Origin of the sequence: Acinetobacter sp. NIPH 1852 (genome assembly GCF_022549455.1) — a bacterium.
Lineage (GTDB): Bacteria > Pseudomonadota > Gammaproteobacteria > Pseudomonadales > Moraxellaceae > Acinetobacter.
Genome location: NZ_JAKZGG010000007.1, coordinates 1 through 57,671, shown reverse-complemented (window position 1 = coordinate 57,671; position 57,671 = coordinate 1). Strand labels below are relative to the sequence as shown.

Below are 57,671 nucleotides of genomic sequence, written 5' to 3'. Positions count from 1 at the left end.
ATGTTTCAGGCAATACTGCTGCAACTGCACCAAAGGTTTATCATCAGTTTTCAACACGCCGTGTTTTAACGATGCAACGTTTGTACGGTGTGTCATTAACGGATTTTGATGTTGTTAAACAATATGCAAAAGATCCAACACAAGTTTTAATCACAGCAATGAATACTTGGTTCGGTAGCTTAATGCTATGTAAAAGTTTCCATGCTGATCTGCATGCTGGCAATCTGATGTTGCTTGAAGATGGGCGTGTTGGTTTTATTGATTTTGGTATTGTTGGGCAACTCAATCCTGCGGTGTGGACAGCGTGTATGGCATTTATGGATGCTTTGCAGCATACCAATTATACCGCTATGGCTGAAAACATGCTCAAGATGGGAATGACCAATAAAAAGATCGATACACAAGTCTTGGCTGATGATTTAGAGCGTTTATTTAGCGGCGTATTATTGGCTGACCCTCAAGAAATTTTGAGTTCAAATCCAGCTGATTTGAATGACATTATGATGGATATGATCGGTGTCGGTGAGCGTCATGGGATCAAATTCCCGCGTGATTTCGCTTTACTATTCAAGCAAATGTTATATTTTGATCGTTTCATGCGTATTCTTGCACCATATACCGATATTTATGCTGACCAACGTCTGAAAATGGTTCACAATATCGAACCTGCTTCGTTTTTAAAGCATTAATTTATTTATCGGTTCATTATTAGGTCATTATGGATGCCATTATTATTGAAGGATTAAAGGTGGATACGGTTATTGGTTGTTTCAACTGGGAACGCCAAATTATTCAACCTTTAATGTTAGATCTCACCATTCATAATGATCTCAGTCAGGCTGCAAATTCTGATGAGTTAGATGATACTCTTAACTATGCTCAAATTTGTGAACTTGCAGCCGAAGTGATTCAACAAGCTCAGCCCAAACTCATTGAGCATGCGGCTCAGTTAGTGCTTGATCGTTTATTTTCTACTTTCCCTTCAGTCGAATCTATTATTATCACGATTCGCAAACCTGCAATCATTGCACAAGCTCAAGCAGTAGGAATTCGTCTTGAACGCAACAGAAACGATTTTTGCGCTCGCACTGGCGAGTAATGTTCAGCAACAGCAAAATTTTACTTTTGCTTATACTCAACTTGCAGATTTAGGTACGGTGAAGTTTTCTCCGATTTATCAAATCCCATGTCGTGATGGGATTGGTGCTGATTATTGGAACTCAGCGTGTTTATTGCAAAGCCATCTGCCTGTTGATGAAATAATAGAGATACTCAAAAAATTTGAAGCGCAATCGGGGCGTATTCGTCCATCGCACCATATCAGTTTAGATATCGATGTAATTGCTTGGGGCAATACTTTAGACAATATGCAATTTAATCCAAAAAAGTTACCATTAGCATTAGACGTAAAAATTCCTTTAAGCGATTTATGGCAGCAAACTGCATTAAGTTATGACCAAAATATACAGTATCCTGTCATTACAATATAATTTTTTATAAATAATAGCGAATAATTAGGAAGCGCTTTATGAAGACTATTTTACTCGGTTTCACTTTGGCGGTTTTACTTTCTGGCTGTGCGTCAATGAGTGTTGAGCAATGTAAAACAGCAAATTGGTTTAATGTCGGTGAGAAAGATGGTTCGGCTGGGCATGCATCTCGTTTAGATAAATATTATTCATCTTGTCAAAAAGCCAATGTTGTTCCAAATCAAAGCTTATATGAAAAAGGTTATCAGAAAGGCTTGGGTTATTATTGTCGACCTGAGACCATTTTTAATGAAGCATTAGATGGTCGTGGTGATTTTAGGGTTTGTCCAATCGAAAAACGAGAGTCATTGCGTAATTATTACCAAGTTGCAAATGCTTACTATCAAGCAGACTCAGAATTCAATCGTTCACAAACTGACATAAATCATTATCTCAAAGAATTGGAGCGCAAAGATCTATCGGTTAAGGATCGTGATGATTATAAAAAGCGTTTATATGATTTAAGAATAAATAGTAGTCGGGTGCAATCACGCTATCACGATGCAGTTCGAAACTTAGAGCGCTTTAAAGCAGAGCATGGTTTAAACTAATTACGAACAATTTCTAAAAAAGCCTATGGTTTATTTCATAGGCTTTTTTTACTTTTAGAGTCAACATTTAAATTACAGACCTATTATATGATTGATGTTTAAATAAATAATTGATGAATAGAACATACAAGGGTGCACTATGCAAATGAAGCTGATGATTGCTGGTCTTATCTCCTGTGGCGTTATGAATTCTGCTTATGCAATCGATGCCAAATATAGACAACAATTGGAATTTTCAGGCTGTACGCAAGTAAGTGAATTACAAGGCTGTGATATTAGCAAAACTAAAGAAGAAAATATCAAAGCTGGATTCGTTCAATCTAGTACAGTGGTAACTGATCAAAATACATCAATAAGCCAGCCGCAGTGGATCGCTGAACGACGAGATGGAACATCTTTAGCTCGGATCAAAATTGATCAGCAACAGCGTATTTGGGTAAATGATCTAAGAGTTATAGCTGTAAAAAATCGTGATCAAATCAGTTTTAGGCAAGGAAAAATTAACTATACGATTTTTACAGATACAGAAAAGCAATCTCAAAGTTTTTGGTATGATCGTTATTCAAAAGATAAGGGAAAAATTGTATTTAAATAAAATTACTTAAAGTTTTGAAAAAATAGGGGAATTGTGATTTCACAATTCCCAAGTCTAAATTTTATAAATAATAACTGGTTTTAGTCATCAATTTTGAAATGGCGGTCATGGTGATACGCACGGGCGCTGGTAGTTCAACAACGCCACCTGCTTGTAATGCGGTGTCGCGATGCTGTAATTCATCCTCATTCATTTGCTCTAAGATCTTACGGGAACGGTCATCGTGTTTAGGTAGTTGTTGAAGATGCTCTTGCAAATGTTGACTGACTTGGCGCTCAGTTTCCGCGACGAACCCTAAACTGTATTTATCACCTGCAATTCCTGCAATTGCGCCCATGCCATAAGATAACCCATACCATATTGGGTTTAAGACACTGGTATGACTATCCAACTCTTTTAAGCGGTCCTCGCACCAAGCTAAATGATCTTGTTCTTCAATCGCAGCGTGTTGCATTTCTTCACGGACATGTGGAAGTTTTGCTGTCAATGCCTGACCGTGATAAAGCGCTTGTGCGCATACCTCACCACTATGGTTTACCCGCATTAAACCCGCGACATGGCGTGCATCGCTGACGCATAATTGTGCAGCTTCGTTATGTGCAGGATTGGCGCGCTGAGAGGCGGTCGCACCCGGAACTAAACTGCGTAATGCTTGGTCAAAGGAGTTAATGAGTTGGTCGAGACCTGTGTACTGACGCATAGATTAATCCTCTAAAGTATTGGGAGCGTTTTCCAATAAAGGTTTTAGGCGTTTTAATAACCAGAATGAATAAATTGCACTTAAAACCGCAGTAATCGTAAATAATATTTTAATATCAATTTTTAAGATGCTTAAGATTAAAATTGAGAAAATTGCTGAAGAGACCATAAATATAGCATTGAGAATGTTATTAGCAGCAACCACTCGAGCACGATGAGAGCGTGGTGAATAAGCTTGCATCATTGCATATAAGGGTACGATATAGAATCCACCGCTAATGCCAAGCAAAGTGACTGCAAGCATAACATGATAATACACAGCACCTTCAGTAAAGACATCTTTTAAGCTCAGTAGTTCACCCGTACGTTCTGGTACAAACGCCAAGCTAGCAGCCAAATAAAGCGCGAAAATGGTTAAACCAATCGCGCCATACGGAACCATTCTGATATTAATGTCAGTTCCACCAATTCGTCTACACAGCAAAGAACCGACACCAATACCGACAGAGAAAAAGGTGAGTAGTAAGCTGACGACATTCTCTGAAGCATGAAGATTCTGTTGAGTGAGTTGTGGAATCTGAGTTAAATAGGTCGCCCCATAAAACCAATACCAAGAGTTACCGAGCAAAATCATAAAAATAACAGGAATACTTTTCGCGTATTTTACTGTTTGCAGGCTTGTACGAAAAAAGTTCCAGTCTATTTTTAAATCTGGTGCCGCAACTTTTTGCGGGAGAATAAATCGACTACACAAATAGCCTAAGCAAGCAATCGTAACAACCGTAATACTAATCCATAATAAATTGCCTGCTGAAGTTGCAATCACAGCACCGCCCAAGATCATCCCGAATAAAATGGCGATCGATGTGCCTGACTGGAATAGCGCATTTCCTGACATGAGTTCATTTGGTTTTAATATTTCAGGGAGGATGGCGTATTTGATTGGGCCAAAACAGGTTGAATGTGTTCCCATTAGAAAAAGAGCGAATAATAGTAACCACAAATTACCGAGCAAGAAACCTGCGGTACCGATCAGCATGATCACGATTTCAAGTAGCTTAAGCAAACGGACGAGCTGTGATCTTTCATATTTATCAGCAACTTGACCAGCAGTTGCTGAAAAGAAAAAGTAAGGCAAAATAAACAGTAATGCAGCTAAATTATTGAGTGTACTTACGGCTGCGGTTTGTTGTTGAATCCAACCATAAGTAATGACTAAAAGAAGGGCTTGCTTATAGACATTATCATTCAGCGCGCCGAAAAATTGAGTGAAAAACATCGGGGCAAACCGACGTGATGTCATTAAGCGCTCATCTTGTTTCATCATGTGTTCACTTCATTGTGATTTATAAAAAAATGTGACGTAGTGTAAATTTACTAAATAATACATGTATGATACTTTCATGTTTGATTGGATGAAAAATCAAAGATTTGAAGCGGTTTTCAACCATCAAAAACGATAAATCTAAAAAGTAAGTTTAGAGTACTACATGCTATCTAAATCTAAGTTTAAACAGTCAACATTGGTTCATTCTATGCATTTAATTTTTAAAATGCAGAGCTTTCCTAAACTTATTTGTAGTGGTTTTTTGATTAGTTGTTTTATATCAAATGCTTATGCGGAAGATCAAGTTGCCGAAGCGATTGAAAATCAAACAATTGAGCGGATGAAAGATCAGGTTAAAAGCATTCCTGCTCCAGAAATCCCAATTCAAGCCTTTCAAATAGATCAACAAAATTTCAATCCAGCACAAGACAGTGTGGCTGCACTAAAACAACAAGAACAGTCAGCACATCAAATTGATGTGTTGCAGCCGATCGATTTGGATGAAAATTTAGACAATTTGCCAGTGATCACTGTTGATCAAAATATGGCAAATGAAATCTTTCAGGTTGCCGAAGACGCAAAAAATCAAGCACAGTCACATCGAGCAGATACTGCAAAGAACACAGATATTTTAGTCAACGAAGCAACACAAACTGAGCTCACCGAGATCAGTCAGGCACCTATTAATATTGATCAATTGATGAAGGATATCCAAACCGATAGCCAGATCATTGTTGAAGCAAATGAATCAGGTAAGACACTGTCTGAATTTCAGGTGCAAACAGATCAAGAGCAAGAAAAAGTCGGGTTCTTTAAAAGAGTTTTGAATCGATTGCGCCCAGAAAATTTGCTCGGTGCTGACAGAATTCCGCGTATTAGTGCGGATGTGACAGGTGCTCCACCTGTGCTTGCTGCCAACATCAAAGCAAAGCTATCCAGTTTTACACAGGAGGCTTTCGAGGAGTTCAATGTCGCTTTGCCTCAATTGAGAGTATTGACCAATCAAGCGGCGCAAGCAGTCGGCTATTATGATTCAACCTATACCTTTGAGAAATTGAGTGATAGCAAAGTCAAAGTGAACGTTGTTCCAAATGAACCCGTTCTGATAAAAGAACAAAATATTGAATTTACTGGCGCGGGTGAGAATGTCCCTCAATTTCAAGTTATTGGTTTAATTCCTGAGCAGGATGAAGGTGATATTTTCAACCACGGTAAATATGAGGCAACCAAAAATAAAATTGCAACAACAGCGTCAGACAATGGTTTCTTTGATGCATTTTGGCGATTACATGACGTTAAAATTAGCCAGCCTGAGAAAACAGCAGAAATTAATTTAAAGTATGAAACAGGCGACCGGTATAAACTCAAAGAAGTCCAATATAAAATGAGTGATCCGAGCAAGCCATTACCACTGACACAAAAAGTGCTCGATAGCCTCGTGCCTTGGAAAGAGGGTGATGATTATGCTTTTTGGCGGGTTAATCTTTTAGCAAATAACCTAACCAATACGCGTTATTTTAATTACACGTTGGTCGATACCATTAAACCTGATCTGAACCAACCACCTTTAGAGTTACCGCCTGACTTGCAAGCATTGGTCGATCAACAACGTATCGAGCAATCTCAGCTCTTAAATACTCAGCAAAAAGCTGACTTAGCGCGACAGAAAGTGACCTCTGCCGAAGAAGTCACCCAAGATGTTGTAGATGAGTCCCAGTTCTCAGGGAGTGAACCAGCAAAAGCTTATTCTTTGGCACGTTCGATGCCAAGCGTACAGGATGACAATCAAGAGCGGCAGCAACAAGAAGAACAAGCGCGTTTGGATAAAAAGATTCCGGTTGTAGTCACCTTAAATGCCGATCGGTTAAATAGTATTGAAACAGGTGTGGGTTATGGTACGGACACTGGAGCGCGTATTCGTTCTCAGTATCGTCGTGCAATAGTCAATAAACATGGTCATGCCTTTGATGCCAACATCGAGGTTTCGGAAATACGCCAGTCTATTGATGGACGTTATAGCATCCCTTATAAGCATCCACTCAATGACTACTTTAACCTTGTCGGAGGTTATGAGCGTGAAACTCGAGATGACATCGGTCCTAATATCGGTTTGTTAGTTGAGTCTGCTGTACTTGGTGGTGAACGTGTAATTAAGAATCCACTTGGTAATTGGCAGCATACTTTTGGATTGCGCTATCGCTTAGACCGCTTAACTGAAAAAGGGAATGTTGATATTTCGGAGTTACCCGATGCCTTTAAAGCAGCAGGTACAAACTCTGAGCAACAATCGTTACTCTTAGGTTATGAAATTTCTAAGACAAATACGAATACTCGTTTAAATCCAACCAAAGGCTTTAAACAAATTTATAAACTCGAATTAGGAGCTGAGTCACTCCTTTCAGATGCCAATATGGCGATACTGGGAGCAGGTTGGAGATTTATTTACTCGCTAGGAGAAAATGACAATCATCAATTTGTCGGGCGTGGTGATGCAAGTTATATTTTTACCGATGATTTTAATAAAGTCCCTTATAATTTGCGTTTCTTTACGGGCGGGGATCAATCTTTACGTGGATTCGATTATAAAAGTCTATCCCCAGAAATAGATGGATATAAGATTGGTGGGCAGGCGTTAGGTGTTGGATCGTTAGAATATAACTATCAATTTAAAGATGGTTGGCGTGCTGCAGTTTTTTCTGACTTTGGTAATGCTTTTGATAAAGATTTTAGTAATCCAACTGAATATAGTGTAGGTGTTGGTATCCGTTGGAGATCTCCAATTGGTCCGATTCGTTTGGATGTTGCATCGGGTATTTCTAATGAAAACCGCCCAATTCGACTGCACTTCTTTATTGGATCACAACTTTAAAGACTTTTTATAACCCTTTAAAAGCGAAAAAAATTTAGGTTAATTATGACGGAAGCAGACCAGCAACTTACACCTCCAACTGCACCAAGACGAGAACGGCGTATTCTTCGGAGTATCGTGCTGGTGGTGCTGTTCATTCTTTTATTCTTGGTCAGCTCATTATTTGTGATGATGTCAACAGATAAGGGAAGTCGTTTTTTACTCGATCGTGTGCTACAAAACCAAAAAATAATTCAATACGAATATGAAGGTGGCAATTTATTACGAGGCATTATTCTAAAAAACGTTTTGGTAAAATTAGAGGCCGTTGATGTTTCTTTGGATCGTGCAGACGTTTCCTTGGGTTGGCGTGCGATTTTAAATAAAGAGGTGCATTTGAGTCATGCGGATATCTCCAACCTCATCGTTATAAATAAAAAGCCGCCATCAGGAAAACCATTCGATTTTGCGCCAATCAAACTTCCGTTTGTACTTCGTATTGATAAAGCTACTTTAGATCATTTGGAAATAAAGACCACAACTGCAAAAATTGATTTTAATGATATTTATTTAAAAGATGCACTTTGGTCAGATACGAAATTAGAGTTTGAAGACTCTCGTATGGATATGGGGTATTTGGCGGTTAAAAATGCCACAGGTCAAATGGATTTTAATGGTAAGTATCCTTTAGATCTAAAAGCAGATCTGATTATTCCATCACTAAAAAGTATTGACGTTGAGACGATCAAGGTCGTGGCTACAGGTACATTGGATACCATAAGAGCAGGCGTGGCGACCCATACACCAGATTTGTTGACGGGTTGGGCTGTGATTCATCCTGTGCGTGATCAGGTGCCTATGAAAGGTGCATTGTTATTCAAAAACTATCATCTTCCGATATTGAAAGAGCAAAAACTTTTTGCGAAAGATGGTATCGCTAGATTTAATGGTGATATTGATAAACTGATTTTGAGCTTGGATACTGACCTGAAAGGTGAGCAACTTCCCGAAGGCAAGTATAATGCGCTCATGGAAACAGACCTTAAAAATCAACTCAACATCCAAGACTTTAATGGTCAGTTAATGGGTGGATCGGTTGGATTAAAAGGCTTTGTAAATTGGAATGAACAAGTGTCATGGGATATAAAAGGGCGATTAGATCGCTTAAACCCAAAAGATAAAACGCTACCGCAAATTGCTCAGGATTTTTTGCCGCCAAGCTTGGATGCAAATATAAGCGCTGTAGGCTCATTGGAAAATGGGCTAGCACTCAATGCGCAGCTTGCCTTTGATAAGTATGAAACTTGGCAGGTCAAATTAAATCAGGCAGAAGCAAAAAATAATAAACCTCAACCGATGGTGTTAGATATTGCTTGGCGAGGTATAGATCGAGCGATGCCTTATATTGGTTGGTTAAGTAGCGCGGAAGGTCAAACCAATGTGACCTTAAGAGAAGATCAACAAGACATTTATCTTACAACGACTGTACGTCCCAATGAGCAAGGTTTATTGCCAGCAGGGAAATATGATGCAAAAGTTGATTTGAAATCGAATGTTCTAAATGTCGAAAATTTCCTTTATCAAGCGGATAAAGGTAGCTTAACTGGACAAGCGACAGTTAAATTACCACATGAAAAGCAGCAACTGTCATGGCAAGCCCAACTTAAAGCACAAGACTTTAATCCTCAAACAGTCGCGACTGCAGCACCTGTAAATCTACTGAATGGTGAAATCAAAGCGTCTGGTTTTGCAAAACCGAACCAACAGATTATACAACTTGAAAATATTGATCTAAAAGGACAACTTGCTCAAGCTAATCAAAATGAAACGATTGTGCTCAAAGGAAAAAGTACAACGACGTTAATGTTTGATGATGTTCAGGCAGGCGGTGGATTTAAACGTTTTTCGGTAGATTATGATGGTTCGTTAAATGCTTTGAATCAAGGCAACGGGCTGTTAAAGATTAATATTGCAGGAACACCGACCGAGATTCAAATTAATGAGTTAAAGCATGATGGTGTTGCAGGCAAAATGTTTGCAACAGGTAAAGTCGATCTTAAAGATAAGCTTGGTTGGAACATGGAAGTGTCTTTAGTCCGATTTAAGCCTCATTACTTTGTTTCTAGTCTTAAAGGTGAACTCTCAGGTCATGTAAAAACGCAAGGCGTTTGGTCAGATCAAGTGAAACGCGTTGATATTCGAGAACTCAATGCAGCGGGTTTTCTCAACAATAAGCCTGTACGCGGTCGTGGTAATCTGTCTTTGTTACTGGATTCAAATCAGACTGGTTTCTTACCACAGCAGTTTGAAGCAAACAATTTATTTTTTGCTTATGGGCAGAACCAACTTCAAGCCACTGGAAATGCACAAAGTTTACAATTTAAGATAAATGCACCTGCATTATATGAGTTATATCCTGGCTTACGTGGACGTGCTTACGGCAGTCTAAATGTACAGTCACAACCACGACTTAAGGCGACTGCAAATATTGCTGTCGATAATTTTGCTTTCAGTGACTTGGCAAGTATCAAATCATTGCGTGTCCAAGGTGAGTTACCAACTTCAGAAACAACAGCAACACAATTGACTGCAACATTGGATCATTTACGCAGCGGAAAACGTGAAATTGAAAAGGCAACGATCAATTTAGCGGGCACGCGAAAAGCGCATTTGTTAAAACTAGAAAGTAAAAATGCGCACACCAATTTTTATGTACAGCTTGCTGGTGGTTTTAATCAAAACAATGATTGGCTAGGTGAAATCCAGAAAGGAAGGTTCAACTCGCGCCGCATTGATCTTGCCCAAAATCAAAATACGCCTGTTATCTATACGACAGCGCGATCTGAGTTATATGTCGGTCAGCATTGTTGGCAAAGTGCAGAAAGCCAATTGTGTTTAGATCAACCTGCTCGTATTAGTAAAGAAAAAGGAAGTTTTTCGTTTATTACTAAGGATCTCGATCTAAAAGACTTTGCCGCGTTTATGCCTGAAGGTTTGGCTGTAACTGGACAGTTAAATGGTTATGCAAAAGCATCTTGGGTAAAAGGCACTCGCCCTAAATTAGATTCACGTTTAGTGACACGCAAAGGTGAGATTGGTTTAGCCGCAGAAGATCCACAAGATATTGCAACGACAGTGACCTATGAAGAGTTAAGCTTAATTGCAAAAAGTGTCAATGATGGACTTCTGTTCCGTGTCGATATGAAAACACCTGATATTGGAACTGGGTATGCCAACGTTGTAGTCGATCCATTTCAATCGGGTATGCCTATGCGTGGGGAAATTGCTTTTGATGATGTACAACTGAAAATCTTTAAACCATTTATTAAAGATGTACGCTCTATGGCAGGCACATTAGCGCTTGCAGGTAAAATTAATGGCACACTGACTCAGCCACAATTTACGGGCGAAATGCGTTTGAAAAATGGCGCAATTAGTATGATTTCATTGCCTGTAAATTTAACCAATATGCAGCTTTATTCATCTATTCGCCAAGACTCGGCAAGTATTGATGGTGCATTTAATAGTGGTCAAGGCGTTGGGCGGTTGAAAGGAAGCTTTGATTGGAAAGATAAACCACATTTGGCACTGACTTTAAAAGGTGACAACCTCTTGGTTCGCCAAGCTCCAATGATTACAGCAATTGTTAAACCAGATCTCAGTCTAGATGTTTATCCATTTGACCAGCGATTAAGTTTGAAAGGTACAATTGATGTGCCGCGTGCTCGAATCTCTATGCCAGAGTCAACAGCAAACGTCGTGACGCTTTCACCAGATGTTCGCGTTGTTCATCAAGGACAAGATTTGCTTGCGACATTAAAGGCATCGAAACCGTGGGATATTCGTGCGGATATGACCCTCACTTTGGGTGATCAGGTTATTTTCCAAGGTTTTGAAAGTAATATTCCATTGGTTGGGCGTTTACATTTATCACAACGTGGTTTGGAAACAGCCATGCGAGCCAATGGTGCAATTGGTGTCAGTCAAAAAGTAAAAATTGAAGCATACGGTCAAAGCTTAGACCTAAATCGAGCGATTGCACGTTTTAATGGTCCACTTGCCAATCCAACGCTTGATATTGATGCCAATAAGCCCGTTCAAGGCAGTATGGTTGGGATACGTGTGACAGGCACCGCGACTGTTCCGAATATTCAAATCTATAACGATGCCGGTCTGTCTGAGCAAGAAGCATTGAATGCGTTATTGACAGGGCGTATCAATGAAGGGAGCAGTGGTCTAAGTAATACTGAAGGATTTAAGTCGGATGTAAACAATACCATTGCCGCAGCGGGCATTAGTATGGGCTTAGGCGGCACACGCGCACTCACCAACCAAATTGGACGAACCTTTGGTTTAAGTGGCTTAGCACTTGATGCGCAAGGAACAGGAGATGATACCCAAGTCAGTTTGACAGGGTATATTACCCCAGATCTGTTTATCCGCTATGGTATCGGTGTATTTACCCCTGTAAATAAATTGACCTTACGCTATCAAATGAATCGCCGCTTATATCTTGAGGCTAGCCAATCTTTGGAACGAGCGATAGATATATTCTATAATTGGCGATTCTAAATTTTATATCAGACCTGTTTTATGTAAATAAAGCAGGTTTTTTTATTTATAGTCATTTCTACCAAGCTTTGGCATATTCTTAAAAACGAATGTTTGAATATGAATGAGAATACGATCTTTTATTAGATAGAGAACGATTTATCCTTGTAAGTGGCGTTAAATGCCAAAAGACAGGCAATACCATGTATAGTAGTGACGGATTTGTATGTTTTTATTGCTAAAAGGTCAGTTTCAAATGCGTCCTTTTGCAAAATAATTCAGTTTTAGTATGATGTGCGCATCAAATTAGCCGTAGTATGATCATGAAAAAAGTTTTGTTGATTGCAATAGGTTTAGTTTTGGTCGGTTGTGCTGAAAAAAAACCATTAACACCCGAAGAACAATGGCATGGCTATTGTGTTAGTGTCGGCAATGCAGCGCGTTCTATTACGTTGGATCGTCAAAATGGAATTGAGCAAAAGCAAGCAACAGAACATGCTGGCAAAATTGAAGATGAAACAACACGAAAATTTATCTTTGAAATTATTGAAAATGTATATGCGATGCCTGTAGATCAAATAAAAGCAGATCCAGAGGCTATACGCGACAAATTGAAGCAGCAATATACGGATCAGTGTTTAGCTACTCCACACGATAAGCTACCGAGTTATAAGTCATTTTAATGTGTTAATCGAAAAGACAACAACGTTGTCTTTTTTTATGTTTGTAATATTTTATTAGGCTTTAGAGTAAGACCAAAGCGGTATTTAAAAGGTATGAACATTTCGCTATAAAATAATGGTCATCACGTAGATATACGGCAGTTGCATTAACTTTTAACGCGAAGTCTAGTAAAATTTTGCTGTCCATATTGCTTGTAGAGCTTGTACAAAGCTGGAACCTACAAGTAATTTATTAAAGAAGAGGAATAACACTGTGCTAGAAGCTTACCGCCAACACGTTGCAGAACGTGCCGCACTCGGAGTCCCACCGAAGCCACTTGATGATGCTCAAACTGCTGAACTCGTAGCATTATTTAAAAACCCACCGGCAGGTGAAGAGGCATATTTAGTAGATTTGCTTGAAAATCGTGTTCCAGCAGGTGTTGACCAAGCTGCTTATGTAAAAGCTGCTTTCTTAGCTGCGGTTGCAAAAGGCGAAGCGACTTCTCCACTTATTACTAAAGAACGTGCTGTTTACTTACTTGGCACGATGCTTGGTGGTTATAACGTAGCACCACTTGTTGAACTTCTTGACAATGCTGAACTTGCAGGCTTAGCTGCTGAAGCATTGAAAAAGACGCTTCTAGTATTTGATGCATTCCATGATGTTGCTGAAAAAGCGAAAGCTGGCAACGTAAATGCAAAAGCTGTTTTACAGTCTTGGGCTGATGCGGAATGGTTCACAAGCCGTCCTGACGTTCCAGAAGAAATTAAAATCACTGTGTTCAAAGTAACTGGTGAAACCAATACCGATGACTTGTCTCCTGCACAAGATGCTTGGAGCCGTCCAGACATTCCATTGCATGCGAATGCAATGTTGAAAAACGAACGTGATGGTATCAATCCTGAAAAACCAGGTGAAGTTGGTCCATTAAACCAAATCAAAGAATTGATTGCGAAAGGCAACCAAGTTGCTTACGTAGGTGACGTTGTTGGTACGGGTTCATCTCGTAAGTCTGCAACGAACTCAGTGCTTTGGTTCTTTGGTGATGAACTTCCACACATTCCAAACAAAAAAGATGGTGGTGTGTGCTTAGGTTCTAAAATCGCGCCAATTTTCTTTAATACAATGGAAGATGCAGGTGCGTTACCTGTAGAAATCGACGTTGCCAACATGAATATGGGCGACGAAGTTGTATTGAAAATTGACCATGCTGCTGCAAAAGTAACTGCATTCAAAGATGGTGTACAAATCTCAGAAGCAGAACTTAAAACTCCTGTACTTCTAGATGAAGTACGTGCTGGTGGTCGTATTAACTTGATCATTGGTCGTGGTTTGACTTCAAAAGCACGTGACGAATTAGGTTTAGAACCTTCTACATTGTTCCGTACGCCAGTACAACCTGCTGACACAGGCAAAGGCTTTACTCAAGCGCAGAAGATGGTTGGTCGCGCATGTGGCTTAGCTGAAGGTCAAGGTATCCGTCCGGGTACTTACTGTGAACCTAAGATGACCACTGTTGGTTCGCAAGATACAACGGGTCCTATGACGCGTGATGAGTTAAAAGACTTAGCTTGCTTGGGCTTCTCTGCTGACTTAGTCATGCAGTCTTTCTGTCACACTGCTGCATATCCAAAACCAGTTGACGTAACTACTCACCATACATTACCTGACTTCATCATGAACCGTGGTGGTGTATCTTTACGTCCAGGCGACGGTATTATCCACTCTTGGTTAAACCGTATGTTACTTCCTGATACCGTTGGTACAGGTGGTGACTCGCACACGCGTTTCCCAATCGGTATTTCATTCCCAGCAGGTTCTGGTCTTGTTGCTTTCGCAGCTGCGACTGGTGTTATGCCACTGGATATGCCTGAATCTATCCTTGTTAAGTTCAAAGGTAAAATGCAGCCTGGTATCACTTTACGTGACCTTGTACATGCGATTCCTTACTATGCGATTCAAGCAGGTGACCTGACTGTTGAGAAGAAAGGTAAGAAAAACATCTTCTCTGGTCGTATCCTTGAGATCGATTTATCAGAAATGGAAAATGACTTGACGGTTGAGCAAGCATTCGAACTTTCTGATGCGTCTGCTGAACGTTCTGCTGCTGGCTGTTCGATCACACTTTCTGAAGAGAAAGTTGCTGAATACTTACGTTCAAACATGACCATGTTGAAGTGGATGATCGCTGAAGGTTATGGCGATGCGCGTACTATGGCACGTCGTGTAGAAAACATGCAGAAGTGGTTAGACAACCCAAGCTTGTTAAAAGCGGATGCTGATGCTGAATACACTAAAGTGTATGAAATCGATCTTGCTGACATCAAAGAACCAATCCTTTGCTGCCCGAATGACCCAGATGATGCGAAGCTTCTTTCTGACGTTCAAGGCGACAAAATTGATGAAGTATTCATCGGTTCTTGTATGACTAACATCGGTCACTTCCGTGCGGCTGGTCAGTTACTTGATAAAGTACCAAGTGGTTCATTAACGACTCGTTTATGGTTGGCTCCACCAACACGTATGGATGAACATCAGTTGATGGAAGAAGGTATGTATAACATCTATGGTCGTGCTGGTGCGCGTACTGAGATGCCGGGCTGTTCATTGTGTATGGGTAACCAAGCACGTGTAGCACCGAATACGACATGTGTATCTACTTCTACTCGTAACTTCCCGAACCGTTTAGGTCAAGGTGCAAACGTTTACTTAGCTTCTGCTGAGCTTGCATCTGTAGCTGCTGTTCTTGGTAAATTACCAAGCCCAGAAGAATATCAACAGTACGCGTCGCAAATCGACAGCGCTTCTGCTGACATCTACAAATACTTGAACTTCGACAAGATGAGCGAATATACAAAAGAAGCTGATCAAGTTGATACCAAGAAAATCCAAGCTGCTCAATTGACTTAATGAGCTAGGATTAAGAAAAGCCGAAAGGCTTTTCCCTGAGAAGTGTTACTTCGCAAGAAGAACAAAGCTATGCTTTGTTTGAGCAAAAAGCTAAAATAAGGGCTGATGATTCAGCCCTTATTTTTTATAAAATGAAAAGCATTTTAAATTTAAAAGACAATATTTTTGAGTTAGAAAATATTTTTTATAAAGAACAAAATCTTGAAGAGTTAAAAATCTCAACCCAACAATTATTTTCTAGGTTATTAAAAGCGTATCCTTATCTAAAACTTCCAGCGTTTTCAATTGTTCCTACTAAAAGTCTAGAATTTATCGTTTGGTATCAAGATCCGAATGCTATTACTGAGACATTATTGATCGAGCAAAATGGTTCTGATGCGTATATATGGAAATGTGCTGATCAGAAATGGTATTTGGATGATTTGTATTCTGAACCACATCAAATTGCCTGTAAGTTAATAGAAAGTATTCCTGTATTTCATTCTATTCCTGAAAATCCTAGAGAGGTAAAGCATCTACTTGAAATAGGTATAATGCATTTTGATGCCTGTATCTTTCCAAAATTTTCAGAACGAAAACTAGAAGACGATAGAGAAGTTCTTATATGGGATGATCGTTTTTTGTTGGTAGGAACTCAGCTAGAAAATCTTAAAATTTATAGTCATAAGCAATGGCACGATTTAGTTAATAGAGAAAATTATTATTCAGAGTAAGGTAGTTGTTTATGGCATTTACACATGATTTTGTTTTATTGAATAAAAATGAACTCATCTTACGATGACTGTTGTGATCTTATCGGGGGGATTTCTTACGATGTTTCAATCCATGATGATTTAATCCTATATTTTATGGATTATCTAAAATGGTTACCAACCTATAGTCCTTTATTAAAAAAAAGAATATATGGACTTGATTATCATGCGATGACTATTATAGATGTTGAGGGAGCTACAGAAGCTCTAATTTTATTTTCTAGTCTAGTCAATATTTTAAAGTTATCGCCGAATGTTTTAACGTTAACAGGCACATATACTTTTGTTCACGCATATGATGATGTGATTGATCCAAATGAGAATGTTGATCGTATTTTACGTGATACCGCAGGTTATGAAAAAATCATTATGCAGAAGAGTGAAGTGATACGACAATTTGAAATATTGTCAGGGCTTATGCAGAAGGTCATTGATTTTAATAATAGTTTTTATGTTTTACATTTGGGTATTTAAGTTTAGAGGAACATTCCAATTCGAACTGAATGTTCCTCAGGTTTTCTTAAATCACCAATAACCCAACACTTTCCACCACAGTCCACCTATCACCACAAAGATGATGATATTGACGACACTCATGACAAAGCCAGCTTTCCACCATTCACCCAGTGTGGTGTAACCCGAACCAAATACCACAGGCGATGTACCCGTTGCATAATGGGTTAAGGTCATCATGATGCTTGAAGCCGCTGCCATCATTAAGGCAAACAACATCGGCGGTGCACCAAGTGCAATCCCTGCGGTATAGAACGCAGCAAACATCGCAGTGATATGTGCTGTGGTACTTGCAAACATATAATGTGCATATAGATATGCGAGCATCAGCAATAGACATGCAGGTGCCCAGCTTAAACCTAATGACCCAATACCACTTTCTAATACACCTGAGAACCAAGCAATCAAACCGAGCTTATTTAAATAAGTTGCCATCATCACCAAAGCGGCGAACCAAGTAATCGTATCCCATGCGCTTTTTTGCGTCAGAATATCTTCCCAAGTTAGCACACCAGTGAGCAGAAGTAATGTCAAACCAATAAATGCAGTTGTGGTTGGATCAACAGCCCAAGCAGCACCAAAAATCATGGCTGGGATACCCGCCCATAACAACAGCAAAATACCAAATACACCGAGCATGATGCTTTCATTTCGACTGACTGAACCCATTTCTTTCAATTTATCTTTAGCAAATTGAGCTGCATTGGGTGTTTCTTTCACTTCAGGTGGATACATCCAGTACAGAATCAATGGCATCACGATCAATGCAATTAGACCGGGGAGTAACATCGCCAGTGCCCAAGTGCTCCAACTCAGTGAAATTTCACTATTGGTTGCTTTTGCGACTAGATCAACAACTAAAGGGTTCGGCGCAGTTGCAGTGATAAACATGGCGGAAGTAATCGGATTGGCCTGATAGCTGACAAGGGCTAAATACTTTCCCATGCGCCTCTCAGTTCCTTTGGCGGGATCTGAATCATAGCTAGTCGAAATCGCACGAACAATAGGATGGATGATCCCACCGCCACGTGCAGTATTACTCGGAGTAACAGGTGCAAGAATTAACTCAGAAAGGACCATGCTATAACCGATACCAATGGTTTTCTTACCCCATACTGCGATAAATAAATAGCCTAAGCGAGCGCCAAGTCCTGTTTTCTGTAAACCTTTCGAAATCATGATTGCGATACCAATCAACCAGATCAAAGGATTGGAGAAACTGCTCAATGCATCTTGAATAGCACCGCTTGGACTATCATTGGTTACACCTGTGACTGCAACGAGCATGATCGCAATAATCGCGATTGCACCAATTGGCATGGTTTTACCAATAATTGCAGCGATTACGCCAACAAACATCGCCAATAAATGCCAAGCATTCGGATCGACACCTATCGGCACAGGTATAACGAACCAAATAATCAATGTAATAAATAAAGAAATAAGCGTAGGGAGGAGCTTAAATCCCATGTGGATTCCCCTTGTGATCATGGGTTTAATAAAATTTATAGTTCTTTATGAATGAATCGTTAAAGAAACAACCGTTAAGACGTGATTATCGAAAGTGAGGGACTAGAATTCAAAGGGAGTTTTGTAGATTCAACGTTATATAAATCCTTTTATTTTGCCGATGGGATAAATACAAAACGGCTAAATAATGATGAAAGATCTACTCACTTTTTTGTTTGATTTAGGAAAGTTATTTATCTAGATCAAAATCATTTATCAAATTGTTTGATGCTGTGTTACATTTTTAGCTTGGTTAACATCACTATAAGTGCGGTATGACTCTATATTCATGGCAACAATTACGTCAATTTGTTTATAAAACACTACATGATGATGACTATCAAACTCGCTTTAGCCGCTGTGTTAACTACTTTTTAATTATTTTGATCGTGGCGAATGCCTCTGCAGTCATCCTTGAGTCGATAGATTCAATTTTTTATCCATATAAAATTTTATTTGAAATATTTGAAAATGTATCGATTGCTATTTTTTCAATTGAATACTTACTCAGAGTATGGAGTATTGCAGAAAAAGATCCAGAATCATCCGCATGGAAACAACGCTTTGCATGGATGAAAAGTGGTGGGGCAATCATAGACCTGCTTGCAATCTTACCTGCTTATCTAAACTTCTTCGTCAACTTCGATTTACGTGTACTCCGAATTTTACGACTTTTACGTTTATTAAAATTGACGCGCTATTTTGTTTCTTTACAAATTTTGCTGAGAGTCATTCAACGCGAAAAAGGTTCTTTTCAGGCGGTTATTTTTATTTTAGTCATTATGATCATCATGACGGCTTCAGCAATGTATGTGGTTGAGAATAAAGTACAACCAGAAGCGTTTAGCTCAATACCTCAATCCATGTGGTGGGCAGTCGTCACATTAACGACGGTGGGTTATGGCGATGTTACGCCTGTGACCAATATGGGGCGATTCTTAGGCGCTTTGATCACGATTTTGGGTGTTGGTATTGCGGCATTACCCGCAGGTATTTTGGCATCAGGACTAGCCAACGAATTAAATCAAAGGAATCAACGATTAGAACAAGAGTTTCGCGAAGCGTTACAAATTCGGGGGCTTGATTTATTGCATGATCAACGTGAAATTGAAAAGATTCGTATTGGGGTTGGCTTACCCAAAGAGCAAACCCATGAAATTATTATGCAATTGGTTAAGGAAAAGCTACTAGAAGAACAAGAGCAAGCAAACCAACAGAAACAAAAAATCTATTGTCCACATTGTGGTGAAAAGTTATCCGAGTAAATATCAATTTTATTGTAATAATCAATAAAAAGTTGAGAGAATTAACTGTTATAGTAAGTGAAAATTTGAACAAATGAATTATTTTTCTCTATGAGTTTACTTACTTTTTTCTCTTTTATTGTTTATTCAACCGTAACTTCAATTACCCCTGGTCCAAATAATATTATGTTGGCCGCTTCGGGTTTGAATTTTGGCTTAAAACGAAGCATCCCGCATATTTTAGGGATTGGTTTTGGCTTTGGTGTGATGGTGATTCTGGTTGGTTATGGGATTGGTGCTGCACTTGGTTCTTCGCCTTTGCTTTATGAAGTCTTAAAAATCGTCGGTATTAGCTATCTATTGTATTTAGCCTACAAAATCTATCGAGCAGGTAGCATTAAAACCGATACCAAAGTTGATAAACCATTAAGTTTCATTGGCGCAGCGTTGTTTCAATGGGTCAATCCCAAAGCATGGATTATGGCAATGGGTGCAATTACCACTTATAGTTCTGCAAATAGTCGATTGGTGGAATTTATTTTTATCGGTGTGATCTTTGGCTTGGTGAGTATACCAAGTGTTGGGGTGTGGGCGTATATGGGGGAAAGGTTGAAAACGATCGTAAATCACCCCCAAAAAGTACAATGGTTTAATACCGCGATGGCATTGTTATTGGTTGCCTCCGTTATTGTACCGATTAAAGATTCAGTTCAATTTTTTATCCACTAAACTTTTAAAGGCTTTAACTAAACTAGCCATATCTTCGAGAGTCTAAGCTGCAAATTTTAATATTTTATTGACAATTTTTAATGATTTGCTTGAATTTCATAGGGAAGTATGGCGATTTATCTGGTTTTAAAATTATGTCTTAAATCAGAACTGTCGCCTAACAATGTTTAATAAAACTTAATGTGGATGTTGGTGGTTTAGTAAAAATTAAAAAAAGATAACAATAATAATTATCATTTATGATACTTTCTTATTTGATGTTTATCGTAATTTTTAAGCATTTTTTAAGGTTGTTTATTAAATGAAATTCTCCCGCCATGATTAAACGGCGCTATTTACTTGTGTTACTCATTCCTTTGGCATTGATTTCCTTGTTCGTCGGTGTTGGGGACATGAGCATTGCTGGTTTGATTGCAGGCAATCCGCAAGACTGGCAGCTTTTTTGGACGAGTCGCTTACCACGTTTGATGGCGATTGTTGTTGCAGGTGCTGGTCTAAGTGTTTGTGGTTTAATTATGCAATCACTGAGTCGGAACCGTTTTGTTTCACCAACCACAGCAGGTTTATATGACTGTGCGCGGCTAGGTGTTTTGATTTCGATTATTCTACTCCCGAGTGCTTCCATTTTTGCCAAAACTGGATTTGCCATCATTGTCACGCTGATTGGTGCGATGACATTTATGAGTATCCTTGCCACCTTAAAGCATCGAGATACGGTATTTGTTCCATTAGTCGGGATGATTTTTGGCAGTATTATTTCTGCATTTACCACTTTTATTGCTTTGCAACTTGATTTGTTGCAGAACTTAGCAGGGTGGTTACAGGGGGATTTCTCGACCATTTTGAATGGTCAATATGAATTGATCTATTTAAGTATTCCTGTACTGGTACTGATTTATATATTTGCCAATCGTTTTGTGTTGGCGGGTTTAGGTGAGGATTTTGCAACGAATCTAGGCTTAAATTATAAACAGACACTTTTTTTAGGTTTGCTGCTGATCTCGGTGATTACTGGTGTGGTGATTGTTACGGTGGGGGCGATTCCATTTCTCGGTTTAATCGTACCAAATCTAGTGAGCCTTTATTTAGGCGATCATATTCGTAAAACACTTTCACATACGGCATTGCTTGGTGCATTGCTGGTCTTGCTTTGTGATGTTTTTGGTCGAGTGGTGATTTATCCGTATGAGGTCTCTGTCAGTCTCATAATGGGTGTGGTCGGTAGCGTGATCTTCCTGTGGTTATTACTCAGGAGGTATCGTTATGCATAACACGACGAAGCTGGTTGTGCTTGCGATTGCTGTATTGGTTAGCATTGGATTATATCTCGGTTGGAATCTCGGGATCGCATGGCAGTATGCACTGGGACTGCGTTTAAGAACGGTTGCTGCAATTGTCGTTGCAGGTGTTGCTGTTGGTGTTTCAACTTTGGTTTTTCATACGATTGTGAATAATCGCGTGGTCACACCACAAGCCTTAGGTTTGGATAAATTATACGAATTATCTAAAACTGCAATTATTTATTTTTTTGGTGCGAGTACGTTATTGTCGCTTAACTTTGTGACTGATTATTTGATCAGTTTGTTGTTAATGGTGACTTTTGCTTTATTACTTTATCGCTTCATTTTTCAGAAAGTTGCACAACAAAATATTTATTTTTTGCTGTTGGTTGGTCTGATTTGTTCGACTCTATTTGACAACATGACGACCTTTTTTCAGGTGTTACTCGATCCTGATGAGTTTCAGGTTGCCGCTTATGCTGGGTTCGCCAGTTTTAATGTCGTGAAAATGGAAACGGTTTCACTATCTTTACTGACAATTCTCCCCATTCTTTTTTACAGTTTTAGACATTATCACAAGCTGAATGTGATGGCGTTGGGACGAGATCATGCATTAAATCTTGGACTGGACTATGACAAAACCAGTCGGTTGTTACTGGTTTTAGTGGTGTTTGCACTTGCATCTGCAACAGCACTCGCAGGTCCAATGATGTTCCTTGGTTTATTGGTACTCAATATCACGTTGGAACTGTTTAAAACCCATCAGCATCATATTTTACTGATCGGCATTATTTTAGTGAGTGTGCTTTGTCTCATGCTCGGTCAATTTATCGTATTACATGTACTGAATTTCAAAACCACATTGAGCGTCATTATCAACTTTGTCGGTGGAATTTATTTCTTCTGGATTTTATTGAAGGAAAATAAAAAATGGCAATAGAGCTGAAGAATTTACGAAAAAGCTATCATCAACAGTGCGTCGTCAATCATGTCTCACTCACGATTGCCAAAGGTCAATTTACTGCATTTATTGGACCCAATGGTGCAGGTAAAAGTACGCTGCTTTCCATCATGAGTCGTTTGATTGATGCAGATCAAGGGCAGGTCATGCTGGATGGTCAGGATTTACAAGACATGAAAAGTGCGGATATCGCCAAAAAAATGGCGATTTTAAAACAGTCCAATCATACCGAATTGCGTCTGAGTATTGAGGATTTGGTGGCATTTGGTCGTTTTCCGTATTCACAGGGGCGTTTGACCAAGCAAGACCACGAAATTATTGATCGCTCCATTGCTTATATGGATCTGCAATCGATGCGTCATCGTCAGCTAAGTGAGTTGTCAGGTGGACAACGCCAACGTGCCTACATTGCGATGATTCTGGCACAGGACACCGAATATATCTTATTGGATGAGCCGTTGAACAACTTAGATATGAAGCATTCTGCGCAAATTATGCGTGTGCTGAAAGATCTTGCTGAAAATCATGGCAAATCCATCATTGTGGTGATTCATGATATTAACTTTGCCTCAGTGTATGCCGATCACATTATTGCAATGAAAAATGGTGAGTTGGTCTATCAAGGGCATCCACAGCAGATCATGAATGAAATAACTTTAGAAGCGATCTTTGATTTTCATATCCCGATTCAACAAATTCAGCAACACAAATTAGGTTTGTATTTTATTAGTTAGGAGTCCGTTATGCTGTTCAAAAAGACGTTGCCGATCATGATGTTGAGTGCAGTATTGGCTGCATGTGGTCATTCAAATGAACCTTCTGCCGCAAAGGAAGGAACAACTAATTCACATGAGATGATGAGTTTTAGCAGTAAAGCGGGTCAGATTTCGATTCCATCTACTTTGTCACGTATTGCGGTATTAGATACCAACGCCCTGAATACCATTCATACACTTGGGGCAGATGACAAAGTGGTTGCTTTACCCAAAGGTACGCCGTTACCTGCGGTGCTACAAAACTTTAGTGATGGTCAATATCTGGATGTTGGCACAGTAAAAGAGCCAAATCTGGAAAAAATTGCGGGTAGTCAGCCTGAGTTGATCTTGATGAGTGGGCGTATGGAAAATCTGGTGAATCAGATTAAACAAATTGCACCAACTTATTTTGTAGACGTGGATTACAACGATCAGTTTAATTCGTTTAAACAACAAACCTTGAATATTGCAGAAATGGTCGGCAAAAAACCTGAGGCAGAACAACAATTAAAAACCTTGGAGCAAGACATTGCAGCATTAAAAGCAAAAACCAAAGGTAAAACTGCATTGGTGATCTTGGTGAATAATAGCAAGATTGCTGCCTACGGTTCAGGTTCACGGTTTGGTAATATCCATGATTTATACGGTTTTACCCCAGCAGATGCTTCGATTAAAGTGGGCTTGCATGGGATGGCTATTTCACATGAGTTCATTGCCCAGAAAGATCCAGACTATTTATTCGTAATTGATCGTGGTGCTGCAATCACGGGCAATCAAGAGGGTGCAAAACGTGTGTTAAATAACAATATTGTCAATCAATCCAAAGCGGCGAAGAATGGCAATATTGTTTATTTGGATTCGAGCAACTGGTATTTAATGAATAATGGTTTGGGTGGTATGCAGGCGATGTTAAAAGAAGTAGCTGATGTTGTGAAATAACATTTAGTGATGACGCCTTGTATTCTATTGAGAAGAATCTGTCGTTAAGCAACGACAGATTCTTTTTTATCAGTGTATTTTGCATAAGCCAAGGCGATTAATAAAATCACCAAACCGCCTAAACTGAGTACGAACCCCACCCAAATCGGTGCTAACCAACCCATATTATGGCTCAGTACCCATCCACCTAAAAAAGCGCCTAAAGCATTGGCTAGGTTGAAGGCTGAGTGATTCAACGATGCAGCTAATGTTTGTGCATCACCTGCAATATCCATTAAATGCGTTTGTAAGGCACTGCCTAAACCAATCACCGTAAAACCAATCAAAAATAAGGCTGCGATAGCCGTATATAGATTTGCCATCATAAAACTGGCGAGCACGAAGGTGAGTGCGGAACTGATTAAAATCCCAATCATGGTTTTAAACAAATGCCGATCTGCGAGCCAACCAGCAACCAAGCCACCAATCACCATACCCACGCCCCAGATCGCCAATGCAATTGGAACAACGGAAATATCGGCATGTGTATATTCAGTGAGGATTGGGGAGACGTAACTATAAACGGAAAACATGCCGCCAAAACCAATCGCACCAACTGCTAGGGTGAGCCACATATTGATATTTTTTAAGCCTTTCAATTCTGCTCGAATACTTGCCGTTTTTTGTGGGCGAATATTGGGCACAAAAAGACCGATGCCGATCAAGGTAATAAAGGCAATGACAGCAGAAAATTCAAAACCAGTTTTCCAGCCGAATTGTTGACCGAGCCATGTTGCGATGGGTACACCAATCACATTGGCAATGGTTAAACCCATCATTACTTGGGCAATTGCAATCGCACGACGTTGCTTACCTGCTAACTCGGCTGCGACTAGCGCAGCAACACCAAAGTAAGCACCATGTGGAAAACCAGCAATAAAACGTGAAACGAGCATGGTTTCTGATGTGGTTGCGAACACTGTAGCTGCATTTGCCAAACCGTAAAACAGCATTAAACCTAGCAATAATGTTTTACGTGGGACTTTAGCGCCTAAGATCGCAATAATGGGTGCACCAACCATCACGCCGAGCGCATAAGCACTGATGAAATAGCCTGCATGGGGAACACTGACATTTAAATCTGTGGCTATTTCTTGGATCAGTCCCATTGCAACAAATTCAGTTGTGCCAATACAAAAACTACCAATCGCAAGTGAAAAAATCACCAGAAATAAAGAATAGTTTTTTGACGGGGAAGAAAGAGAGGGAGAGCTTGGGGAAGACATACGATCTCGAAACATATAAAGCGACGATATTATATCGAGCAGATCACAGAAATGTGAAAAAGAACACAAATTTTATATATGCAACCTAACAATGAAATAGTCGATCAAAATAGTAATACTAAATCTTTATGATAATTATTTTCATTTATGTATAATGCATTTCATAGACTAATTGGCTGAACCACTACACTTAATCAATGAGTATGTGGATGAATGGATGGGAAACAACTGTGAAAAAATTATTGATTGCGTCATTGGCTTTAATCTCAGGTTATAGTGCTGCACACGAGCCTTATGTTGCACCTGTTGCATATCAAACGACAAATACCCAAGTCGCAATTTTAGCAGGTTATGCTGAAGAAGCCTTGAACAGTGAATATGCGCTAAAAAGTCCTAAGTTTGAAATCACAAATCCAAAACAAGTTAAAAGTACGATAGAGCCAGATTCGAAACTTGGTTCTACTACAGTATTTGATTTGAAATTACCTGAAGCGGGTACTTATAGCGTACAAACCAAAGCAAGCTATCCATTAAAGTATGTGCAAGACCAAAAAGAATGGAAATTATTTTTTGATTTAGCGGAAGACAAAGCACCAGCAAAAGCTGAACGGGATTATCTGATTCCTGCTGATTTAAAAGGCAAGAAAATTGCCCCAGTTGAAGTGACGCGTGAATGGTCATTATTTACCTATATCACAAAAGAGAAAAGTTCACCTGTACAGTCAACTGCAGCGCCGATTCAAGTTGAGTTTTTAACTCATCCAAATGAGTTAAAAGCGAATCAGACGGCGAAAGTAAAGGTTGCGAAAGCGAATCAGCCTTTAGCAAATGCTGAAGTTGTGCTTCGCGCTAAAGGTGCAACGGACGAACAAGCGAAAACCATAAAAGCAAATACAGATGGTACAGTGGATTTAGTTTTCCCAAGTGCAGGGGAATATTTAGTCGAAGTTACAGAGTCGGTTGATAGCAAGAAAAAACCAAATAATCAGTTCTATAGCATTATTAGTTTGTCTGTAAATTAAGAAATGGAAAGGCTAATCTTTAGAATGGATTAGCCTTTTTTTAGTTAAACTTTTCCCGCTTTTCGTTTTATTCATCAAGTTGATTCATTGTGTTCATCATCCATCGCGTTGCTATAGAATTTTACGCCGAGTTTGATGCGATCGCGTCCATTGCCCATACGCCAGCGATTGGTATCTCTGAGTGAATAAACACAGCCACAATACTCTTGCTGATAGAATTCTTCACGTTTACTGACTTCCAGCATCCTGACAGCACCACCGTTTTTACGCCAGTTATAGTCCCAATATTGCATTTCGGGATAATGAGATGCGGCTCGAAGACCACAGTCGTTAATTTGCTGCATATTCTTCCAACGCGAAATACCCAACGAACTACTAATTAAGCCAAAGCCATGTTCATGGGCATACAGTGCAGTTCTTTCAAAGCGCATATCAAAACACATGGTACAGCGAATGCCTTTCTCAGGTTCGTCTTCCATACCTTTGGCGCGTGCAAACCAATTGTCGGTATCGTAGTCACAGTCAATAAACGGAATATTATGCTTTTCTGCAAAACGAATATTTTCTTCTTTACGAATCAAATATTCTTTGACTGGATGGATGTTGGGATTATAAAAAAAGATCGAAAAGTCGATACCAGATTCGATTAATGTTTCCATGACTTCACCTGAACAAGGTGCGCAGCATGAATGTAATAATAATTTATCGTGACCTTCAGGCAGTGTAAGCTTTTGGCGTTCAAGAGACATGGCAAACAAAGATAAATAAGTGAATAATCTCCTATTGTAAAAGCTTTCTGATCGTCTTGAATTTGAATTAAGTGAAATATTCTCAGGTTGAACTGAATTTTTCTAATTAAAAATACGCTTGAAGGTTTCGGATAGCTCAGTATATGCGCTTGAATCGACAGAATATGCATTCAACTTTTTAAGATTATTAAAATTCATTTTACTTAAGAATAACGAGGTAAAATTCATGTTGAGACAAGCTCATTAATTTCATGTTAAGATGAATTAAATTCAATTTTTGGTTCGTATCGTGCTAGAACTTCGTCATTTAAAAACACTGACTGCTTTAAGAGAGCATGGTTCATTGGTTGCAGCCGCAGCAGATTTATGTCTTACGCCTTCGGCAATTTCGCATCAACTCAAAGAGCTTGATCACTGGTATGGTATTGAAGTGGTCAATCGCCGTAGCCGCCCAGTGACATTTTCTAATGTTGGAGAACGCTTGCTCAAACTTGCAGATGATGTATTGCCGCAGGTGCAAATTACCCAAACCGATATTGCACGTATCGTACATGGGCAAACAGGGCGGATCATCTTCTCATCTGAGTGTCATAGTTGTTTTGATTGGTTGATGCCTTTGTTAAATCAATATCGTCACCAATATCCCGATGTTGACTTGGATTTTGCCGCAGGCTTTGAATCAAACCCACATGAATTACTCCAAAATGCGGAATTTGATTTATTGATTACGGCAGATCCGATTGCACTCAAGGGGATCGCGTATTTCCCAATCTTTGAATATGAGTCACGCTTGGTGTTATCTAACACACATCCTTTTGTTCGCGCAGAACATGTTTCTGTACAAGATTTGGCAGAAGAAACCTTAATCACTTATCCAGTCGATAAACATCGTTTGGACATCATGGCGCATTTGTTCATTCCTGCAAATATTCAACCTAAGCATATTCGAACCACCGATTTGACGCAGATGTTAATTCAGCTCGTTGCCAGTGGGCGAGGGATCGCTGCTTTGCCTGATTGGGTGGTCAATGAATATGAGCAAAAAGGTTGGGTGGTCAGTCGTCGTTTGGATTGCGTTTCACCTCAAGGGCTAAGACGTACCTTATATGCTGGCTATCGTTCTGAAGATAAAGAAAAGAATTATTTTGAGGGCTTTTTAAAGCAACTAGAAAAATTTTCGCAGAAGCGAGCTGTTTATTATGAAAAATAGTTAAAACAAGCGTCTGTTGAATATGTAGTCAATGAAATTAACTTTTCTACGCTACCTATTAGACTGTTTTCTATCAAAATGGATGTACGACGAAGATTAAGATTTCCCAATAAAAACAGATAAAATCCCTGCGGCGATAAGTGGACCAACAGGAACGCCTCTCAGTAACGCAACACCAGCGACAGTTCCGATCAATAAGCCTGCGATGACATCGGGTTGGCTGGTCATGAGTTTCATACCACGGCCTCCCAGCCATGCAACCAATAATCCGATAGCAATGGCGATTAAAGACTTCACACTGATAAAAGATTTTAAAATATTTTCGCCACTTATTTTCCCGCTAGCGATAGGCGCAAGCACGCCGATAGTGAGAATAATAATTCCAATGTTTAAGCCATGTTGTTGGATATAAGGGAAAAATTGTTCTAACGGTGTGAGTTTTACCAGTATCAGTACCCCAGTTGCTATCGTCACCGCAGTATTATGACTAAAAACACCAACAGCGAGTAAGATGAGCAGAACCAATAGATTGATATCGAGTTGTGAAAACATATCGCCGTCATTTATAAATAAAGTTGAATTGTATCGCAATTTATCAGGCTGCTCTTTAATAAATTACATGATCGCAAAGTAAGCGAATCCTGTGAAAAACCTTGAATATGCCGTTATTAAGATTTTACTGCATGGTGGTCGTGCATTTTTGCTTGATAAAGTTGATCAAACTCGTATGCAAGGTCAGCAAGTGTCGTTGCTTTTAATTTTGCTAAAAGAATATTTTGTGCCTGTTGCATTGCATCTTCTAAGGCTGCATTTACAACACGTTCGACACCACACTCTGGATTTTGTCTTTCATTACCCATAGCAAAAATTGTTGGCTCACCCACTGCATTATAAATATCTAGTAAAGTAATTTTCTCTAAATCGGCGATAAGATGCCAACCACCCTTAGGTCCTTTTTCTGATTGGATAAAACCAGCGGTTTTCAATCCAGCCATCGTGCGTCTAACGACCACTGCATTGGTTGATAGCATATTGGCGATCTCTTCCGAAGTAAAAATTTTATTCTGTCTGGCCATGTGAAGCAGTACATGAAGCATACGAGAAAGCTTGCTGTCGATACGCATAAGATAAAAAATCAAATGTTGAAATGGATTATTAATGTAACATTAAAAGTTGCAAATATAAATGAAAAGTATTAATGTAACTTTAAAAGTTACTTAATGGTGTTGAAATGAATTATGATGTTGCAATCATTGGAGGGAGTTATGCGGGCTTAGCGGCAGCGTTACCTTTAGGACGAGCGAGAAGGCGTGTGGTGGTCATCGATGCAGGGCAGCGCAGAAATCGTTTTGCAGATCATTCACATGGATTTCTCACGCAAGATGGTACTGCAGCGAGTGAAATAGCTCAGATCGGAAAGCAACAATTACTTCAGTATAAAACTGTAGATTGGATGGATGGATTCGTCAAACGGATTGAACGGAAAGAAGATAACTTCCATCTTTGTATTGATGGAACACATGCAGTCAGCGCTAAAAAGATCATTGTAGCAACAGGTGTGAAAGATCAACCACCTGAAATCAAAGGACTTGCGGAGCGTTGGGGCAAAAGTATTTTTCATTGTCCTTATTGTCATGGCTATGAACTCAACCAAGGACGTATTGGTCTTATTGCCAGCTCAGAAAATGCTGCGCACATGGCAATGATGTTGCCTGAATGGGGGAGTGTGACTTTCTTTTTAAATGGACAAAAAATCGAGGCAGAAATACAAGCACAACTTATTGAGCGCGGTGTCATTATTGAACAACGAATCATTAAGGAAATCGTGGGACAAAGTGAGATTATTCTTGAAAATGAAGAGCATCTTTCAATGGATGGTATTTTTGTCACAACTCAATGTTTAATTTCACAAGACTGGATAGCACATTTAGGCTGTGAAATAGAGAAAAATGTAATGGGTGAGGTGATTAAGACCAATGCGCTAAAAGAAACATCCGTGGCTGGTGTTTTTGCCTGCGGTGATGTGGCTAGATTGGGTGGTTCTGTGTCACTTGCTGTTGGGGATGGAACAATGGCGGGTGTGGCAGCACATCGATCACTGATATTTTAATTAAAATTTAAAGGTCATTTTCCATGAAAAATATGGAGATGACCTTTGATTGATTTTATATTTAAGCTAACTTTCTGTTCGCTTCATATTGATAGCTCACAATTTGTTCATCCCAAAATTGTTGCCATAAATCACAGTACTCAAAACAAATTTTACGAATAGATGCATAGTCGGCTTCAGTACATGCTTGAGCAAGGACAAACCATAAATCATCCTCATGATCATCGTCTGCGGCTTCAGATGTTGCATCATGCGATACACCATGCACGTGATAATATCCGCTGCTCACATCAAAGCCAACCGAATGGGTTGCTTGGCGCAAGGCAGGACTAAATAAAATCACTTCTTCTTCTGCCACAGCCAACAGTGCAGTAACTGAACGATAGCAATCAAAAGAGTTTTCTAGATATGCACGAACTTTTTGCGCGATGATTGAAGGTAAATAGTTATTGCGTTCCGCTTCAGTTAATTCAAAATCATCAAGGACGTCTTCAAATAATGGATAATGTGCATATTCTGGATTTCCAGAATAATATTCATCTTTATCGAGTGCAGGGCGGAAACCAAACTCATCTAATATATTAAGATTTAATAAAAAACGAGGATACATTTTGGAACCAGATAATAGTCGAGGTTCTAATTGTTTTGTTTGGAATTGCGCCATTAGCAAAGCATCGGTAAATACCTGTACGATTGCATGGCGATATTCTAAATGAATGTGTTTTAAGGTCTCCTTATCAATTAAACCGTCATTTAGAAGTTGGATTGCAGGATGTTTAGATACTGGATGATTTGAAATTTCTGCTCTTAATGTCTTCAGAAAATTCAAATTGTTGTTCCATGCATCGGCAGAAATACTATTTTTCATTCCGTCTATAGCTTTCTGTCTAGGGTTGTCAAAGTTTTCAAATTTTTTTGGCATAGTTTTTTACTCAATGAATTAATAAATATTATTGCTTTTCCAATGGTATAGTTCGATTTTTTTGGTTGCTTATGAATATAACTATTGGCCCAACCAAAGATATTTTTATTGGATAAATTAAATATAAGATGAATTTTTTGTGAAATCAATTTTTTCAATAAGCTAAATAATCTCAATTTAGGTTGATAATTAATCAAAATTGCACTAAAAGGTGAATTAATGCACAATATATTTTAATTTTTTTAGAAATAGAAAGATTTTTTTACAAATCAGCTTGTTTATAACCTCATTTTTGCTTAATTTATAAGAGAGGTAATAAGGAAAAACTTATATTTTCTGTAATGATCTTAAAATAATATGAAAAAGCATGGTTGCCAGAATTGTCCAGCTTATAAACCATGCCTAAATAATACATTAATTTTTTTTAAAGAATTCTAAAAAGGATAATAATATGTCAAAAAAAGAAGATATTATTGCAACGGCTCTAAACCTCTTTAATCGTCATAGTTTCAGTTCGGTAGGCGTAGATCGAATTATTGCTGAATCCAACGTTGCAAAAATGACGTTCTATAAATACTTTCCTTCCAAAGAAAATTTGATCGAGGAGTGTTTATCTCGAAGAAATAAAAGTATTCAAGAAGCGATTGAGCAAGAAATTAACTTACTCAAAGAAGATGATTACTTGGGTAAAATTAAAGCCGTCTATTTTTGGCACTTAGGTTGGTTCAATTCCGATGACTTTCATGGATGCATGTTTCAAAAAGCATCACTGGAAATCTTACAACAATACCCATCCATTATCGGTCCAATTGTGGCGTATAGAGAATGGTTAATGGGATTGCTTGAGGATTTGTTCGAAAAGGCAAAGGTTGACCAACCGCATGTAATGACATCTATGTATATAAATATTTTAGATGGCATGACAGCTTATGCAAAAGTAAGCAAAGATCATACTGAAATTGAAGAATGTTGGTCTTATATTGAACGATTAATTACTTTGGATGCAGCCTAAGTCATCATTTTTAACTGATTTTTTATTTTTCATGAATTTAAGCTAAATAAAAGAAACCGAGTCAATTGACTCGGTTTCTTTTAGATCTCATCTGAAAATTACTTTTCAACAAATGCACGTTCGATCACATAATCGCCCATAACACCCATACGTGGTGATTCGACTAAACCATGCTGATCAAGTAGCGCAGCCACATCTTTTAGGAAAGCTGGACTACCACATAGCATTGCACGGTCAGTTTCACGATTAAAACGAGGTAAACCGATTTTTTCAAACAGTTCACCAGTCTCAATCGCTGTAGTTACACGACCTTGAGTGTGGAACGGTTCGCGTGTTACGGTTGGGTAATAAATCAATTTGTCTTTGATGCCTAACTCTTCAAAGAACTCGTGATTCGGAAGCTCATTTAAGATTAAGTCTTGGTAAGCAAGTTCTGAAATATAACGCGTACCATGTACCATGATCACTTTCTCAAACTTTTCGTAAGTTTCTGGATCACGAAGCAGAGAAAGGAATGGCGCAAGTCCAGTACCAGAAGATAAAAGATATAAATTTTTACCTGGTAGCAAATCATCGTGTACTAAAGTACCTGTTGGTTTTTTAGAAATCAGGATTTCATCGCCCACTTGTACTTTTTGTAAGATCGAGGTCAATGGACCGTCTTGGACTTTAATTGAGAAGAATTCTAACTCTTCTTCATAATTCGCACTTGCGATCGAATAAGCACGCATTAAAGGCTTGCCATTCACTTCAAGTCCGATCATCACGAACTGACCATTTTTAAAACGTAGGCTCGTATCGCGTGTTGTTTTAAAGCTGAAAAGAGTGTCATTCCAGTGGTGAACATGAGTAATGCGTTCAACGTTAAAAGCAGCCATTAAAGGTCTCGATCACATATAAAAGAAACAGATTGCTATTCTAATCTAAAATCATTCTCGATAAACTGAATATATTTAATTGTGTTTATCAGAAAAAGTGATGAGTAACTCTGTAATGATGCCGATAATCGGTTATATGCATTCTCCTTATCGTGAGAAATTTGGCATCCCAAGGCAGCCGAACTTGGTGCAAATCGAGTCGTACATAGAGATGGTTGAACCTTATAATGAGATTTTGGCATTTGAGGGCATAGATGACTTTAGTCATTTGTGGTTGCTGTGGCAGTTTCATGAAAATAAACAAAATGATAGTGCTCCGAATCAAACGGCTAAATTTCGTGCACAAGTCCGTCCGCCGCGTCTCGGGGGCAACCAAAAAATAGGTGTTTTTGCGACCAGAAGTATGTATCGGCCATCGCCAATCGGTTTGTCTGTGGTTCGTTTTCTTCGTGTTGAAAAGCACGGCAAAGTGATTCGTTTGTACGTCACAGGTAGTGATTTATTACATGGCACCCCAATTTTTGATATTAAACCTTATATTCAATATTCAGATGCAATTGAAGACTCGATCAGTGGTTATGCACAAGATGAGCCGATCCGTAAGAATGTCATTTGGGCAGAAACTGCTTCGCTACAGCAAAAACAACTGTTAAATCAGGCTATTCTAGATAAAAAGATATTGGATGAACTTGAACAAGTGTTATCTTTAGATCCTCGTCCAGCGTATCAAGAAGATACTGAGCGGGTGTATGGGATGTGTTTCGCTCACTTGAATATTCGTTTTACAGTCGATGAAAAGAATGTCACAGTGGTGAGTGTAGAGCAGTCCAATATAATTTAATTTAAAAATATAAATGATTCATAAATTTGGGGAAATTACGGTCATGCAAGCTGAGGCAAAATTTACGAACTTTTCTTTTACGATTGATGTGACTTGGTGCTTAGAGCAACTGCAAAAAGATGGTCGTATTACTGAACGAGATAAGTTGTTAATCCAAACCACACATCGTCAAAAAGAACAATTGAAATGGCATCCCTTACAATGGATTGCCAATTTTAATTTAAAAGATCAGTTAAGTCCTGCTGCAACGCTAACTCTGCATCGTTTGTGTCAGTGGTTGGCGGAAAAAGCGGCTTTGCCCATGTTTGTGATTGATCCATTAAAAGCGGATGTTGCTGCTTTAACCAGTGTGATGTCGCAAGAATTCGCTGTTAGAAATGATATTTTGGCTGTTGAAGTACATGCTGATCGTATTTTGATTGGTACGGATCAGCCCTTTACATCGGAATGGGAAAATAACTTACAGCGTAGTTTGGCGCCTAAAAAGATTGAGCGAGTTTTATTAAATCCTGAACAACTACAACGATATTTACACGAATATTATCAAGTCAGTCGTGCTGTAAATTCGTCACAAAATACCAGCGCTTTTGATCGTGATAATAAAGGCGTAGAGGCGCTATTACAGTTAGGGGATACGCAAACCCCTGATGCGAATGATCAACATATTGTCAAGCTGGTGGATTGGGTGCTGCAATTTGCCTTTGAACAGGGCGCGAGCGATATTCACTTAGAACCAAGAAAAGACAAAGGCAAGGTGCGTTTTCGTATCGATGGGGTTTTGCACACCATTTATAATATGCCTGCAAATACACTGACCGCCGTGATTTCGCGTATCAAAATCTTAGGGCGAATGAATGTCGCTGAAAAACGAAAACCTCAAGATGGCCGTTTAAAAACACGAACACCGAAAGGGCAAGAAACTGAACTCCGTCTTTCAACTTTGCCTACTGCATTTGGCGAAAAGTTGGTGATGCGGATTTTTGATCCAGAAGTCTTGGTTCGCAGTTTTCAGCAATTGGGTTTTGAGGGGCATTTATTACAAAGTTGGCAGCAACTCACACAGCACAGTCACGGTATTATCTTGGTGACGGGGCCTACAGGCTCAGGTAAAACCACGACGCTGTATTCTTCTCTCAAACAGCTTGCAACCGAACAAGTCAATGTCTGTACCATTGAAGACCCGATTGAAATGCTTGAGCCGAGCTTTAACCAAATGCAGGTAAATCCCAATATTGAACTGGGCTTTGCCGATGGGGTTCGTGCCCTAATGCGTCAAGACCCCGATATTATTATGGTCGGGGAAATTCGTGACCATGATACCGCCAATATGGCAATTCAAGCTGCATTAACCGGGCATTTGGTATTATCAACACTACATACCAATGATGCACCATCAAGCTTAACCCGCTTACATGATTTGGGTGTACAGCCATTCTTAACCGCAGCCACGATTCTTGGTGTGCTTGCACAGCGTTTAGTGCGTCAACTGTGTCCACACTGCAAACAAGAAACCGCAATCAATGAGCAGGAATGGGAACACTTAACATTCGACTATATTATGGATATGCCAGCGACCATGTATAAAGCTGTCGGTTGTGAGGTATGCCGCCAGACTGGCTATAAAGGGCGAGTGGGTATTTATGAGTTTATGCCTGTAAGTTTGGAGTTGAAAACACAGATTAGTGCAAATGGCACATTAAATGATTTGAAAGCTCAAGCGAAAAAAGAAGGGGTTGAACCTTTAAGAATCGCGGGGGCACGCAAAGTCATAGAGGGTGTAACGACTTTAGAGGAAGTGCTGAGAGTTGTTCCTTTAAATTAATACTATTATTTCAAGCAAAAAAAAGCAGTACGCGCTGACATACTGCTATTCCCACGTTTTTTTATTCTCTGATTTTTATTATATTACTTGGTTAAAATCAGGCGATTATTTCGAGTCAAGCGTAAGCGATATTCTTCTCCAGCATGCATGATGCGTATTTCACGTCCTAAGGCAAAAAGGTTGTTCGAGTGCAGCATTGGTAATGATTGTGCTGAATCTGTGCTGCGTGTAAAAAGGCTGAATGGTGCGTTCATTTGTTATACTCCGTGGTATGTCTTTTAATGTTTTAAATGATAATCATTATCGAATAAGCCTGTCAACGTAAATTTTTGACTATTTACAAAATCATTTATTATTTTTATTTTGCAAGTGTGAAAGGCTTAACAAATTACTTAAAATTGCTGCATATAGATGAGGGATATAAGACTTTGATGTCAAAGAATACAATTGAGGTTGCGATCGCAATTTTATTACATAGGTCAAAAGTGTTGGTGGGATGGCGACAGGAAAATCAACATCAAGGCAATAAACATGAGCTCCCTGGTGGTAAAGTTGAAGCGGGTGAAACACCTGAGCAAGCATGTCGTCGTGAAATATACGAAGAAGTCGGCATAGGCATAAAAAACTGGCATGTTTTTGATGTGATAAGACATGAATATGAGGATGTGATTGTTCATTTACATTTATTTCATGCATATGTCCCTGATGAGCTACTTGATCTGATTCATCAACCATGGACTTGGTATAGTCGAGATCAGTTATCAGATCTCAACTTTCCAAAAGCAAATGCTGCGATAATTCAAAGGTTAGTGTGGCCACATTTGATTAAAATCAGTGAACAATTAACTGCGATGCCTGAAAGTGATTGTTTGTTGTATTGGCGTATACAGCCGCAAGATGTTGATCAAATTGAAGCGCAATTATTGGCTTTATCGGATGAGCAACTTGCAAAATTAATCCTGAATTTTGATATTTGGCAGCAGTTGGATGCCGTCATTCTAACTAAAATACAAACGATTCATCTAAAACAATCACAATTATTGAGTTTAAAAAAAGCTGAATTACCTATCGGAAAGCGTTTGATTGCTGCTTGTCACGATGCGGTGTCTTTACAACATGCTCAGCAAATTGGTTGTGATGCGGTGTTCTTAAGCGCTGTAAATTCAACGGATACGCACCCTGATGCGAAAGTGTTAGGGTGGAGTGGTTTTGAGCAGTTAGCCAAAAATAGTGATATTCCAGTGTTTGCTTTGGGTGGTGTTGCGCCCGAAGATTTAGAAAAAGCCCAAAAACATAATGCTTATGGGCTTGCTGGAATTCGCCAGTTTGAATCAATAAATTGAATCGCTGCTTAAAGCGCCTGAATCGCTCTTCTCGCTTCTTGGGCTTTTACAGGGTGGTTGCGTGCTTCGCTGGCACGCAACACGATTAACCAGAGTTGCTTCTTCATGTTATTGCTTTGAGCATAACTTAAACCACGGCGAGCCAGTGCTTCTGCATTGGCATACTGTTTACGCTGATCCGCGATTAATCCCAAATATAAATAGGTTTCCGCAGCTTGTGGTGCGATGCGTTGCGCTTGAAGTGCAAAACGTTCTGCATCCGCAAATTGCTTTTGCTTATACGCTGTTTGGGTTTTTTGCATTAGCGTTCTAAAAGCCGGTAGCTGAGAGCCGTCATTACTAAATTTTTGTTGAACTTTCTGTTCAGGTACAACGATAACTGGAACAGTTTGTCGTTTAATCTCTTTTTGCTCATAAGGCGTGATTTTGACGCCAGAAGAAGGTGGCGTAACCTTCTTCTGGCTATCAGTTGCCTTCGGCGGTGGTGTTTGAGGTGCTGGGCGCTCTGGTGTTGTCGTACAACCAGTGAGTACCAGTATCCCAATAGCAAACGTTGCTTTCTTAATCATGTCCAATCATCCTTTTAGATTAGTTCTCACCGTTATAACTACCGCTAGAAATAACGCGTGTAGAGGTGTGATTGGATAAGTCAGTATCCATTTGGTTTTCAGTTTCACGAATGTAATTACTGATGCTGTCATCATCAGTTGTTCCATCATTTTGAGGCATATAGGTCGGCTCAACTTCGTAATGCGATTGACCGCATAGTGTTGCACGGCGTGGTACAGTTTGACGAAGCAGTGGAATATACATGGCACCTTCACAGCCTTGAGCAGATAAATCACCACTGGTACGATCAATCCATTGCCATTGTACATTGTCAGTTTGACGCAAGTTGACAGGTTCTTGGCGCAGTTGTTTCATGACATTGGTCCAAACTGGCAATGCACCTGAAGAACCTGTTAAGCCCGTTACTTTGTTATCGTCTAGACCTAACCATACAACCGCAACATGATTGCCTGAATAACCTGCAAACCAAGAGTCTCGGGTATCGTTTGTGGTACCTGATTTGCCAGCAAGATTTAATGATTCAGGTAAGCTACTGTAGGCCGATCTACCTGTACCTGAGCGCATTACTTGCTGTAAACCATAGTTTAAAATATACGCGGCGGCTGGGTCGATGGTTTGTTGAACATTTAAACCATAACGATCGAGTAAACGTCCTTGCGCATCGACCACAGTACGGATAGAGCGTGGTGGATATTTAAAGCCACCTGTTGCAAAGTTACCATAAATGCCTAGCACTTCCATCGGTGACATATTGACTGCACCCAAATAAATGGATGGATATGCTGGGATATCTGAGCTGACACCAAATTGCTTTAACTTATTGCTAAATGTCGATAGACCAAACTCATTTGCTAAGCGCACGGTAGAGAGGTTATACGAATTTGCCAAAGCTTGTTGCATCGGCACAATTCCATTTTCATTACCACTATAGTTCTTTGGTGACCAACCTTTACCGCCATCAATTGGAATATTTACCGCAGTATCTTCAATCGGACTCGCCCAAGTATAGCGACCAGATTCAATGGCATTGAGATAAATGACGGGTTTCAAGAGTGAACCCACCTGACGTTTCGCATCAAGTGTTCGGTTAAAACCGGTAAAATCCTGTGTTGAACCCACTGCTGCAATCAGTTCACCATTTTCAGGGTGTGCCACTAAAACAGCACCTTGCAAATTCTTCAAACGTGCTGGGTTTCTTTGTGCTAAACGCTCGACCGAATTTTTAAACACGTTTTGAACTTTGGTTTGTGCAATCGGGTCTAAGGTCGTGAAAATTCTTAAACCTTGATTGGTGATATCACTTTCTTGATATTCTGTTCGCAATTGGCGACGTACAATATCAAGGAAATCAGGGAATTTTGCAGGTCCAATCGTAGGTTTACTAATTACATTTAAAGGACGGGCGATTTCGTCTTGATATTCAGATTCTGTTAGATAACCCATGACCAACATGTTATTTAACACGACATCACGACGTTTTTTTGCATTTTCAGGGTTGCGCCAAGGATTATATAACGATGGACCTTGTACTAGACCAACCAAGAACGCTTGTTGTGAAGTATTAAGCTCACGTAATGGCAAGCCAAAATAAAATTGTGAAGCGAGACCATAGCCATTAATTGAATAATTGCCATTTTGACCTAAATTTACTTCATTCAGATAGGTTTCAAGAATTTCATCTTTGCTGTAGTGAAACTCAATTAATAAAGCCATCAGGGCTTCATTGACTTTACGTTTAAGGGTTTTTTCAGGGGAAAGATAAAAGTTCTTCACCAATTGTTGTGTTAAAGTCGAACCACCTTGGCGTCGACCTCCTGTCGCATTACTGACCAGAGCACGTGCTGTTCCTCTGACAGAAACACCATGATGATTATAAAAGTTACGATCTTCCGTCGAAATCAATGCTTCGATCAATGTTTTTGGTACTTTATCTAATTTGATCAGTACGCGATCTTCATTGTGTTGCGGATAAATACCGCCGATCAATAGTGGTTCTAAACGAGCGATCCCTGTACTCGAGGGCTTAGTCGAACGGATATCTCCAACACGATCACTTGAGAAACCAATTTCTAGTACCTGTTCAGGTTCAGTACTGTCACCATAGTCAAAACCACGGGTATGCACATACATCTGGTTGCCTTGTGTAACATAGCTACCTGATTTTTCATAGTTTGACGTGTTTTTATAACCCAGTAATTTCAATTCTTGGATGAAATTTTCTTGAGTAATAGGTGCATTCGCATAAATTTCTAATGGGCGAGCAAAAACCTTAGCAGGGATGTCCCAGCGCTGGCCTTCAAATTTATTGCGAATAATACTATCCAATCGAATCAGATAGATGCTAAAGGCAACAAAAATACCAATCACTAAAATTGAAAAAATTAGTGTTATAAAACCAATACCACGTTCACACTTCATAGATTTGCGTTAAAACCAAAACAATGGGGGTAATGATGCGATAGCTTATCAGTAATTTGCAATCATAAAACTGTGAATAAATAGCAACATGCAATAAAAAAATTCAGAAACTATTGATATTCATCGTATAAAAATAAGCAATAGACATTTTTATACTTTTTAATCAATCATCAACGCAACATTGATTGTTAGTGATATGATAGGCAGGAATCGCAGCGGAGCCAAATTTTTCGTGCAAATTTCACATAAATCCTTTCGAAATATTGGTCTAATTGGGCGACCAGATAAATATTCTGTTGTAGAAACGTTATGTTTAATCCATGATCATTTGATCACTTTGGGTTTAAATCCTGTTTTTGATCAGGAAACATCTAAACTTGTACCTTATAGCCATGGGCAGACCGTAAGCCGCAACCTGCTTGGTGAGGTGGTCGATTTAGTGATCGTAGTGGGTGGAGATGGGTCGCTGTTACATGCTGCTCGTGCACTAGTTCGACATAATACGCCAGTCATTGGGATTAACCGTGGTCGATTAGGCTTCTTAACTGATATCAAACCTGCTGAAGCGATTTTTAAACTTGATCAAGTTCTACAAGGTCAATTTCAATTAGATCGCCGTTTTTTACTGGAAATGGAAGTTCGTACCAACGGTGAAACGATTTATGATGCGATTGCATTAAATGACGTGGTTTTGCATTCTGGCAAATCGGTTCACATGATTGATTTTGAGCTGAATATCGATGGTCAATATGTCTATCGTCAGCACAGTGATGGTTTAATTGTTGCGACCCCTACAGGTTCAACTGCATATTCACTTTCAGGTGGCGGACCAATTGTACACCCGAGTATGGATGCAATTGCTTTAGTACCGATGCACCCGCATACATTATCCTCTCGTCCAATCGTTGTCGGTGGGCAAAGTGAGATTAAAATCGTTATTCGAGAAAATCGTGTTTTACCAATGGTGAGCGCCGATGGTCAACACAGTGTTGCACTAAATGTTGGGGATAGTGTGCATATTCGCAAACATCCGTTTAAACTTAGCCTATTACATCCGCCCGGTTATGACTTTTATATGGCATGTCGTACCAAATTGGGGTGGAACCAAGACTTTGAATCTTTTCAGCAGGACGACTCATGAATATTGAACAAATGCTCGCTATTTTAAATCCTGAGATTGTTGAGCGTCTAAGAACTGCCGTTGAAATTGGTAAATGGCCAAATGGTATTGCTTTGACCAAAGAGCAGCGCGAAATTTGTATGCAAGCCGTTTATGCGTGGGAAATGGAAAACCTTCCAGAAGAGCAGCGTAGTGGTTATATCGACCGTGGTACAAAAGAAGAAGGCGAGGAATGTGATGATGACCATCACAAAAATGAACCTGAGTTTAAACCGATTCGATTTGTGTAAACCGATTGTCTAAAAAATGCTCCTAAATATTAAGGAGCATTTTTTTATTGTTCTTTAAACTTATTAACGATATTTAGAGGTTGTGAACAATTTCTTTACCGTCTGTATCAATGAATAATGGCTAAAACATAAAGCTGCAATAAAATGAGACAAAATTTGTCATAAATAGACAAAACCGTCTGAGCATGTGGTTAATTTTTTCTGTAAAATGCGCGTCAAGTTTAAAAGAACTCAATAAAAAGTATGCTTAACACGATTCAGTTTGCTTTAGAACAACTTGGCTTAACTGCCCAAAAACGCGCCATTCATATTCAATTTGCCAATCAAGCGCTCAACACAGAAGTGTTTCTACAAAAAATACAAGGTCAGCATGCCATTAATCAGGGCGTAACTGCGGAACTGATTTGCTTATCAACCAATGCCACCATCCCACTAAAACAATTCATTGGCTCTCAGGTCGCCGTTGATCAAGTGACCGACACAGGCACTTTATTTAGAACCACAGGTATTATTACCGAAGCTGTGCAAGGACAAAGTGACGGTTCACTGACCCTATATAAACTTAAACTCCAAGATGCCACTGCACTGTGGCACAAACGCCGTAACAGCCGCGTGTTTATGAATAAAACCGTGTTGGATATTATTCAAACCCTTTTTAAAGAATGGCAACAACGCAGCCCCTTATTCGCATCCAGTCTTACACTTGATATCAGCGGCGTGACACAAGACTACGATGTCCGACCCTTTGTGATGCAAGCCAATGAAAGCGACTATGATTTCATTACACGACTGCTCAGAAGCGAAGGTATCAACTGGCTCATCGACGAAGCCCAACTCAACGTTGCCAACAGCAATAGCCCGATCCAAGCCCAAAAACTCCGCTTGATCGATGACAACAACCAATACCAAGCCCTTGCACGAAGAAACATCCGCTACCACCGCAGCAGTGCCACCGAACAATACGACAGCATGACCAGCCTCATTGCGGAACGCTCTCTACAACCCACCGCAGTGCATATCCAACGCTGGCAAGCCGATGCCTTAGAACAAGAAGATGGGGCAGGCAGTGTACAAAGCAAACATCGGCATAGCGAACAACACGACAATGCCAGCTTGGGACTCGAAGACGCATGGCACTTCACCCCAGCATGGATGCAAGACCTCAAAGGCGAAGATGGCGCAACCGCATCAGGCAACAACCAAATTGAAAAACTCAACCAAAACCTCAGCCACTACCACGATGCCCAAGCCAAACAATTTATTGCCCATACCACCGTACGCGATAGCCAAGTGGGCTACTGGTTTAAACTGAACGAACACCCAGAGATCGACCAACACAGCGGATCAGACCAAGAATTTCTGATCATCGCTAAAAACTACTACAACCAAAACAACCTACCCAAAGACTTAAACCAACAAATCCAAAGCTTGATCGATCAAAGTCAGTGGCAAAATAACAATACCAACTCAGCAGAACGCCAAGCCAACCAACTGACGCTACAACGTCGCAGCATCAAAACCGTACCCGAATACCAACCCCTACAACACCGCCCAGCAGCCCATCCACAACGCGCCAAAGTGGTAGGACCATCAGGTGAAGAAATCCATGTTGATGAATGGGGCAGAATCAAAGTCCGCTTTCTGTTCACTCGAAATGACGACCACCAACACGATGGCGGCGCAGGCAGTAACGACAACGATACCGATTCAGCATGGGTGGATGTCCTGACCCCATGGGCAGGCGAAGGCTACGGGGCACGCTTCCTGCCACGTATCGGTGAAATCGTCGTCATCGACTTCTTTGACGGCAACATCGACCGACCTTATGTCACAGGACGACTACACGAAGCACAACGTAGTCCGACTAAATTCGATGACCAAGGACAACTCCCAGACACCAAGAAACTGGCAGGGATAAAGTCCAAAGAATACCAAGGCTCAGGTTACAACCAACTGCGCTTTGACGACACCACCGGACAGATCAGTGCACAACTACAAAGCAGCCATGCGGCAAGTCAACTCAATCTCGGTAAACTGAGTCATCCCAAAGCTCAAGCAGAAAGCGAGGACCGAGGCGAAGGTTTTGAACTCCGCACTGACCAATGGGGAGCGATTCGAGCAGGCGAAGGCTTACTGATCACCACCCATGCTCAACAACAGGCACAAGGCGAACATCTCGAAGCACAAACAGCCAAACAACAACTAGAAGGCAACCAAAGCAACGCCAAAGCCCTGAGTGAAGTGGCGAAGAACCAACAAACCGATGAGCTGGAATCGATGGGGAATTTAAAAGAATTCTTTGAACAGATACAGCAAGATATTGCACGTTTTAATGAGGCTGTACTTTTATTAAGTTCTCCGAATGGGATTGGATTGAGTACAGCAGAAGACATACACCTTTCCGCAGATGGACAACTGAACCAATTTGCAGGCGATAGCATTAACCTAACTACACAAAAGAATTTAATCGCCCAAGCCAGTCAAAAGATCAGCTTATTTGCAGCACAAGGCGGGATTAAACAAGTTGCAGCAAAAGGCAAGTTTGAGCTACAGGCACAAGGTGATGGGGCTGACTTCATTGCCCGTAAAGATATACAAATCATTTCGACTGAAGATGCCATCTATATCACTAGTCCAAAGGAGATTGTATTTAAAGCGGATAGTTCAGAGCTTAAGCTGAATGATTCAGGGATATTTCCAACTACAGGTGGCAAGTTTGAGGTGAAAGCTGGGCAGCATTTGTTTATGGGTGGACAAGCTGCGGGCGTAAATATTAAAGGTTTACCAGCTTTAGAGATCTTTGATGAGCAGTTTTCACTGAAATTGCCTTCAGGTGAACCTTTCAAGGAAATTGATTACAAACTCACTTCAGGTGATGACTCTTTTATGGCTCTAACGAATAAAAAAGGATGGACCAAACGTATTCATTCACCGCAAGAAAAAGAGCTTAAATTAGATTTAAACTGGATAAATTTACAAGTCGATCCCGACACGACAGAAGATCAGGAGTAGAGTGTGACTGGGACTTTAGCGTGGCAGAGTAATACCAACACAAGTGAAAATAGTTGTACCTCGGTGCAGTGTGATTGCATTACTTTTTGGGAGGTTTATCAACAGCAATCGATTATCAGATTATCCAATCTGCAAGATCGAAATACTAATACTTATAGATTAGAACCTGGTTATGAAGCCCGGGCTCGTCGAATAGCTTCTGTTTATGCCAAGATTTATTTGGAGACTGAAGTTTCAGGCAATCGTTTATTGAAAGGGCGTTATTACTGGATGGGATTAGGCGCTTTTGCTTCAAAAACAGTTGCTGCTGTTTTTAAGCACGGATTAACACGGTATGGATATTGGATTCCATCGGACAAAATTCGTAATCCAGTACATGCTTTTGCAAAAGGAAATCTATGGTTATTTATGGATATTGCACCATGGCATTATGCATGGAGTGCTTCACCTGTTTCATTTAACCAATGTAAAACACAACGAGATGTTTCTAACTTTACACATATTAAGAATGAGGTGATGAATTTACCTTGGTCAAGTTGCCTTCCTCAAATCAAGAATTTGTCCGTAACTTCGGAAATCAACAAGGCTTTTGTTTTTTTGCAAGAAATAGAAAGAGTTTTTAAACAGGGCGGGGCTAGGCAAGATAAATTTAAACGGGCGGAAGGACCCTTATTCAAACATTTAATGGCAATCGCAGTACAAGAGCAATATAACATTTTACAAGAGATCGTTTGGAAAGATAGTCAAGTTCAAACAATGGCTGGGATACAACGTATTACTAAAACCCCAGATAGTACTTTAGTATTATCAAGTGATTATAGTGTTAGAGCAGTTAAACCTGACAGGTCAGGAAAATATAGAGGGGAAAATGCAGAGCAGTTAGCCAGTTTACCTGAGGAACCTTATAGTACTCCTTTAGAAGGAACCAAAGTAGAAGACTATGACAGTCGAATGAAATGGATTAATAAAGCGGCGGAGAAATATCATGATTTAATGCGACATGAATTGGGTAGAGCCTTTTTAGAACAAGAATTACTAATAATATCTGGTTGGGGAGGAAGTTCGGCTGACTTTAATGTAGGGAGAGACAGTAATGATGGAAAAATATAAGCAACTGATTTGTGTGTTTCTATTTGGATGGGTATTAAGTGCCTGTCAGCCTCACTCTAAAGCTCAAGAGAATCAATATATGAATAATCAAAAAACTGTTAATTTGCATTTAGGTCCGCAAGGTGTACAAGATTTCATGACATATACTGATGGAAAGGTTGATCAACAACCTGCAGGTATGAATTTCATGGATTTGGATTGGAATCCGCCAAATTTGGGTAAAGTCAGAATTGAGCATGGTGTCAACAGCCTAGAATTAGAGCATGTATTTTCAGTTATGGGAGCCCAATTGGCAAATGATCCGAATATAAAAGGAATTAAAAGTATTGTAGTCAATGCTGGCCTAACCCAAGAAGAATTTGTAGAGCCAGAACAAGCATATGCTGCTTATGTAGAGTTAATGCAGAGAATTAATAAGGCAGGTTGGAAACAATATTTTTATCGTTTTAGTGGGAGGATTGCTAAAGAAGATAATATAAAATACATTTTGGATAGAAAAGAGGTAGTTGACCCAAACTATATTTTGAGTTTTAAGGAATGGCAATACATTTTTAATGAAATCCCAACAGAATCATTTGGCTATCGACTTTATGTTAATGGTGTTTTATTAACTTTTACTTTAGATCGAACCTCAATTAATGAAAAAAAACAAGAACAGTATATGCTTAGATATAGTTTTCAGACAATTCGATATGATGAGCGTAATAGTATAACTGGTTCTTATAAGATGGATGCGAATGAGATAGAGGAAGCATTTAAAAAGATGCTTGAAAGAAATAAACAAGCTCGATTATATGAAGAGAAAAAGTTGAAAACAGAAGGTTATAGAATAGATGAAAGCTATAAAGACCCAGATGTTTGGCCTTATGTGAAGTAGTCATCTTGTCGTTGATTAGATTTAATCAATAAAGAAGCGATTTCACTGAGAAATCGCTTCACTCATTTTAATTTAAACGACTATCCCAAAGCTGTTTTGCTTTTGCCATCGCCTCATCGTGGTTATTGAATACGCCCATGGTATAAAGTGCAATTCCCATGGTTTCTATGATAGCCATTTCCCCATATTCATGGGTTTGTTCGCCCAGCCAAACAGCTTTAAATACCGCAAGATCAAGCTCTTCTTCAATTGGGCTGCGGTCAGGCGTTAGTTTTGGTAACTCATGCTCATAAAGTTCGCCATTTTTTATTCCACAAATTAGGGTTTTAGCATCAGGATTGCGTTCAAACTCACCACCTTCGCCTTTGATCACCGTGCTATTTTGATAACCTAAACGAAAAGCGGTTTGTTGATGAGAAGTACGATAAGCAGGATGGAAGATGGCTTGTAAAGTTGCCTTGGCATTAAATGGATTAATTAAACGTGCAAGCGTATGAATTGGAGAGCGCAAACCCATTACATTTCTCAGTGAAATCAGTTCGCTTAAAATAGGTGAAATTGTTTCAAGGGGGAGGTAAGCAAAATTATGAGTTTCTAATTGTTCTTTAACATCTTGTTCATTTTGGCAAATAGAATAGCCTAAGTACTGTAAAACTTGTTCGGTATAAACACGGTTAATCGTATGGCCCGATGCACCATGCATTACGATTTTATAACCATGATGAGCCAAAGTTAGAGCCGCTAATAAAAACCACGGATAATGTTTACGTTTACCTGCATAGGATGACCAATCCAAATCCGCTTCAAGGGGCTGAAAATTGAGTTGATCGCGGGTTGCTTGTACAAAACCAGCAAGTTCATCGACAGATTCTTCTTTGACGCGTAATAGCATCAAAAATGCACCGAGTTGAACATCAAGGACTTCACCTTTCAAGATCATGCTAAAAGCTTGATAAGCTTCTTCATAGCTGAGTGAGCGAGACCCTGTTTTTCCTTTACCCAAGATACGAACATACTGTGCGAAAGGATGCTCTGAAGTTTTATAGATATTTCGTTTTGTATTCATGGTCAGATTGAAGTCATCGCTAGGAGTAAAATTAATATGACATAAAAGTGGAGTGTTTAGCGAAAAAAATAAGTTGGGCTGCTTAATCATTAAGCAATTGTGCTTCAATTTACATGATTGCAAATAAAATAATTGACCGAATGAGTCTTGTGATTTGATGTAAAAGGAACATGACAGTACGCTTAAAAATCATTAGCATGGCTGCGGAGTAATTTTTTAAGAAAAATGAAATCGAAAGGAAATAATGATGTTAGCTTACGATGCAGATTTGGAACTCTTCCGCGATAACTTTAAACGTTTTATGAGTGAGCATATTGCACCTCATTATGAACAATGGGAACGTGAAGGACTTATGCCACGTTCGGTTTGGACATTATTGGGTGAAAATGGCTTCCTCTGTGTAGATGTACCAGAAGAATATGGTGGTTATGGTGTTCCAACACATTATTCACTGATGTTGGTTGAAGAGTCTGCTCGTGCGGGATATTGTGCATTATCGACAGGTATTTCATGTCATTCTGAAATCGCCGCACCTTATATTCAACATATTGGCACTGAAGAACAAAAGCAGTATTGGCTACCAAAAATGGTATCAGGAGAAGTGGTTGGTGCAATTGGTATGACTGAACCGGGTGCTGGTTCAGACTTACAAGCAATGCGTACTAGCGCGATTTTGCAAGATGATCATTATCTATTAAATGGTTCTAAAACATTTATTTCCAATGGTCAGCATGCCGATGTAGTCGTGCTTGCAGTAAAAACTGATCCTCAAGCGCGTGCTAAAGGTGTCTCTTTAATGCTCGTCGATACACATTTGGAGGGTTTTAAGAAAGGCACAAACCTAGACAAAATCGGCTTACATTCGCAAGATACTTCTGAATTGTTCTTTGACAATGTCAAAGTGCCTAAAGATCAATTATTAGGTAATGCAGGTTCAGGCTTTGCGTACTTGATGCAAGAGTTGCCGCGTGAGCGTACAGCGATTGCTTCTACAGCATTGGGTGCGATTCGTGGTGCGATAGATCTAGCAACTGCTTATGTGAAAGAGCGTCAAGCGTTCGGTCAGGCTATTGCTCAGTTCCAAAACACGCGTTTTGTATTGGCTCAAGCCAAAATTGATGAGTTAGCGACAGCAGCATTCTACAATCAGAATGTGGCTTTATATAACGAAGGTAAGTTGGATGTCGAAACTGCGGCTGCACTCAAGAGTTTTAGTACAGACATGCAAATGAAAGTTGCTGATAACCTACTTCAACTATTTGGTGGTTATGGTTATATGAGCGAATATCCAATTTCACGTTTCTTCACAGATGCTCGTATCCAGCGTATCTATGGTGGTACCAATGAGATCATGAAAGAAATCGTGGCGCGTGGGTTAATTGGTAAAGCTTAATTTAAGAATGGATAACGTTTGAATAGCGATTTAAACGTGTAAATTGAGTTGAATCAGTTAATCTGATTCAACTTTTTTATATTTAAAAATATCATTTTATGGGGGATAAACTTGTTTCAAAATCAGGAGTTTATTTCGGCACTCGCAAATGAAGAGTTTTATTTACATGTATTGTGTGAAGAAGATGCTAACGATGTATATGAGGCGATCATAGATTCTCTAGCTCATTTGCAGAAGTATCCCGCAACAATTCCTTGGGTATTAAATAAACAAAGTTTAGAAAATACGAAATTATATTGTCAGACCGTGCAAGATAACCTATCAAAAAATAAGGATGTCGTGTTTGTTATTCGACATAAGAAAACAGAACGGTTAATTGGTCTGGTTGGGTTGCATAATATCTGTTGGGAGATACCTAGACTAGAAATTGGTTTTTGGGGAAACATTGTATTCAATAAACAAGGTTTGATGAAGCAGGCGATACAACGCTTACTTGAGGCCTTACAGGTGCATTATAATTTTAAACGTATAGAGGCTCTTGTTGATCAAGAAAATCAAGATGCGAGAAAGTTATATGAGCGCCTTGGTTTCCAATTGGAAAGGATCATGCGAAATGCGCTTAGAAACCCAGTTGATCGGTCTCTGCGCCATTTATGTATCTATACGATCCTAACGGAATAATTCTTATTTTTCTTAGATATAAATCACAGGATTGTTTTGTTGTTTTTGGTGGGTTTAGATTGTATTGACTTTTTTTTTGAATATTGATCCCATCGTAAAAGAGTTAAAACTCAGCGTGTTTAATGTGTGAAAGTCTTGTTATACTAGCTGAATTGAACAATTCATTGATGAATTGTAATCCATTCTTATAGATGATTTTGCTGAGGCTGCATTCAATGGTAAACGATGGACAAAACACATCGACTTCACTCAATTTAGAACAAATTCGTAACGATATTGATAGTGTTGATCAACAAATCCAAGAGTTACTCAATCGTCGCGCTACGCTGGCAGAAACTGTCGCTAAAGCGAAGTTTGCAGCCGAAGATAATCCTTTGTTTTATCGTCCAGAACGTGAAGCTCAGGTCTTACGTAAAGTAATGGAACGCAATCAAGGCCCTTTATCTGATGCAACCATGGCACGGTTGTTTCGTGAAATCATGTCTGCTTGCTTAGCGCTCGAAGCACCGCAAAGTATTGCATTCTTAGGGCCTGAAGGTACATTCACACAATCAGCCGTACTTAAACACTTTGGCCAAGATGCAATTGTGCGCCCTTTGCCGACCATTGATGAAGTGTTCCGTGAAGTTGAAGCGGGCAGTGCACATTATGGTGTTGTTCCTGTTGAGAACTCATCGGAAGGGATCGTGAACCATACCCTTGATTGCTTTAAGGCATCGACTTTAAATGTGATCGGTGAAGTTGAACTGCGTATTCATCATCAATTTCTTGTTTCTGAAAATACCCGTAAAGACAGTATTAAACAGATTTATGCACATCAACAAACCTTGGCGCAATGTCGTAAATGGTTAGATGCACATTATCCTGGTGTAGAGCGTGTAGCCTTAAACTCAAATGCAGAAGCGGCACGTCGTATCCGCAATGAGTGGCACTCGGCTGCCATTGCGTCTGATATCGCAGCAAGCATGTACAATCTTGAGATTTTGCACAGCAATATTGAAGATAATCCTGAAAATACAACGCGTTTCCTAGTGATCGGTCGTGAGAAAATTCCTCAAAGTGGCAATGATAAGACCTCTTTGTTGATTTCAGCACATGACCGTGCAGGTGCTCTATTAGAAATACTTGCACCATTTGCAAAGCATCAGATCAGCTTGACCAGTATCGAAACGCGACCAGCACTGCCTGAAAAATGGGCTTATGTGTTCTTTATTGATTTAGAAGGTCATATTGATCAGGAAAATGTCGCTGCTGCACTCGATGAAATTCGTCCGATGGTGAAAGAGTTGCGTGTACTCGGTTCTTATCCAATCGCTGTTTTATAATTCTGTTTGATCGTGTGGATAGATGGTTTATACATCTATCCATATCAAAATCGTCTTATTGGGCAAACATCTTTTATGTCTCAACCACCTATTTCTAAAGTATTGTTTAAAAAAGTCGCTTTTATTGGGCTTGGGCTGATCGGTTCTAGTCTTGCGCGTGTGATTGTGGCAGAACAACTTGCAGCTCAAATTGTGGCTTCAACACGCTCAAAAAAAACATTAGCTGACGCACTCGCATTGGGTTTGATTCAACACGGTTATGAAAATCCTGAGGAAGCAGTTCAGGGGGCAGATTTAATTGTGCTCGCACTTCCTGTGCGGGCAACACAGAAAGTCCTTGAGCAGATCAAGCCTTTTCTTGCGGAAAATGTCATCATCACAGACGTTGGCAGCACCAAGGGTAATGTGGTTGATGCTGCAAAAGCAGTTTTTGGTGAAAATCTACCAGCTGGATTTGTACCGGGGCATCCGATTGCAGGCGCAGAACATACGGGTGTACATGCGGGCAAAGTTGATTTATTCGCAAATCATAAAGTGATTTTGACGCCACTTCCAAGTAGTGCGGATTTGGCAGTTGAGAAACTGATTCAGCTCTGGTCAGCGGCGAAAGCAGAAGTGATTTGTATGGATGTGACCAAGCATGATGAAGTGTTGGCTCATACCAGTCATTTACCACATTTGATGGCATTCAATTTGGTGGAACAACTGGCGAATCGTGAAGATAATTTAGATATTTTCCGTTATGCTGCGGGCGGTTTTAGAGACTTCTCACGGATTGCAGCCAGTGATCCGCAGATGTGGCATGACATTTTCTTTGCCAATAAAACTGCAATTTTGAATGCTGTTGATGGTTTTGAACAGCAATTGTCAGTTTTGAAAAAATTGATCGAACAGGAAGATTCTCAAGCGTTGATGGGTTTACTTGGCCATGCCCAAGCCGCTCGTCAACACTTCAACCATATGTTAGCCAACAAACCTTTGATGGAGAAAAATAAGGTGACACAGCAATTTAGCATTTTACCGGGAAAGAAAACATTCTCAGGTAAATTCACTGTACCGGGTGACAAATCTGTGTCACATCGCTCTATTATGTTTGGCGCTATTGCCGAAGGCACAACGCACGTTACAGGCTTCTTGGAAGGTGAGGATGCATTAGCGACTCTTCAAGCGTTCCGTGACATGGGAGTTAGCATTGAAGGTCCTAAGAATGGTGAAGTCACTATTCATGGGGTCGGTATGCACGGTCTAAAAGCACCGGCAAGCGCATTGTATATGGGTAATTCGGGTACCAGTATGCGTTTATTGTCAGGTATGCTTTCAGCGCAAAAATTTGATTCGGTGATGACGGGCGATGCATCGTTGTCTAAACGTCCGATGGAACGTATTGCCAAGCCACTTCGTGAAATGGGTGCGCAAATCCAAACCACAGGTGAGAAAGGTACACCGCCAGTCAGTATTTCGGGTAGCCAAGCGTTAAAAGGCATTCAGTACAACTTACCGATGGCTTCTGCTCAGGTGAAATCAGGGATTTTATTGGCTGGCTTATGGGCAGAAGGTGAAACTTCTGTGACTGAACCTGAACCTACTCGTGATCATACCGAACGTATGCTACGTGCCTTTGGCTATGATGTGAAAACAGAGGGCAATAAAATTTCCCTCGTTGGTGGCGGTAAATTAGTGGGTACGGATATTCAAGTACCTTCAGATATTTCCTCGGCTGCGTTCTTTATGGTCGGTGCTGCAATTACTGAAAATGCAGATGTTGTCCTAGAAGCCGTGGGGATCAATCCAACACGTACGGGTGTAATTGAAATCCTTAAGCAAATGGGTGCAGATATCAGCGTTGAAAATGAACGTATCGCTGGTGGTGAGCCGATTGCGGATATTCATATCAAAGGATCGAGAACATTAAAAGGTATTCACATGCCTGAAGATCAAGTGCCTTTAGCAATTGATGAATTCCCAGCGTTATTTATTGCTGCTGCATGTGCAGAAGGGCAAACCGTTCTTACTGGTGCGGCAGAACTTCGTGTTAAAGAATCCGACCGTATCCAAGTGATGGCAGATGGTTTGAAAATCATGGGGATTGATTGCACCCCAACTGAAGATGGCATCATTATCGAAGGTAAAGGTAAGTCAGGTGATTGGTCAGCAATCTTTACAGGTGGTGAAATAGAATCACATCATGATCATCGTATTGCCATGAGCTTTAGTATTGCTGGTTTACGTACTTCAGGCGAGATTACCATTCTGGGTACAGAAACGGTTGCAACAAGTTTCCCAACCTTTACTGAACTTGCAAATACAGCGGGTTTGGATTTACAAGTTGTGAATCCATAATACATTTTGCTTAACGCTAACAGTGATCACATTTGAACTAAAACCGAGTTAAACAATTAGCTCGGTTTTTCTTTTTTATTGTTTAGCTTGTAAATATCACTGCATAAAACTCCGCTTGAAAATAAGTATTTAACGACAAGATCTCGATTGAAAAAATATCGATAAAAATAGCCAAAGTGAGAAATTATTGAATGATAGGAGTGTTTTTCAATAAGAAAAATATTAAATATAGAAATGATTAGAAAATTTTACCAAATGTTCTTTGCAAAGAATAAAAAGACAGGAATAATGATAGGAGCGCTGTATTTTCCTATATTTCGAGATATAAAAAGGATAGTGAAATGGAACTTGATCGTTTTGATAAACAAATTCTTGAAGTTTTGACACATGAAGATGTAAATCTGAATGAATTGTCAGAACGCATCAATCTATCGGTAAGTTCTGTCCATCGCCGTATAAAAAACTTGATTGAATCAAAAGTAATGGGGCAGCTTAAACGAGAAATTAACTTCAATAAATTAGGCTTTAGCTTGCATATTCTTTTACAGGTCTCATTGAGTAAACATGACAGCGAAACTTTTGATAAGTTCTTAGCCGAAATTGAAGACATCCCAGAAGTGACGAATGCTTTTTTGGTCACGGGACAGAGTGCTGATTTTATTTTAGAGCTTGTTGCACGTAATATGGATGACTACAGTGAAATTTTGTTACGGCGTATTGGCAAGATTGATAGTGTAGTTGCTTTACATTCAAGTTTTGTGATCAAAGAATACAACGTATTTAACTGTTATAAACTTTTAAATAAGCTATAAAAAAATGCATCTAAAAAGATGCATTTTTTTCTGATTCTCTAATGATTAAGTATCTAGCTGAGCTAATACTTCATCAGAGAATTCAACATTGGTATAAACGTTTTGAACGTCGTCTAAATCTTCAAACATATCAATCATTTTCATGATGAGCTTAGCTTGCTCAATGTCTGTAATTTCTGCTTTGGTTGATGGGCTCATCACAACTTCTGCATTATCCGACTTTAAGCCAGCAGCACTTAACGCATCTTGCACGTCACCGAAACTTTCTGGTGTTGTGATGACTAAGATTTCATCTTCAGAAACCTCGATGTCTTCGGCACCTGCTTCTAATGCTGCATCCATAATTTGGTCTTCTAAAGAAACATCTTCAAAAGTAATTTCGCCGCGTTTAGTAAACATGTAAGCAACGGAACCAGAAGTACCTAAGTTACCGTTTGTTTTAGAGAAGCAGTGACGGACATCTGGCACGGTACGGTTTAAGTTATCGGTCATCGTTTCTACGATTACAGCAACGCCACCTACACCATAACCTTCATAGGTCACTTCTTTTAAATCATCATTATCGTCACCACCAGCACCGCGTTGAATCGCACGGTTGATGGTGTCACGTGTCATATTCACCGAAAGTGCTTTCTCAACTACAGCGCGCAGACGGGGGTTGCTTGCCGCATCTGGACCGCCTAATCTCGCAGCGGTTACGATTTCACGGATGTATTTGGTAAAAACCTTGCCGCGACTTGCATCTTGTTTGGCTTTACGATGCTTAATATTGGCCCATTTTGAATGACCCGCCATGGAAGTAACTCCAAAAAATTAAAACTCAAAAAGTGACTGAATATTAGCATAGCCATGGTTTCGTTGAAAACTATCGGGCCCTATATTCAAATCTAAAATCTTGCTCAACCTTCAAAGATTGATCAAATAAGGGCGATTACTTAGTTAATTTTTACGTCTATTCCATATTCAGCATAAAGTGCTTTAATTTGTTCTAAGTCTTGTTGTAGATCGGCTGGATAAATTTTACCTAGGATTCCACCTTGCTTTGTACGTGGGTTGGCGTACATCAAAATAATCGGTACATTGGCTGCTTTGGCGATATGCCAAAAACCTGTACGAATAGGTTTACGTTCTTGACTACTTTTAACACGTGTGGCTTCAGGTGCGATCACAAGGTTGAAGCTGTCGTTCTGGTTAAAAAGATCAACCATTTGCGTCACGATATCTTTGCTGGCTTTACGATCAACAGCAATTCCACCGAGGCGTTTCAAGACTGGTTTTAAAGGACCTTTGAATAGTTCTTTTTTGATTAAAGTATGAATTTTTAGTTCTAAAATCTCAAACAACGCAAGAGATAAGATGGTATCTAGATTAGACGAGTGCTCAAATCCAATGATGACCTGCTTCTTTTCTAAAATTGTTGGATCAACATTGTATTGCCAACCTGTTGCTTTAAAGATGGATTTTCCTAAAATTTTTCTCATGGTTATCATCATTACAATTTCGTGTCAGCAGTGTAATATGAGTTTTGAGGAAAATATATATCCGAATATTTAGGATTTGTTGATGTAATTGGCTAACGAAATCCAATAACAGTATAGTGATAAAGTAGAAAAACCCTCTAAACGTATAGTTTAGAAGGTTTAATATTTGGTGGGCCCACCGTGACTCGAACACGGGACCAACGGATTATGAGTCCGCTGCTCTAACCAACTGAGCTATAGGCCCTATAAGATTAAATCATATTTGGTATGATTTATTGTTGCCTGATCTTAGTCAAATTTAACTTAAATTACAAGCAGATGATTTTATCAAATCACTAAAAATAGTGTGTAAAATCAAAACTGAGCTGATTCTATCTGATGTTCATGTGTTGAGTAAAGACAATATTGTGCAGTTTTGATCATTTTCAAGCCATCCAAACTTCATTTTATCTTGGGATATGGATGCGATTAGGTCAGGATGGTTCAATGCTTATCCATCTTTGATTTGCGGTTGAATGGTTTTGTGATTTAATAAATACATGAACAACAAATAAAATGAGAAGAATATGAAAATAGCGTATCTAGGTGGGTTTAAGGACGGAGAGGTACTAGTAGTTCCAGTAGAGTTGAGTGACCCTGTACAGCTCAATTGGGTAATTCAGCACGATGATGTGAGGAAAGCAGAGCAGGATTTAGTTGATCATTCAAATAGGGATTTCACTTTGACCATGAAGAAGAACCTGATCAATTACCATTTAATGTTGCTAAAGAAAGATAAAGAAACTCGGTTGTTTTATGTAGAAGAGGACTTATCAAAAGTAAAAATTTCAGAACGGATGAATGAACACTGGGAAAAATCTCATTTGGTCGGTTTTGATTTTGATTAGTCAATTTTATTGCTAATAAAATCTTTATTTTGAATAATCAAGATATTATTACAAACTAAAGTATGAGTGATTTGATTGATGTGCTATTAAATTAAGCTAAAATGTTATTTTTAATAGCACATGTCAATTTTAAATAATGATTTAAACCTCTGCTTTAGTAATAACTCGCGATAATCACTGCACTCCTTTCATCGGGTAGGGGCTCTACTTTGATTTCAGTTATACTGTTTTTCTGTGATTGATTATTTAAATCTTCTAAAGATGTTGATTGGTTATTTATTTTCTTAAATAAATCGTTAATTCTCTCACAATCAGGGTTGTGGTGATGGGTTGTACAAGTATCCTCAACAATATTTCCATTGATTTGAATGGTTCCCGTTGCAAAACTGATCGTCGAAATTGATATTAATGAGAGTGCTAATAATAGTTTATATGTTTTTTTATACATAATTATTTCCTTTTATCTATGTATATATTATTAATTAACATGGAAATTATTATGAAGGCAATATCGAAATAAAATATTGATTAAATTAATTTTTTAAATGTGATGTGGTTTTGGTTTTATCTTTTTATTGAGGGTTTTGTCTACTTTTTGTTTGTGACAACTACATCACGAATTTTATTTTTATTGTGAATTTTGGATTTATAAGGGATTTTAATAACCTGAATCGCGGATAAGAAATTAGCTTGAAAAAAAGGTGGCTGAAAACCATTAGGGAGTTACCACACAACCTATGCCTTCAGCCACCATGTT

The 57,671-nt window shown here is 39.4% G+C and carries 51 protein-coding genes and 1 tRNA gene (1 of these 52 running past the window's edge); 35 read left to right on the top strand and 17 right to left on the bottom strand.

The window, feature by feature from the left end; translation table 11 throughout:
- The 5 genes from MMO38_RS07400 to MMO38_RS07380 all read left to right on the top strand — a co-directional run.
- Positions 1 to 689, top strand: the 3' portion of a protein-coding gene (locus MMO38_RS07400; RefSeq protein WP_241323113.1) for an AarF/UbiB family protein. 610 nt of this gene lie to the left of the window's left edge; the window shows 689 of its 1,299 coding nt (coding positions 611-1,299); the start codon falls outside the window, past its left edge; it ends in the stop codon at positions 687 to 689.
- A 29-nt stretch (positions 690 to 718) separates the two neighbouring features.
- Entirely contained in the window at positions 719 to 1,099 is a 381-nt protein-coding gene (gene folB, locus MMO38_RS07395; RefSeq protein WP_004670700.1) for a dihydroneopterin aldolase, read from the top strand.
- A complete protein-coding gene (locus MMO38_RS07390; RefSeq protein ID WP_004670701.1) occupies positions 1,056 to 1,490 on the top strand; it encodes a 2-amino-4-hydroxy-6-hydroxymethyldihydropteridine diphosphokinase in 435 nt (144 codons plus the stop codon). Before folB ends, MMO38_RS07390 begins: the two co-directional genes overlap by 44 nt.
- Positions 1,491 to 1,528: 38 nt before the next feature.
- Positions 1,529 to 2,080, top strand: coding sequence for a DUF2799 domain-containing protein (locus MMO38_RS07385; protein WP_241323112.1), 552 nt, complete (start codon positions 1,529 to 1,531; stop codon positions 2,078 to 2,080).
- 139 nt (positions 2,081 to 2,219) lie between these two features.
- Positions 2,220 to 2,675, top strand: coding sequence for a hypothetical protein (locus MMO38_RS07380; RefSeq protein WP_241323111.1), 456 nt, complete (start codon positions 2,220 to 2,222; stop codon positions 2,673 to 2,675).
- Between the two features lie 61 nt (positions 2,676 to 2,736).
- Here the strand turns inward: MMO38_RS07380 and coq7 are convergent, their stop codons facing one another.
- Both coq7 and MMO38_RS07370 read right to left on the bottom strand, forming a co-directional pair.
- Positions 2,737 to 3,375: a 2-polyprenyl-3-methyl-6-methoxy-1,4-benzoquinone monooxygenase gene (coq7, locus tag MMO38_RS07375; RefSeq protein WP_241323110.1), complete on the bottom strand. Its 639-nt coding sequence runs from the start codon at positions 3,373 to 3,375 to the stop codon at positions 2,737 to 2,739.
- A 3-nt stretch (positions 3,376 to 3,378) separates the two neighbouring features.
- Positions 3,379 to 4,701, bottom strand: a complete 1,323-nt coding sequence (locus MMO38_RS07370; protein ID WP_241323109.1) for an MFS transporter — start codon at positions 4,699 to 4,701, stop codon at positions 3,379 to 3,381.
- 163 nt (positions 4,702 to 4,864) lie between these two features.
- Here MMO38_RS07370 and MMO38_RS07365 point away from each other — a divergent pair, with 163 nt between their 5' ends.
- From MMO38_RS07365 to MMO38_RS07340, 6 genes are all read left to right on the top strand, one after another.
- Positions 4,865 to 7,570: a BamA/TamA family outer membrane protein gene (locus MMO38_RS07365; RefSeq protein ID WP_241323108.1), complete on the top strand. Its 2,706-nt coding sequence runs from the start codon at positions 4,865 to 4,867 to the stop codon at positions 7,568 to 7,570.
- A gap of 45 nt (positions 7,571 to 7,615) precedes the next feature.
- Complete coding sequence (locus tag MMO38_RS07360; protein ID WP_241323107.1) at positions 7,616 to 12,121, top strand: translocation/assembly module TamB domain-containing protein; 4,506 nt, start codon at positions 7,616 to 7,618, stop codon at positions 12,119 to 12,121.
- Positions 12,122 to 12,423: 302 nt separating this feature from the next.
- Positions 12,424 to 12,783: a hypothetical protein gene (locus MMO38_RS07355; RefSeq protein WP_004670708.1), complete on the top strand. Its 360-nt coding sequence runs from the start codon at positions 12,424 to 12,426 to the stop codon at positions 12,781 to 12,783.
- Positions 12,784 to 13,036: 253 nt separating this feature from the next.
- Entirely contained in the window at positions 13,037 to 15,676 is a 2,640-nt protein-coding gene (locus MMO38_RS07350; protein ID WP_241323106.1) for a bifunctional aconitate hydratase 2/2-methylisocitrate dehydratase, read from the top strand.
- A gap of 131 nt (positions 15,677 to 15,807) precedes the next feature.
- Positions 15,808 to 16,389, top strand: a complete 582-nt coding sequence (locus tag MMO38_RS07345; RefSeq protein ID WP_241323183.1) for a hypothetical protein — start codon at positions 15,808 to 15,810, stop codon at positions 16,387 to 16,389.
- A 48-nt stretch (positions 16,390 to 16,437) separates the two neighbouring features.
- Positions 16,438 to 16,902 carry a hypothetical protein gene (locus tag MMO38_RS07340; protein ID WP_241323105.1) on the top strand — a complete coding sequence of 155 codons (465 nt, stop codon included), beginning with the start codon at positions 16,438 to 16,440 and terminating at the stop codon, positions 16,900 to 16,902.
- 51 nt (positions 16,903 to 16,953) lie between these two features.
- Here MMO38_RS07340 and MMO38_RS07335 read toward each other — a convergent pair whose 3' ends face one another.
- Positions 16,954 to 18,411, bottom strand: a complete 1,458-nt coding sequence (locus tag MMO38_RS07335; RefSeq protein WP_241323104.1) for a DASS family sodium-coupled anion symporter — start codon at positions 18,409 to 18,411, stop codon at positions 16,954 to 16,956.
- A 314-nt stretch (positions 18,412 to 18,725) separates the two neighbouring features.
- On the opposite strand from MMO38_RS07335, the gene MMO38_RS07330 reads away from it, so the two are divergent.
- The 6 genes from MMO38_RS07330 (at position 18,726) to MMO38_RS07305 (ending at position 24,358) form a co-directional block, all read left to right on the top strand.
- Entirely contained in the window at positions 18,726 to 19,715 is a 990-nt protein-coding gene (locus MMO38_RS07330; protein WP_241323103.1) for an ion transporter, read from the top strand.
- Between the two features lie 90 nt (positions 19,716 to 19,805).
- Entirely contained in the window at positions 19,806 to 20,423 is a 618-nt protein-coding gene (locus MMO38_RS07325) for a LysE family translocator (RefSeq protein WP_241323102.1), read from the top strand.
- Positions 20,424 to 20,740: 317 nt separating this feature from the next.
- Positions 20,741 to 21,694, top strand: a complete 954-nt coding sequence (locus tag MMO38_RS07320) for an iron chelate uptake ABC transporter family permease subunit (RefSeq protein ID WP_005197418.1) — start codon at positions 20,741 to 20,743, stop codon at positions 21,692 to 21,694.
- Positions 21,687 to 22,643: an iron chelate uptake ABC transporter family permease subunit gene (locus tag MMO38_RS07315; RefSeq protein ID WP_241323101.1), complete on the top strand. Its 957-nt coding sequence runs from the start codon at positions 21,687 to 21,689 to the stop codon at positions 22,641 to 22,643. Before MMO38_RS07320 ends, MMO38_RS07315 begins: the two co-directional genes overlap by 8 nt.
- Positions 22,634 to 23,398 carry an ATP-binding cassette domain-containing protein gene (locus MMO38_RS07310; RefSeq protein WP_241323100.1) on the top strand — a complete coding sequence of 255 codons (765 nt, stop codon included), beginning with the start codon at positions 22,634 to 22,636 and terminating at the stop codon, positions 23,396 to 23,398. The genes MMO38_RS07315 and MMO38_RS07310 overlap by 10 nt, the downstream gene beginning before the upstream one ends.
- A gap of 9 nt (positions 23,399 to 23,407) precedes the next feature.
- Entirely contained in the window at positions 23,408 to 24,358 is a 951-nt protein-coding gene (locus tag MMO38_RS07305; protein WP_241323099.1) for an ABC transporter substrate-binding protein, read from the top strand.
- Positions 24,359 to 24,402: 44 nt separating this feature from the next.
- Here MMO38_RS07305 and MMO38_RS07300 read toward each other — a convergent pair whose 3' ends face one another.
- Positions 24,403 to 25,623, bottom strand: a complete 1,221-nt coding sequence (locus MMO38_RS07300; protein WP_241323098.1) for an MFS transporter — start codon at positions 25,621 to 25,623, stop codon at positions 24,403 to 24,405.
- Positions 25,624 to 25,853: 230 nt separating this feature from the next.
- On the opposite strand from MMO38_RS07300, the gene MMO38_RS07295 reads away from it, so the two are divergent.
- A complete protein-coding gene (locus tag MMO38_RS07295; protein WP_241323182.1) occupies positions 25,854 to 26,645 on the top strand; it encodes a DUF4198 domain-containing protein in 792 nt (263 codons plus the stop codon).
- A 74-nt stretch (positions 26,646 to 26,719) separates the two neighbouring features.
- On the opposite strand, the gene MMO38_RS07290 is transcribed toward MMO38_RS07295, so the two are convergent.
- On the bottom strand, positions 26,720 to 27,394 hold the full coding sequence (locus tag MMO38_RS07290; RefSeq protein ID WP_034595055.1) for an epoxyqueuosine reductase QueH: 675 nt from the start codon (positions 27,392 to 27,394) through the stop codon (positions 26,720 to 26,722).
- A gap of 289 nt (positions 27,395 to 27,683) precedes the next feature.
- Here MMO38_RS07290 and MMO38_RS07285 point away from each other — a divergent pair, with 289 nt between their 5' ends.
- A complete protein-coding gene (locus MMO38_RS07285; RefSeq protein WP_171065287.1) occupies positions 27,684 to 28,604 on the top strand; it encodes a LysR family transcriptional regulator in 921 nt (306 codons plus the stop codon).
- A gap of 96 nt (positions 28,605 to 28,700) precedes the next feature.
- On the opposite strand, the gene MMO38_RS07280 is transcribed toward MMO38_RS07285, so the two are convergent.
- Both MMO38_RS07280 and MMO38_RS07275 read right to left on the bottom strand, forming a co-directional pair.
- Positions 28,701 to 29,156, bottom strand: coding sequence for a DUF441 domain-containing protein (locus MMO38_RS07280; RefSeq protein WP_004670724.1), 456 nt, complete (start codon positions 29,154 to 29,156; stop codon positions 28,701 to 28,703).
- 116 nt (positions 29,157 to 29,272) lie between these two features.
- Positions 29,273 to 29,728, bottom strand: a complete 456-nt coding sequence (locus tag MMO38_RS07275) for an Rrf2 family transcriptional regulator (protein ID WP_005197402.1) — start codon at positions 29,726 to 29,728, stop codon at positions 29,273 to 29,275.
- Between the two features lie 107 nt (positions 29,729 to 29,835).
- Between MMO38_RS07275 and MMO38_RS07270 the strand changes: the two genes are divergently transcribed.
- Complete coding sequence (locus MMO38_RS07270) at positions 29,836 to 30,714, top strand: NAD(P)/FAD-dependent oxidoreductase (RefSeq protein ID WP_241323097.1); 879 nt, start codon at positions 29,836 to 29,838, stop codon at positions 30,712 to 30,714.
- 61 nt (positions 30,715 to 30,775) lie between these two features.
- Here the strand turns inward: MMO38_RS07270 and MMO38_RS07265 are convergent, their stop codons facing one another.
- Positions 30,776 to 31,636 (bottom strand): hypothetical protein, encoded by an 861-nt coding sequence (locus MMO38_RS07265; RefSeq protein WP_241323096.1) that lies wholly within the window; start codon positions 31,634 to 31,636, stop codon positions 30,776 to 30,778.
- Between the two features lie 451 nt (positions 31,637 to 32,087).
- Here MMO38_RS07265 and MMO38_RS07260 point away from each other — a divergent pair, with 451 nt between their 5' ends.
- Positions 32,088 to 32,648 (top strand): TetR/AcrR family transcriptional regulator, encoded by a 561-nt coding sequence (locus MMO38_RS07260; RefSeq protein WP_005197396.1) that lies wholly within the window; start codon positions 32,088 to 32,090, stop codon positions 32,646 to 32,648.
- Positions 32,649 to 32,746: 98 nt separating this feature from the next.
- Here the strand turns inward: MMO38_RS07260 and MMO38_RS07255 are convergent, their stop codons facing one another.
- Positions 32,747 to 33,526: a ferredoxin--NADP reductase gene (locus MMO38_RS07255; protein WP_005197395.1), complete on the bottom strand. Its 780-nt coding sequence runs from the start codon at positions 33,524 to 33,526 to the stop codon at positions 32,747 to 32,749.
- A gap of 100 nt (positions 33,527 to 33,626) precedes the next feature.
- Here MMO38_RS07255 and tsaA point away from each other — a divergent pair, with 100 nt between their 5' ends.
- Positions 33,627 to 34,367 carry a tRNA (N6-threonylcarbamoyladenosine(37)-N6)-methyltransferase TrmO gene (gene tsaA / locus MMO38_RS07250; protein WP_241323095.1) on the top strand — a complete coding sequence of 247 codons (741 nt, stop codon included), beginning with the start codon at positions 33,627 to 33,629 and terminating at the stop codon, positions 34,365 to 34,367.
- A gap of 43 nt (positions 34,368 to 34,410) precedes the next feature.
- Positions 34,411 to 36,189: a GspE/PulE family protein gene (locus MMO38_RS07245; RefSeq protein ID WP_241323181.1), complete on the top strand. Its 1,779-nt coding sequence runs from the start codon at positions 34,411 to 34,413 to the stop codon at positions 36,187 to 36,189.
- Positions 36,190 to 36,272: 83 nt separating this feature from the next.
- On the opposite strand, the gene MMO38_RS07240 is transcribed toward MMO38_RS07245, so the two are convergent.
- A complete protein-coding gene (locus tag MMO38_RS07240) occupies positions 36,273 to 36,443 on the bottom strand; it encodes a hemin uptake protein HemP (RefSeq protein WP_004670732.1) in 171 nt (56 codons plus the stop codon).
- Between the two features lie 177 nt (positions 36,444 to 36,620).
- Here MMO38_RS07240 and MMO38_RS07235 point away from each other — a divergent pair, with 177 nt between their 5' ends.
- Positions 36,621 to 37,532 carry a thiamine phosphate synthase gene (locus tag MMO38_RS07235; RefSeq protein ID WP_241323094.1) on the top strand — a complete coding sequence of 304 codons (912 nt, stop codon included), beginning with the start codon at positions 36,621 to 36,623 and terminating at the stop codon, positions 37,530 to 37,532.
- 8 nt (positions 37,533 to 37,540) lie between these two features.
- Here MMO38_RS07235 and MMO38_RS07230 read toward each other — a convergent pair whose 3' ends face one another.
- The gene (locus tag MMO38_RS07230) at positions 37,541 to 38,101 is read right to left on the bottom strand and encodes a tetratricopeptide repeat protein (RefSeq protein WP_241323093.1); all 561 of its coding nucleotides are present in this window, start codon (positions 38,099 to 38,101) and stop codon (positions 37,541 to 37,543) included.
- 19 nt (positions 38,102 to 38,120) lie between these two features.
- A complete protein-coding gene (gene mrcB, locus MMO38_RS07225; protein WP_241323092.1) occupies positions 38,121 to 40,520 on the bottom strand; it encodes a penicillin-binding protein 1B in 2,400 nt (799 codons plus the stop codon).
- A gap of 232 nt (positions 40,521 to 40,752) precedes the next feature.
- Here mrcB and MMO38_RS07220 point away from each other — a divergent pair, with 232 nt between their 5' ends.
- The 5 genes from MMO38_RS07220 to MMO38_RS07200 all read left to right on the top strand — a co-directional run bounded on the left by MMO38_RS07220 (position 40,753) and on the right by MMO38_RS07200 (position 46,929).
- Positions 40,753 to 41,661, top strand: coding sequence for an NAD(+) kinase (locus MMO38_RS07220; protein ID WP_004670736.1), 909 nt, complete (start codon positions 40,753 to 40,755; stop codon positions 41,659 to 41,661).
- A complete protein-coding gene (locus MMO38_RS07215) occupies positions 41,658 to 41,930 on the top strand; it encodes a DUF1315 family protein (protein ID WP_004670737.1) in 273 nt (90 codons plus the stop codon). The genes MMO38_RS07220 and MMO38_RS07215 overlap by 4 nt, the downstream gene beginning before the upstream one ends.
- Positions 41,931 to 42,173: 243 nt before the next feature.
- Positions 42,174 to 44,942, top strand: coding sequence for a type VI secretion system Vgr family protein (locus tag MMO38_RS07210; protein WP_241323091.1), 2,769 nt, complete (start codon positions 42,174 to 42,176; stop codon positions 44,940 to 44,942).
- A 3-nt stretch (positions 44,943 to 44,945) separates the two neighbouring features.
- Entirely contained in the window at positions 44,946 to 46,052 is a 1,107-nt protein-coding gene (locus MMO38_RS07205; RefSeq protein WP_241323090.1) for a hypothetical protein, read from the top strand.
- On the top strand, positions 46,036 to 46,929 hold the full coding sequence (locus MMO38_RS07200; RefSeq protein ID WP_004670740.1) for a hypothetical protein: 894 nt from the start codon (positions 46,036 to 46,038) through the stop codon (positions 46,927 to 46,929). The genes MMO38_RS07205 and MMO38_RS07200 overlap by 17 nt, the downstream gene beginning before the upstream one ends.
- 67 nt (positions 46,930 to 46,996) lie before the next feature.
- Here the strand turns inward: MMO38_RS07200 and MMO38_RS07195 are convergent, their stop codons facing one another.
- Positions 46,997 to 47,995, bottom strand: coding sequence for a glycosyl transferase family protein (locus tag MMO38_RS07195; RefSeq protein WP_241323089.1), 999 nt, complete (start codon positions 47,993 to 47,995; stop codon positions 46,997 to 46,999).
- A gap of 247 nt (positions 47,996 to 48,242) precedes the next feature.
- Between MMO38_RS07195 and MMO38_RS07190 the strand changes: the two genes are divergently transcribed.
- From MMO38_RS07190 to MMO38_RS07170, 5 genes are all read left to right on the top strand, one after another.
- Complete coding sequence (locus tag MMO38_RS07190) at positions 48,243 to 49,388, top strand: acyl-CoA dehydrogenase family protein (protein WP_004670742.1); 1,146 nt, start codon at positions 48,243 to 48,245, stop codon at positions 49,386 to 49,388.
- Positions 49,389 to 49,499: 111 nt separating this feature from the next.
- Positions 49,500 to 50,069, top strand: a complete 570-nt coding sequence (locus MMO38_RS07185; RefSeq protein WP_004670743.1) for a GNAT family N-acetyltransferase — start codon at positions 49,500 to 49,502, stop codon at positions 50,067 to 50,069.
- A gap of 215 nt (positions 50,070 to 50,284) precedes the next feature.
- Entirely contained in the window at positions 50,285 to 51,394 is a 1,110-nt protein-coding gene (pheA, locus tag MMO38_RS07180) for a prephenate dehydratase (protein WP_004670744.1), read from the top strand.
- Positions 51,395 to 51,469: 75 nt separating this feature from the next.
- On the top strand, positions 51,470 to 53,734 hold the full coding sequence (locus tag MMO38_RS07175; RefSeq protein WP_241323088.1) for a bifunctional prephenate dehydrogenase/3-phosphoshikimate 1-carboxyvinyltransferase: 2,265 nt from the start codon (positions 51,470 to 51,472) through the stop codon (positions 53,732 to 53,734).
- Between the two features lie 341 nt (positions 53,735 to 54,075).
- Complete coding sequence (locus tag MMO38_RS07170; protein WP_004670748.1) at positions 54,076 to 54,546, top strand: Lrp/AsnC family transcriptional regulator; 471 nt, start codon at positions 54,076 to 54,078, stop codon at positions 54,544 to 54,546.
- Between the two features lie 45 nt (positions 54,547 to 54,591).
- On the opposite strand, the gene MMO38_RS07165 is transcribed toward MMO38_RS07170, so the two are convergent.
- The 3 genes from MMO38_RS07165 to MMO38_RS07155 all read right to left on the bottom strand — a co-directional run bounded on the left by MMO38_RS07165 (position 54,592) and on the right by MMO38_RS07155 (position 56,271).
- Positions 54,592 to 55,341 carry a YebC/PmpR family DNA-binding transcriptional regulator gene (locus tag MMO38_RS07165; protein WP_241323087.1) on the bottom strand — a complete coding sequence of 250 codons (750 nt, stop codon included), beginning with the start codon at positions 55,339 to 55,341 and terminating at the stop codon, positions 54,592 to 54,594.
- 140 nt (positions 55,342 to 55,481) lie between these two features.
- The gene (locus MMO38_RS07160; RefSeq protein WP_241323086.1) at positions 55,482 to 56,039 is read right to left on the bottom strand and encodes a 1-acyl-sn-glycerol-3-phosphate acyltransferase; all 558 of its coding nucleotides are present in this window, start codon (positions 56,037 to 56,039) and stop codon (positions 55,482 to 55,484) included.
- 155 nt (positions 56,040 to 56,194) lie between these two features.
- Positions 56,195 to 56,271: transfer RNA gene (locus MMO38_RS07155), tRNA-Ile, on the bottom strand.
- 322 nt (positions 56,272 to 56,593) lie between these two features.
- Between MMO38_RS07155 and MMO38_RS07150 the strand changes: the two genes are divergently transcribed.
- Positions 56,594 to 56,914 (top strand): hypothetical protein, encoded by a 321-nt coding sequence (locus MMO38_RS07150; RefSeq protein WP_004670753.1) that lies wholly within the window; start codon positions 56,594 to 56,596, stop codon positions 56,912 to 56,914.
- A gap of 154 nt (positions 56,915 to 57,068) precedes the next feature.
- Here the strand turns inward: MMO38_RS07150 and MMO38_RS07145 are convergent, their stop codons facing one another.
- Positions 57,069 to 57,362 carry a type 1 fimbrial protein gene (locus tag MMO38_RS07145; protein ID WP_241323085.1) on the bottom strand — a complete coding sequence of 98 codons (294 nt, stop codon included), beginning with the start codon at positions 57,360 to 57,362 and terminating at the stop codon, positions 57,069 to 57,071.
- Between the last annotated feature and the right edge of the window lie 309 nt (positions 57,363 to 57,671).

Bases quoted from the DNA above. Each gene is read 5' to 3' on its own strand.
- pheA (WP_004670744.1), top strand. From the start codon at position 50,285: ATGGTAAACGATGGACAAAACACATCGACTTCACTCAATTTAGAACAA.
- MMO38_RS07340 (WP_241323105.1), top strand. From the start codon at position 16,438: ATGAACTCATCTTACGATGACTGTTGTGATCTTATCGGGGGGATTTCT.
- MMO38_RS07275 (WP_005197402.1), bottom strand. From the start codon at position 29,728: ATGCGTATCGACAGCAAGCTTTCTCGTATGCTTCATGTACTGCTTCAC.
- tsaA (WP_241323095.1), top strand. From the start codon at position 33,627: ATGAGTAACTCTGTAATGATGCCGATAATCGGTTATATGCATTCTCCT.
- MMO38_RS07345 (WP_241323183.1), top strand. From the start codon at position 15,808: ATGAAAAGCATTTTAAATTTAAAAGACAATATTTTTGAGTTAGAAAAT.
- MMO38_RS07380 (WP_241323111.1), top strand. From the start codon at position 2,220: ATGCAAATGAAGCTGATGATTGCTGGTCTTATCTCCTGTGGCGTTATG.
- MMO38_RS07190 (WP_004670742.1), top strand. From the start codon at position 48,243: ATGTTAGCTTACGATGCAGATTTGGAACTCTTCCGCGATAACTTTAAA.
- MMO38_RS07240 (WP_004670732.1), bottom strand. From the start codon at position 36,443: ATGAACGCACCATTCAGCCTTTTTACACGCAGCACAGATTCAGCACAA.
- MMO38_RS07370 (WP_241323109.1), bottom strand. From the start codon at position 4,701: ATGATGAAACAAGATGAGCGCTTAATGACATCACGTCGGTTTGCCCCG.
- MMO38_RS07325 (WP_241323102.1), top strand. From the start codon at position 19,806: ATGAGTTTACTTACTTTTTTCTCTTTTATTGTTTATTCAACCGTAACT.
- MMO38_RS07175 (WP_241323088.1), top strand. From the start codon at position 51,470: ATGTCTCAACCACCTATTTCTAAAGTATTGTTTAAAAAAGTCGCTTTT.
- MMO38_RS07315 (WP_241323101.1), top strand. From the start codon at position 21,687: ATGCATAACACGACGAAGCTGGTTGTGCTTGCGATTGCTGTATTGGTT.
- MMO38_RS07145 (WP_241323085.1), bottom strand. From the start codon at position 57,362: ATGTATAAAAAAACATATAAACTATTATTAGCACTCTCATTAATATCA.
- MMO38_RS07160 (WP_241323086.1), bottom strand. From the start codon at position 56,039: ATGATGATAACCATGAGAAAAATTTTAGGAAAATCCATCTTTAAAGCA.
- MMO38_RS07310 (WP_241323100.1), top strand. From the start codon at position 22,634: ATGGCAATAGAGCTGAAGAATTTACGAAAAAGCTATCATCAACAGTGC.
- MMO38_RS07360 (WP_241323107.1), top strand. From the start codon at position 7,616: ATGACGGAAGCAGACCAGCAACTTACACCTCCAACTGCACCAAGACGA.
- MMO38_RS07385 (WP_241323112.1), top strand. From the start codon at position 1,529: ATGAAGACTATTTTACTCGGTTTCACTTTGGCGGTTTTACTTTCTGGC.
- MMO38_RS07265 (WP_241323096.1), bottom strand. From the start codon at position 31,636: ATGCCAAAAAAATTTGAAAACTTTGACAACCCTAGACAGAAAGCTATA.
- MMO38_RS07215 (WP_004670737.1), top strand. From the start codon at position 41,658: ATGAATATTGAACAAATGCTCGCTATTTTAAATCCTGAGATTGTTGAG.
- MMO38_RS07165 (WP_241323087.1), bottom strand. From the start codon at position 55,341: ATGGCGGGTCATTCAAAATGGGCCAATATTAAGCATCGTAAAGCCAAA.
- MMO38_RS07195 (WP_241323089.1), bottom strand. From the start codon at position 47,995: ATGAATACAAAACGAAATATCTATAAAACTTCAGAGCATCCTTTCGCA.
- MMO38_RS07230 (WP_241323093.1), bottom strand. From the start codon at position 38,101: ATGATTAAGAAAGCAACGTTTGCTATTGGGATACTGGTACTCACTGGT.
- MMO38_RS07150 (WP_004670753.1), top strand. From the start codon at position 56,594: ATGAAAATAGCGTATCTAGGTGGGTTTAAGGACGGAGAGGTACTAGTA.
- MMO38_RS07330 (WP_241323103.1), top strand. From the start codon at position 18,726: ATGACTCTATATTCATGGCAACAATTACGTCAATTTGTTTATAAAACA.
- MMO38_RS07320 (WP_005197418.1), top strand. From the start codon at position 20,741: ATGATTAAACGGCGCTATTTACTTGTGTTACTCATTCCTTTGGCATTG.
- MMO38_RS07305 (WP_241323099.1), top strand. From the start codon at position 23,408: ATGCTGTTCAAAAAGACGTTGCCGATCATGATGTTGAGTGCAGTATTG.
- MMO38_RS07245 (WP_241323181.1), top strand. From the start codon at position 34,411: ATGCAAGCTGAGGCAAAATTTACGAACTTTTCTTTTACGATTGATGTG.
- MMO38_RS07270 (WP_241323097.1), top strand. From the start codon at position 29,836: ATGAATTATGATGTTGCAATCATTGGAGGGAGTTATGCGGGCTTAGCG.
- MMO38_RS07200 (WP_004670740.1), top strand. From the start codon at position 46,036: ATGATGGAAAAATATAAGCAACTGATTTGTGTGTTTCTATTTGGATGG.
- MMO38_RS07300 (WP_241323098.1), bottom strand. From the start codon at position 25,623: ATGTCTTCCCCAAGCTCTCCCTCTCTTTCTTCCCCGTCAAAAAACTAT.
- MMO38_RS07290 (WP_034595055.1), bottom strand. From the start codon at position 27,394: ATGTCTCTTGAACGCCAAAAGCTTACACTGCCTGAAGGTCACGATAAA.
- MMO38_RS07260 (WP_005197396.1), top strand. From the start codon at position 32,088: ATGTCAAAAAAAGAAGATATTATTGCAACGGCTCTAAACCTCTTTAAT.
- folB (WP_004670700.1), top strand. From the start codon at position 719: ATGGATGCCATTATTATTGAAGGATTAAAGGTGGATACGGTTATTGGT.
- MMO38_RS07235 (WP_241323094.1), top strand. From the start codon at position 36,621: ATGTCAAAGAATACAATTGAGGTTGCGATCGCAATTTTATTACATAGG.
- MMO38_RS07365 (WP_241323108.1), top strand. From the start codon at position 4,865: ATGCTATCTAAATCTAAGTTTAAACAGTCAACATTGGTTCATTCTATG.
- MMO38_RS07280 (WP_004670724.1), bottom strand. From the start codon at position 29,156: ATGTTTTCACAACTCGATATCAATCTATTGGTTCTGCTCATCTTACTC.
- MMO38_RS07335 (WP_241323104.1), bottom strand. From the start codon at position 18,411: ATGGGATTTAAGCTCCTCCCTACGCTTATTTCTTTATTTATTACATTG.
- MMO38_RS07355 (WP_004670708.1), top strand. From the start codon at position 12,424: ATGAAAAAAGTTTTGTTGATTGCAATAGGTTTAGTTTTGGTCGGTTGT.
- MMO38_RS07210 (WP_241323091.1), top strand. From the start codon at position 42,174: ATGCTTAACACGATTCAGTTTGCTTTAGAACAACTTGGCTTAACTGCC.
- mrcB (WP_241323092.1), bottom strand. From the start codon at position 40,520: ATGAAGTGTGAACGTGGTATTGGTTTTATAACACTAATTTTTTCAATT.
- coq7 (WP_241323110.1), bottom strand. From the start codon at position 3,375: ATGCGTCAGTACACAGGTCTCGACCAACTCATTAACTCCTTTGACCAA.
- MMO38_RS07255 (WP_005197395.1), bottom strand. From the start codon at position 33,526: ATGGCTGCTTTTAACGTTGAACGCATTACTCATGTTCACCACTGGAAT.
- MMO38_RS07170 (WP_004670748.1), top strand. From the start codon at position 54,076: ATGGAACTTGATCGTTTTGATAAACAAATTCTTGAAGTTTTGACACAT.